Source organism: Streptomyces sp. NK08204, from assembly GCF_020400585.1.
Taxonomy (GTDB): domain Bacteria; phylum Actinomycetota; class Actinomycetes; order Streptomycetales; family Streptomycetaceae; genus Streptomyces.
Genome location: NZ_JAINVF010000009.1, coordinates 168,999 through 224,248, shown reverse-complemented (window position 1 = coordinate 224,248; position 55,250 = coordinate 168,999). Strand labels below are relative to the sequence as shown.

The following is a 55,250-nucleotide window of genomic DNA, read 5'->3' as shown; positions in this document are numbered from 1 at the left end:
ATGAGGGGCTCGGCGGCGAGCGGGTCGGGGGCGTGCACGGCCACGTCGTCCCGGGGACTGAGGATCACCAGGGAAAGACCGGGGTCCCGGGCGCCGGATCCGGGGGCGTGCGGGCGGCGGGGCGGGCGGTCCGGGGCGGCGTCGCGGGCGGAGGCCCGTGCCGCTTCGTCCCGGCGATCGCCGAGGGACTCGGCGGAGAGTCCGCCCGGCGCGACATCCCAGGGCTCCACGCGCCCCACGTCCCGCACGTCGACCTCACCGACCCCCGCGCCGGACAGCACCGACGCGAGCACGGCACCGACCCGGCCCGCGCCGCGCACCTGGACGCGCAGCGAGCGGCGGGCGGCGAGTCTGCCGATCGCGCCGCCCGGCTCGGGGCTCGTCAGGGACAGTGAGGCGAGGTCGGGGCGCAGCCGGCGCAGTACGTCCTCCTTCGCCCGCAGTGCCTCCGCGGCCGGTCCGCCGCCACGGGCGTCGTCGACGAGGCCGGCGTGGGCGAGCCGTCGTACCAGTGTGTCGACATGGCCGTCCGGCAGGTCCATGCGGCGGGCCTCCTCGCGCAGCAGCGGCAGCCCACGGGTGCCGTTGAGCAGTTCCAGGAAGCTGCCTGTCGCCGTGTCCATCGGCCCCAGCGTCAGTGCGTGCGCCGGAGTCATCCCGAACTGCACGGTGTTGAGATCACGCCAGCCGCGCCGCAGCGCGGGCTTCACCATCGGATGCATGACAGGCCCCCGTAGCCGTCGAAAGTCGGGAGGATCAGAGATTCAGGTGCGTGCAGAGGTGCTCTGAAGGCTTCCCCTCCGTCGGCGGGGCGGGTGGGCTCCGCCGATGTCTGTCAGCATGCCCGGGGCGGCGGACGGGGGTGGGGAGTTGTCCACAGGTCGTGGGCATTGGTCGTATGAATCGGACGGAGATGAGTCGTATAAATCAAACGCATGGTGGGGGATCGGTGGGGAACCGTCCCGGAGCCGGGACGTCGGCCCTGCCCAGCGGGTAACGTCGGGGCGTGCCCGCCGACCCACTGCACCGCGCCGGAAAACCACCGCGCAGCACGACGAGCCAGCCGCCGAGCGGCTCCAGGGCGAGCGCGATCGAGGTCCGCAGGAGTACTCGGCGCCGCCGCACGGTCTCGGCGTACCGTGAGGGCGATCGCACCATCGTGCTGATCCCCGCCCGGATGTCCAAGGCGGAGGAGCAGCGCTGGGTGACCGTCATGCTCGACAAACTGGCCGCGCAGGAGAGCAGGCGGGTGCTCGGTGACACCCAGCTGGCCGAGCGTGCCGAACGGCTCTCCGCGCAGTACTTCGACGGCAGGGCCCGCCCCGCTTCCGTTCGCTGGGTCACCAACCAGAACACCCGCTGGGGTTCGTGCACCCCGGCCGAGGGCAGCATCCGGCTCTCGCACCGGCTTCAGGGGATGCCGGACTACGTCGTCGACTATGTGCTCTGCCACGAGCTGGCTCATCTGCTGGTCCCCGGTCACGGGCCCGACTTCTGGCGCCTGCTGGAGGCCTATCCGCGCACCGAGCGGGCCCGCGGCTACCTCGAAGGCGTGGTCGCCGCCGAACGGCTGCCGCACGTGCCCGGCGCGCGGGGAGAGGGGACCGGCCCGCGGGAGAGGCGTCTGTGAGCGGCGTGTGGTGGTCGCTGTGCGAGAGGGCGTGCGAGCGGCCTGGGTGGCAGACCTGTGTGAGCGGCCGGGTGCGGTTGTGTACCGGGTCTGTACCGGCTGCGGTCGTCGTCGGCGTTTGCCGTTAGCCTTGCGCGACGCACTCACACTCGGGATGGGGGACGGTCGTAACGCATGGCCAGGGAATTCCAACGCGGCCACAAGGCCAGGATCAGTGACCTCACCGCGGGCACCGATCTGTACGTAGGCGTGCAGATCTCCGCCCCCGGACTGACCTTCGACATCAGTTGCTTCGGCCTGGACGCCGACGAACGCCTCTCGGACGACCGGTACTTCGTCTTCTTCAACCAGCCGAAGTCCCCCGAGGAGTCCATCCAACTGCTGGGCGCGCAGGCGGGCGACACGGAGTCGTTCCGGGTCACGCTGGACCGGATCCCGTCGCACATCCGCAAGCTGTCCTTCACGGCGACCATCGACGGCACCGGGCAAATGTCGCAGATCGATCCCGGATACGTGCGCATCGTGGCCGGCGGCGAGGAGGTCGCCCGGTACTCCTTCAACCGCTCGGAGTTCTCCACCGAGCGGGCCGTGATGCTCGGTGACCTCTACTTCAAGGACGGCTGGCGGTTCGCCGCGGTCGGGCAGGGCTTCGACGGGGGCCTGGAGGCGCTGCTGAAGAACTTCGGCGGCGAGGTGCTGGAGGAGGAGGCGCCCGCCGCTCCCCAGCAGCCACAGCAGCCGCACGCCGGCGCCGCGCCCGGTTTCGCCCCGCCCGCCCAGGCCGCCGCGCCCACGGCGCCCCCCGCCTTCGGCGTCCCGGCCGCGCCCGCACCAGCGCCTGCGCCCGCACCAGCGCCTGCGCCCGCACCAGCGCCTGCGCCCGCACCAGCGCCTGCGCCCGCCCCGGCCCCGGCACCCGCCCCGCAGGGCTTCGCGCCGCCGCCCGGACACACTCCGCCGCCCGGACAGACCCCGCCCCCGGCCCCGAACGTGCACGCGGCCCCCACCGTCATCGCCCCGATGGCCCCGCCCGCCGGCAGCAAGGCCCCGCCCCCGGCCCCGGCGCCCGCTCCTTACGGTCAGCCGCCGCAGCAGCCGTCGTACGGCGGGCAGCCCACCGCGCCCACCGCCCCCATGCCGCCGGGCTACGGCCAGCCGCAGCCGCCGTACGGTGGCCAGCAGCCCTCCTACGGTGGGCAGCCGGGCGCGCCCATGCCTCCCGGCTACGGCCAGCCGCCGGCGTACGGGCAGGCTTTCGGACAGCAGGTCCCGGGACAGCAGTTTCCCGGTCAGCAGGCCGCCGGCTACGGAGTGCCGCAGGGCGCCCCCCAGGGCGGTGCGGGAGTGGGCGCCGCGCTGCAGGCGTTCAAGGAGACGCCCACCGGGCAGCGCTGGACCCAGCAGAACAAGAAGCTCATCCGGGTCGACCTCGGCATCGGCGGGCAGCCCGTGCTGGCCCGGCAGGGCAGCATGGTGCTCTACCAGGGCAAGGTCGACTTCAGCTACAAGGGCGCCGGTTTCGCCGGACGCATCGTCGGCAACGCCACCGGCCAGGAGATGCAGCTGATGCGCTGCACCGGCCAGGGCCAGGTGTTCCTCGCCGAGAACTCCACCCAACTGCACCCCGTCGAGCTGCAGGGCGACGCGATCTGCGTGTCCGCCGAGAACGTCCTCGCCTTCGACGAGAGCCTCCAGTACGAGGTCCGCCGCATCGAGGGGCACGGCATCCCCGGCGGGGCGCTGTTCACCATGCAGTTCCAGGGAACCGGCACCATCGTCGTCAAGACGCACGGCACACCGGTGGTCCTGCCGGTCACACCGACCACCTTCGCCGACTGCAACGCCGTCGTCGCCTGGTCGGCCGCCGCCCAGGTGGTCGTCTCCAGCCAGGTCCGGATGCGCCGCAACGCCTACCCGGGCGACACCGGTGAGAGCGTCAACCTCCAGTTCCGGGGTGCGCCCGGCAACTTCATCGTCGTCCAGCCGTACGAGGTCTGAGGGAGCCCGTCATGAACCAGCCGCTCGCGGGCTTCGCCCCCGCACCCGTCACCGCCCGCATGGAGAACCACGGCAACCACATGCTGAAGGTCGCCATGCAGACCGGGAACGACCTCCTCGCGCGCGTGGGGTCGATGGTCGCCTACGAAGGATTCGTCACCTACGAGCCCAATCCGCCCGCCGTGCGGCAGATCGCGCGCGACTGGATCACAGGCGAGGGCGCGCCGCTGATGAAGTGCTCCGGCGACGGCCTGCTCTACCTCGCCGACTACGGCGCCAACGTCGTCGTGATCAACCTCAACGGCGACGGCATCTCCGTCAACGCCACCAACCTGCTCGCCTTCGACGCCCACCTCAGCTGGGGTGTCGAGCGGGTCAAGGGCCTCGCCAAGTTCGCGGGGCAGGGGCTGTGGAACACCAAGATCTCCGGGCAGGGCTGGGTCGCGCTGACCTCCCGGGGCAAGCCGATCGTCGTCGACTGCGGCGGCGGCGAGGACGAGACGTACGTCGACCCCGACGCGCTGGTCGCCTGGTCGCCGAACCTGAAGGTGAAGGGCAAGCGCAGCTTCAAGGCGCAGTCGCTGATCGGCCGGGGCAGCGGCGAGGCCTACCAGATGGCCTTCTCCGGCCAGGGCATCGTCGTCGTCCAGCCCAGCGAGGACAGCACCGACCGCCTCCGGATCCGGGGCTGAGGGGGAACCAGAGTCACCATGCAGAGCCCGCTTTTCGCCTACAACGACCAGCAGACCCAGGACCGTTGGAGCCTGCAGAACAAGCAGATGCTCCGCGTCACCCTGGAGGGCCACGACGACATCCTCGCCCGCAAGGGCACCATGGTCGCCTACCAGGGACTCGTCGAGTTCGACGCCGAGCACCGCAGCAACGGCCAGGCACGCGCGCGTGCGTACACCGGTGAGGGCCTGGACCTGATGCGCTGCCACGGGCAGGGCACGGTCTACCTGGCCAACCTCGCCCAGCACGTGCACGTCATGGACGTCGAGCAGGACGGGCTGACCGTCGACAGCAGCTACGTCCTCGCCATGGACTCCTCGCTGCACCACGAGGTCATCGCCGTCGACAGCCTGTACGGCATCTCCGGCTCCGGGAAGTACCAGCTCAACATCACCGGGCGCGGCAAGGTCGCCCTGATGACATCGGGCGCGCCGCTGCTGATGCAGGTCACGCCCGACAAGTACGTCAACTGCGACGCCGACGCGATCGTCGCCTGGTCCACCGGGCTGCGGGTGCAGATGCAGGCCCAGACCCACTCCTCCGGAGTGTGGCGGCGGCGCGGCAACACCGGTGAGGGCTGGGAGCTGAGCTTCATGGGCTCCGGGTTCGCCCTCGTGCAGCCCAGCGAGCTGCTGCCGCCGCAGAACGCGGTGATCGGACAGGGCCTCGCCGCCCAGTTCGGCATGGGGCAGCACGGGGCGCACGCCCAGAACCAGGGCAACGTCTGGAGCTGAGCGTCCGGTGAGCCGATACGTAAGGGGTGCCCGCCAGAACGGGCGCCCCTTACGCCGGCCACCGGCGGGTCGGCCTCATGCACGCCTTCGTTGGACCCGCGCACGCCGTCACAGGCGTGCGCGGGTCGCCTCCAGCAGCCGTACGACCGACTCGTCCGCCACCTCGGCGACCTCGTCGTAGCCGAACCAGCGCAGGTCGAGCGACTCGTCGCTGATCGCCTGCACCGCGCCGGGCGGGGCAAGGACGGCGTACTGCACGTCGTAGTGCCAGTGGCACGGCGCCGGGATCGGATGCCGGTCCAGGCGGACGGGGCCGCCGGGCAGCAGCGTCAGCCCGGTGATGCCCGACTCCTCGGTCGCCTCGCGCAGCGCCGCCGCCGCCAGGCCGGCGTCGCCCGGCTCGCAGTGGCCGCCCATCTGCAGCCACATCCGCAGCTTCTTGTGCAGGGTCAGCAGGACCCGGCCGTGCTCGGGGTCGATCACCAGGGCGCTCGCCGTGATGTGGCCCGCGTGACACGACTTCCAGGTGCCGTCCGGGTGGGCTTCCAGGTGCTCCAGATAGGCCTGGCGCAGCTCTTCCTGGCCCTCGTAGCCCTTGAGCACGAGGACCGCTTCGTCATGGAGGCTCACTCGGTGCCGTCACCCTCGCCGTCGTCGTCCTTCTTGTGCAGGTCGGGCCTGTGCGGGCCGGGCTTGTCCGAGGAGCCGCCCGCCGCTTCGCCGAGCATCTTGTCCAGCTCCGAGAAGTCCAGATGCTCGCGGTGGACGAAGCCGTCCGGGTCGTCCAGGTCGGTGGCCGTCGGCAGCATGTCCGGGTGGGCCCACAGGCCGTCCCGGCCGTCCACGCCGCGCGCGTCCGTGAGCGAGGCCCACAGCCGGGAGGCGTCCCGCAGCCGGCGCGGACGCAGCTCCAGGCCGATCAGCGTGGCGAACGTCTGCTCCGCCGGGCCGCCGGTGGCACGGCGGCGGCGCAGGGTCTCGCGCAGGGCGTCCGCGGACGACAGACGAGGCTTCGCCGCCGCGTGCACGACCGCGTCCACCCAGCCCTCCACCAGCGCCAGCGCGGTCTCCAGACGGGCCAGGGCAGCCTTCTGCTGCGGAGTGTCCTCCGGCTGGAACATGCCCTGCTGCAGCGCGTCCTGCAACTGCTCGGGGTTCTGCGGGTCGAACTGGCCGACCACGTCCTCCAGCTTGGCCGTGTCGACCTTGATGCCGCGCGCATAGCCGTCGACCGCGCCGAACAGGTGCGAGCGCAGCCACGGTACGTGCGAGAACAGGCGCTGGTGGGCGGCCTCGCGCAGCGCCAGGTAGAGCCGCACCTCCTCCAGCGGCACGCCGAGGTCCTTGCCGAACGCCGCCACGTTGGCCGGCAGCAGTGCTGCCCGGCCCGCCGGGCCCAGCGGCAGGCCGATGTCGGTCGAGCCGACGACCTCGCCCGCGAGCACGCCGACGGCCTGCCCGATCTGGGTGCCGAACATGGCGCCGCCCATCGAGCGCATCATGCCGATCAGCGGGCCCGCCATGGCCTGCATCTCCTCCGGCAGGACATCACCCATGGCCGCGCCGACCCGCTCGGCGACCGGGTCGACCAGCTCCTGCCAGGCCGGCAGCGTCGCCTCGACCCACTCCGCGCGGGACCACGCCACCGCCGAGGCGGAACCCGACGGCAGGGACGTCGCATCGTCCAGCCACAGGTCGGCCAGGCGGACGGCATCCTCGACCGCCTTGCGCTCGGCCGGGCCCACACTGGCGTCCTTCGTGCCGTCCGGGGTGCCCTGCGAGACCGTCTGGCGGGCGATCTGCTTGGCCATGTCCCAGTTCACCGGGCCGCCCTCGTAGGAGAGCATCTGGCCGAGCTGCTGGAACGCGGCGCCCAGGTCGGCGGGGTTCAGGGAACCGAACATGGCTGCGAGCGGATTGTCGGCGCCAGGGCCGCCAAAGCCTCCGGCTCCGGGCAGCCCGAAACCGAACGGGTTGGCCGGTCCCTGCCCACCACCGCTCTGCTGGTCCTTCTCCTTGCCCTCGTCGCCGTCTTCCGGCTCCTCCGGCGGAAGGCCGAATCCGAATGGGGTGTCACTCACGGGATTCCTCGGCTGGTAAGGCCACCGGTTCTTCCGGCGGCGCGGCTGCCCGACAACACCACCCAGCGTAGACACCCGGAGCCGATCGGGCCTCGGTGCTTCGCCCACGGAGGGCCTGCGGCAGGATGGATGCACCTGGTGCGCACGCGTCACTCGCGTACGTACTGAAGACAACCGCTGGAGACGCCTGGTGAGTTCCCCAGATCCGCAGGTTCGCGCAGCGCGAAACCATGAAAGCACTCCCGCCGTGCGCGGGCCCGTCGTCGCGGTCACCGGAGCCGCCACCGGAGTCGGTGCGCTGCTCACCGAGCGGCTGGCCGAGTCCGCGGAGATCAAGCAGGTCATCGCCATCGACGAGCGCCGCGGGGAATGCGCGCAGGCCCAGTGGCACATCCTCGACGTGCGGGACCCGGCGATCGCGGAGAAGCTGCGCGGCGCGGACGTGGTCGTGCATCTGGCGCTCGACCTGGACCTGGGCAGCGAGGCCACCGCCCGGACGGCGTACAACGTGCGCGGGACGCAGACCGTGCTGACCGCCGCCGCGGCGGCCGGCGTGCACCGCGTGGTGCTGTGCACCTCCGCGATGGTCTACGGGGCACTGCCGGACAACGAGCTGCCCCTGTCGGAGGACGCCGAACTGCGTGCCACGGCCGAGGCCACCGGTGTCGGCGACCTGCTGGAGATCGAGCGGCTCGCCCGACGCGCCCCCCGCGCGCACCCGGGGCTGAACGTCACCGTCGTACGCCCCGCCGTCCTGGTCGGGGGTACGGACACCGCGCTGACCCGGTACTTCGAGTCGCCGCGCCTCCTCGTCGTGGCCGGGTCGCGGCCCGCGTGGCAGTTCTGTCACGTCGAGGACCTGTGCGGGGCTCTGGAGTACGCCGTGCTGGAGAAGGTCGACGGGGAACTGGCCGTCGGCTGCGACGGGTGGCTGGAGCAGGAGGAGGTCGAGGAACTGAGCGGGATCCGGCGGATGGAACTGCCGTCGGCGGTCGCGCTCGGCGCGGCGGCCCGGCTGCACCGGATCGGGCTCACCCCGTCCCCGGCGGGGGACCTCGCGTACACGATGTACCCCTGGGTGGTCAGCGGGAGCCGGCTGCACGACGCCGGGTGGCGCCCGCGGTGGACCAACGAAGAGGTGCTCGCGGAGCTGCTGGAGGAGGTCGCCGGGCGGCACACGGTCGCCGGGCGGCGGCTGGGGCGCAAGGACGCGACGGCGGCGGGGGCCGCGGGGGCGACGGTGGCGCTGCTGGGCGCGGCCGCTGTCGTACGGCGGGCCCGGAAGGCTCGTCGGCGCATCTGAGGGGGGCCTTACGGCCCTCGGACCCCCGCCGGAGGCTCCAGGCCAGGCTGTAGAAGGCTCCAAGGCTGCCCGCGCGGGTGCCTGGTGAACGTCGCATTCCATGGCGTCGGCGGCGTGCGGCACCATGGAACCCATGGCAGCTACGAACGATCACCCCGGTGAGCAGGCGGCGCAGGATCCCATCAAACTGATCGGCATCCGGGAGACACCGCTCTCCGTGGACGAGGTGTTCGGCGCGGTCGGGGAGGACTCCGCCGGGGGCATCGCCCTGTTTGTGGGCACCGTGCGCAATCACGACGGGGGTGCCGACGTGGATGCGCTCGGGTACTCCTGCCACCCCAGCGCGGAGACCGAGATGCGGCGGATCGCCGAGAAGGTCGTCGCCGACTTCCCGGTGCGGGCGCTGGCCGCCGTCCACCGGGTGGGTGAGCTGCGGGTCGGGGATCTCGCCGTGGTCGTCGCCGTGGCCTGCCCGCACCGCGCGGAGGCCTTCGACGCCTGCCGGAAGCTCATCGACGACCTCAAGCACGAAGTGCCCATCTGGAAGCACCAGAAGTTCTCCGACGGGACGGAGGAGTGGGTCGGGGCCTGCTGAGGGTCTTGCCGTCGCGCCCACGCTCCCCCGGCTCCCCGGCTCCCCGGCATCCCCGGCACCCCGGCACCCCGGCACCCCCGTTCTCACCCGTCCTCACCCGTCCTCACCCGTTCGGTCGTGCACCCGGCCCCCTGACGTGAGTGTTGCCGGTGCGGATGGTTAATCTGTTGATCAGTCAGTCGCAGACGCTCAAGAGCTCAAGGGGTTGGGAGGCCGGCATGGCGGCGCTCGCCTGGTTGCTGATTCCGCTTGTGGCTGCGATCGCGGCGGGACTGTGGGGTACGTGGGCCAACCGGACCCGGAAGGTGCGCGGCGACGGGCCGGAGCTGGACGGGTATGCACGTTTTCGCGCGGCCATGGAGAAGTCCCACGAGGGTGCCCGCGGTGCCTGACCGGGTGCCCTGACGGTGCGCCGACAGAGGCGTCCCGTACTGTCGTGGCATGCCACGCCGCACTGCGACGATGCTCGCCTCGACCCTGATGCTGATCGCGCTCCTGTGCGCGGGAGTCCTCATCCCCGTGCCGTACGCGGAGATGTCCCCGGGCCCGACCGTGAACACGCTCGGGGAGCACGACGGCGAGCCGGTGCTGCAGATCGCCGGGCACAGGACCTACCCGACGGACGGTCACCTGAACATGACCACCGTCCGTGTCACCAGCGCCGACTTCCGGATGAACCTGGTGGAGGCCGTCTACGGCTGGCTGGCGCACGACAGCAAGATCGTGCCGCACGACACGCTCTACCCGGACGGCAAGACCGAGCAGCAGTCCACCCAGGAGAACGCCGAGGAGTTCAGCCAGTCCCAGGAGAGCGCCAAGGTCGCCGCCCTCAAGGAGCTGAGCATCCCGGTGAAGTCCTGGGTGATCGTCTCCACCGTCGTCAAGGGATCACCGGCCGAGGGCAGGCTCCACGCCGGTGACGTGATCAAGGCCGTGGACGGCACGGCGGTCCGGCAGCCCGCCGACGTCGCCGAGCTCGTGACGAAGCACAAGGCCGGACAGGACGTGGTGTTCACCGTCGTGCCCGCCAAGGAGCAGACCGCAGCGGAGAAGGAACAGCGGACGGCGACGAAGACGCGGGACGTGACCATCACGACCGTGGCCTCCCACGACAGCGGGGCCAAGCGCGCCATCGTCGGCATCTCCGCCGGGACCGACCACACCTTCCCGTTCACCATCGACATCAAGCTGGCCGACGTCGGCGGGCCCAGCGCCGGTCTGATGTTCGCGCTCGGCATCTACGACAAGCTCACTCCAGGCAGCCTCACCGGCGGCAGGTTCGTCGCCGGCACCGGGACCATCGACGACAACGGCACGGTCGGACCGATCGGCGGCATCGAGATGAAGACCGTCGGCGCGCGCAGCAGGGGCGCCCAGTACTTCCTGACGCCCGCCGAGAACTGCGCGTCCGCCGTCAAGGACACCCCGGCCGGGCTGACCCTGGTCAAGGTCAGAACCATCGATGACGCGCTCGACGCGCTGAAGGACATCCGCAGCGGCGACACCGCCGCCCTGCCGAAGTGCACCACCAAGGGCTGACACCGCGGCCCGGCACACACGGCTGGGGGCGCCCGTTCTCGCTCGGGGCGCCCCCATCGCCGTACCGGAAAAGGTCAGTCCGCGAACGTCGCCGCCAAGGCCTCCGCGAGGCCGGGCACCAGGTCGGGGCCGGTCAGCACCTCCGTCGGGGAGTCCTTCTCGCGCAGCCGCAGCGCCGACTCACGGCTGCCGTCGCGCAGCACCGCGACCGTCATCCGGACCTCCTGGCGCTCCGGGTGGGCCGCCACCCACTTGGCCAGCTTGGCCTCGCTCAGGCCGGAGGGGACCTGCGCCTCGGCGGACGGGGGCAGCATCAGGCGCTCCACCGTGAGAGCGCAACCGGCCACCGCGTCGGGCCAGGCGATGGTGCCGAGGAACTCGTCGAGCGGCGTGTCCGCGGCGATCTCGTCCTGCTCGATCGGGGTGAGACCGGCGGTCTCGGACTCGTCCTCCAGACCGAGCTGGGCCGCGAGCGCGGGTTCCTGGACGCGCAGCCGCGCGGTGTCTACGAGGGCGAAAAGGCGGGCGGGCTGGTCCCAGCCGAGGCCGGAGGCGTACTCGTCGATCTCGAGCACGGCCCGGGTGAGCGGGCTCGCCGCCATGGGAGTGTTGGACATGGTCACAATCCTGCCTCGTTCCCGGCCGGAAGCGGGAACCGCGTAGGCCGCGAGTAAGTTGCATAGATGTGGACCCGCGATCACGGGGGGGCCACGGCAGGCTCGCGAACACGAGGGCCTGACGGATCGACAGTGACTTCGAGGTGCGCACCTTGGCTTTCCAGATGCCGGACCGCGGCGGAGGCCCGACGGGGCCGCGGATCAGAGCGGGCAGCCCGTCCCGGCGTGTCCGGACGCTCCTGACGACCCTGGGCGTTCTCGCCGTCCTCGGTATGGCCTTCACCATGTTCGCGGGCTTCTGGACGGACTGGCTGTGGTACCGGTCGGTGCACTACTCGTCCGTGTTCACCATCACCCTGCGGACCAAGATCGGCCTCTTCTTCGTCTTCGGCCTGCTGATGGCCTTCGTGGTCGGGCTGAACATCTGGCTCGCGCACCGGCTGAGGCCCCCGCTGAGCGCCATGTCCATGGAGCAGCAGAGCCTGGACCGCTACCGGATGGGCATCGCGCCGTACAAGAAGTGGCTGCTGCTGTCCGTCTCCGCGCTCGTCGGCCTGATCGCCGGTGCCTCCGCCGCCGGTCAGTGGCGGACGTGGCTGATGTGGGTCAACGGCGTGCCCTTCCACGAGAAGGACCCCCAGTTCCACCTGGACGTGTCCTTCTACGCCTTCGACCTGCCCTGGTACCGCTTCCTGCTGGGCTTCGGCTTCGCCGCCGCGATCCTGTGCCTGATCGCCGCCGCGCTCACCCACTACCTGTACGGCGGGCTGCGCGTGACCAGCCCGGGTGCGCGCGCCTCCGCCGCCGCCACCGGGCACCTGTCGGTGCTCCTCGGCGTCTTCGTCGCGCTGAAGGCGGTCGCCTACTGGCTCGACCGGTACGGCCTCGCGGTCAAGTCCAGCGACTTCAAGGCGACCGGCAACTGGACCGGCCTGCGCTACGTCGACGCCAACGCCTATCTGCCGGCCAAGACGATCCTGTTCTGCATCGCCGTCATCTGCGCGCTGCTGTTCTTCGCCACCCTGTGGCGGCGCACGTGGCAGCTGCCGGTCATCGGCTTCGGGCTGATGGTGCTCTCGGCGATCCTGATCGGCGGCCTGTACCCGGCCATCGTGCAGAAGTTCCAGGTCCAGCCCAACGAACAGGCCAAGGAAGCCCCGTACGTCCAGAAGAACCTCAAGGCGACGCGCGAGGCGTACGGCATCGACGACGCCAAGGTCACCGAGTATGCGGGCAAGTCCATGACCTCGGACAAGGAGAAGCTGCGCGCCGACGTGGGCGACGCGGCCGGCATCCGGATCATGGACCCGAACATCGTGTCGCCGACGTTCCAGCAGCTCCAGCAGATGCGGAACTACTACGGGTTCCCGACCAACCTCGACGTCGACCGGTACTCCACCGGGAACGGCAAGGACCAGGACACCGTCATCGGTCTGCGTGAGCTGAACCTGTCGGGGGTCCCGAAGAACAACTGGATCAACGACCACTTCCGCTACACGCACGGCTACGGCGTGGTCGCCGCCAAGGGCACCGCGGCCGACGCCAACGGCGAGCCCGTCTTCACCGAGTCCGACCTGCCGTCCAAGGGCGACCTGGGGACGTACCAGCAGCGGATCTACTACGGCGAGAAGACCAACACGTACTCCATCGTCGGCGGCCCGCAGAAGGAGATCGACTACTCCGACGACAAGGGCGAGAAGACCACCAGCTACCAGGCCAAGAGCGGGGTGAGCCTCGACAACCCGCTCAACCGGGCCGCGTACGCGGTGGCCTTCAACGAGCCGCAGATCCTGTACTCCGGTGCGATCGGCAAGGGCTCGCGGATCCTGTACAACCGCACGCCCAAGGAGCGCGTCGAGGCGGTCGCGCCCTGGCTGACCATCGACGGCGACGCCTACCCGGCGGTCGTGAACCACCGCATCCAGTGGATCGTCGACGCCTACACGACCTCCAACGGCTACCCGTACTCCTCCCGCACGACCCTCGGTGACACGACGGCCGACTCGCTGACCGCGACCAACAACAACCGCGCGGTGGTGGCCCAGCAGAACCAGGTCAACTACATCCGCAACTCGGTGAAGGCGACCGTCGACGCGTACACCGGTGACGTCAAGCTCTACCAGTGGGACACCGAGGACCCCGTGCTGAAGACCTGGATGAAGGCCTTCCCCGGCACGGTCAAGCCGCGCAGCGCCATCTCCCCGGACCTGCTGGCCCATCTGCGCTACCCGCAGGACCTGTTCAAGGTGCAGCGCGAACTGCTCACCCGCTACCACGTGGCGGACGCGCAGACGTTTCTCACCGGCAGCGAGGTCTGGCAGGTGCCGGACGACCCGACCAACCGCTCGGGCAACGCCGTGCCGCCGTACTACCTGAGCCTGAAGATGCCGGACCAGACCAAGCAGGCGTTCTCGCTGTCGACGACGTTCACGCCCAACGGGCGGTACAACCTGAGCGCGTTCATGACCGTCGACGCCGAAGCCGGCAGCAGCGACTACGGCAAGATCAGAATCCTGAAGCTGCCGACGAGCACGACGGTCGACGGACCCAAACAGGTCCAGAGCAAGTTCAACTCCGAGCAGGACATCGCCGCCGCCATCAAACTGCTCAAGGGCGGCGACTCGGAGGTGGAGTACGGCAACCTGCTGACCGTGCCGCTGGACGGCGGACTGCTCTATGTGGAGCCGGTCTACGTACGCGGCGGCGGACTGAAGTACCCGTTGCTGCGCAAGGTGCTGGTCACCTACGGCGGGAAGACCGCGTTCGAGAACACGCTCGGCGAGGCCCTCGACAAGGTCTTCGGAGCGAAGGGTTCCACCACCCCACCACCGGACACCGGCACCACCAGACCTCCCGCGTCCGGCAACCCCACGGTCCAGCAGGCCCTGAACGACGCCCAGAAGGCCTTCGACGCCGGGCAGGAGGCCCTGCAGAAGCCAGGGGGACCGGACTGGAGCGCGTACGCCAAGGCGCAGAAGGACCTGAAGGACGCGCTCAAGCGGGCCCAGGACGCCGAGTCCAAGCCCAAGAAGAGCAGTTGATCAAGCTCCCTCCGCGCCGTGGTACGGTTGTCACGCAACGGCGCGGGGTGGAGCAGCTCGGTAGCTCGCTGGGCTCATAACCCAGAGGTCGCAGGTTCAAATCCTGTCCCCGCTACTGAAGTCGAAGGCCCGGATCCTTACAGGGATCCGGGCCTTCGTGGTGTGCGAACTCATGTCCGGAGGGGAGGGACGGCCGCGCCGCCGTGGGGAGTTGGTGCAAATGTGTTTGACTTGTCTCTCTGTGGGCATGTCGACAAAACGCTGAAGTGACCTCACGGGCTGCGGTATACCGGGTGTACCCAGGTTGCAGGTGGTGCGACGATGGACGTTATGGGGGACAAGGCAACTCTGTTCAGGACAGGGCGATTTGTGCAGACTTCCGGTGGGGAAGCATTGCACGGGGACGGGGACGACCGGGACGACCGGGACCGCGGGGGCGACCGGGACGACATGGGGGAGGACGCCGAGGAGGTGCGTCTTCGGCTCGCCGCCGAGACCGGCGACGCCGAGGCCATGAGCATCCTCGGAGCCATGCTGCTGCGCCGCGGCGACCTCGACGCAGCCGAACCTCAGCTGCGCGCCGCCACCGCGGCCGGTGACCGGGCCGCCGCCAACAACCTGGGAGTCCTGCTGCACCAGCGCGGATACGCCGACGAGGCGGCCGGCTGGTGGCGCATCGCCGCCGTCGCCGGTTCCGCCGCCGCCGCGCACGCGCTCGGCCGCCACCACCGCGAGCGCGGGGACGAGCCCGCCGCCGAGTACTGGCTGCGCCAGTCCGCCGAACAGGGCCACGCCCTCGGCGCGTACGCGCTCGCCGACCTGCTGGAACACCGCGGCGACGCCCGTGCCGAGCAGTGGATGCGGGCCGCCGCCGAGCGCGGGCACCGCGAGGCCGCCTACCGGCTGGCCCGCGCGCTCGACCACCGGGCCGCCGCACGCGAGGAGGCGAGCGGGACCGGCAGCGCCGGCGACGAGGCCGAGCAGTGGTACCGGCAGGCCGCCGCGCGCGGTCACCGGCGGGCCGCGCTGCACCTGGGCGCGATCCTCGAGAAGCGCGGCGACCTGAAGGAGGCCGGGCGCTGGTACCTGACCTCCGCGAAGGACGGCGAGGCGCGGGCCGCCTGCGCGCTCGGCTTCCTGCTGCGCGACGCCGGGGACACCGAGAGCGCCGCCGTGTGGTGGCTGCGGGCCGCCCAGGACGGCGACGGCAACGCCGCCAACGCGCTCGGCGCGCTGCACGCCGAACGCGGCGAGACACAGACGGCCGAGCGCTGGTACCGGGCGGCGATGGACGCCGGGGACGACAACGGGGCGTACAACCTGGGGCTGCTCTGCGCCGAGCAGGGCCGTATCGCGCAGGCCGAGCAGTGGTACCGGCGGGCTGCCTACGCCGGGCACCGGGAGGCCGCGAACGCGCTCGCCATCCTGCTGCTGCAGGGCAGCGACACCACCGGGGCGGAGCCGTGGTTCTCCAAGGCGGCCGAGGCCGGCAGCGTCGACGCCGCGTTCAACCTCGGCATCCTCTACGCCGGGCGGGGCGAGGACGTCATGGCGCTGCGCTGGTACGAGCGGGCCGCCGCCGCCGGGCACACCGAGGCCGCGCTCCAGGTCGGCATCGCCCGGCTGCGCGAGGGGGACGAGCCGGAGGCCGAGCGGCATCTGCGGTGCGCGGCAGGTGGCGGCAGCGCCGAGGCCGCGTACCGGCTGGCGACCCTGCTCGACGCGCGCCGGCCGCCGGAGCCCGCGCACGAGCTGGGCGAGACGGTGCATGAGAAGACCGAGTGCGAGGAGTGGTACGAGCGCGCGGCCTCCCAGGGGCACCGGCGGGCGCAGGTACGGGTGGGCATGCTCGCGGCGGCCCGCGGTGACGTGGTGGAGGCCGCACGGTGGTACCGGACGGCTGCCGAGGCCGGGTCCCGCAACGGCGCCTTCAACCTGGGGCTGCTGCTGGCCCGCGAGGGCAGCGAGCCGGAGGCCGCGGTGTGGTGGACACGGGCCGCCGACGCCGGCCACGGCCGTGCGGCGCTTCGGCTGGCCCTGGTCTACGCCCGCCGTGGTGAGCTGGCGGAGGGGCAGAGGTGGGCCGACCGGGCGGTGGAGCTGGGGCCCGCCGAGGTCGCCGAGCGGGCGGGGCGGCTGCGGGACGCGCTGCGCCAGGAGCTTTCGGCGTGACGCGTGGCCGGCCGGGGACGTGACCCCGGCCACTCGGCCCCTGTTGAATTTGCTTCGACGGGCTTGTCTCCCGTAGTGTCGTATTCACCGACGCGGGGTGGAGCAGCTCGGTAGCTCGCTGGGCTCATAACCCAGAGGTCGCAGGTTCAAATCCTGTCCCCGCTACTGAAGGCTCAGGGCCGGAATCCATGACATGGGTTCCGGCCCTGAGCGTATTCGGGAGTGTATTCGGGGGCGACGCCTGGGCGTTCAGCAGCGAAAGGGCTCGGGGCATGAAAAAAGGGGGCTTGCGCCCCCTTCGCTCATGCGCCGGTCACGATCCCGTGCAGCTCGGGCACAGCCCCCGGTACGTCACTTCCACGTCCGACACCGTGAAGCCGTAGCGCTCGGTGTCGGGGAGGTCGGCGAGCGGATTGCCCGTCGGGTGGACGTCCCGGATCGCGCCGCAGCTCGCGCAGACCAGGTGCTGGTGCGGCCGGTGCGCGTTCGGGTCGTACCGCTTGGCGCGCCTGTCCGTGGTGACCTCGAGGACCTCGCCGAGGGAGACCAGCTCCCCCAGCGTGTTGTAGACGGTCGCCCGGGAGATCTCGGGCAGCTTCGCCACGGCCCTCGCATGGACCTCGTCGGCCGTCAGGTGAACGTGCTCGCCGTCGAGAACCTCGGCCACGACGCGCCGCTGTGCGGTCATCCGCCATCCGCGTCCGCGCAGCCGTTCCAGAAGGTCACTCATGGCCATCAGCCTAACAGCAAGGGAGCCAGGTCCTGAACGAGGTGTGACTTTGGATCCATAGCGGATTTAGACAGCATCCAGCTATGCGACGAGGCTGGGGACCCAGCAGCGGATGATGTCGCGGACCGAGACGATGCCCGCAGGTTCGCCCGCGTCGAGGACGACCAAGTGCCGGAAGCCGCCTCGGGTCATGGTGCGGGCGGCCTCCTCCAGCGTCCAGGCCGGGGTGGCGAAGACGACGTCGGTGGTGGTGTGGGCGTGGGTGCGTTCGGTGTCCGGGTCCTGGCCCAGGCCGACGGAATTGAGGATGTCGCGTTCGGTCAGGATGCCGATGCCGCCGGCGTCGGGGTCGAGGACCACGGCGGCGCCGACGCGGCGGGCCGACATCAGGGCTGCTGCCTGGCGGAGGGTGTGGGCGGGGCCGATGGTGAGGATCACGGTGCTCATGGCGTCACGGACGAGCATGGGGTGGGCCACCTCCTAGGGAATCCCTGCAATCGTTCAGAGATTCACAAGTTCACAAGTGGGGGTGGGTCTCAGGGTGCCAGGTAAAGCAGAGGTCAACAAGAGGGCGGACGAAGCTTGTTGAGGGGCGCTCAGCGGCGCTGGTTGAGATACCCCAGCAACTCGTCGTGCAGCAGGCCGTTGGAGGCCACCGCGTTGCCGCTGTGCGGGCCGGGGCGGCCGTCGAGGCCGGTGAAGGTGCCGCCCGCCTCCGTCACGATGATCGCGTTGGCGGCCATGTCCCACAGGGACAGCTCCGGCTCGCCGCAGATGTCCACGGAACCCTCGGCGACCATCATGTAGGGCCAGAAGTCGCCGTAGGCACGCGTGCGCCACACCGCGCGGGTCAGGTCGAGGAAGCCGTTCAGGCGGCCCTGCTCCTCCCAGCCGGTGAGGGAGGAGTACGCGAAGGAGGCGTCCGCGAGCTTGCCGACGCGGGAGACGCGGATGCGGGTCGCGGAGGACAGGCTGCGGCCGGTGAACGCGCCGTGGCCCTTCGCGGCCCACCAGCGGCGGCCGAGCGCCGGTGCGGAGACGACACCCACCACCGGCTGGTACCCGCCCTCGCCCGCCTCCATGAGGGAGATCAGGGTGGCCCAGACGGGCACCCCGCGGACGTAGTTCTTGGTGCCGTCGATCGGGTCCACCACCCAGCGCCGGGGGCCGGTGCCCTCGATGCCGTACTCCTCGCCCAGGATCGCGTCCCGGGGGCGGGCGCGCTGCAGCTGGGCGCGGATCAGTTCTTCCGCCGCCTTGTCCGCTTCGCTCACCGGGGTCATGTCCGGCTTGGTCTCCACCTTCAGGTCGAGTGCCTTGAAGCGGTCCATGGTGGCGGCGTCGGCGGCGTCCGCGAGGACGTGGGCCAGGCGCAGGTCGTCGAGGTAGTCCGGCATGTGACGAACGGTATATGCCGGGCCCGGCACGGGCCACAGCGGCCCCGGGCGCCCGGGGGAGGGGCGGGGGCGGGCCGGGGCACACCGCGCGCCCCCGCATACCACCGCGAACCCTTGACAGTGCATGCATGCGCGTCAAATCTGGGCGCAATACCGCTTGCCCCAGGGAGGCGATGATGCCTGCTGCCCGGCAATCCCTGCTGGACGCCGCGTACACGGCGCTCGCGCGCCGGCCGTGGTCCGCTGTGCGGATGGTGGACGTGGCCGCGGCGGCCGGGGTGTCCCGGCAGACCCTGTACAACGAGTTCGGCGGCAAGGACGGGCTGGCCCGCGCCCTGGTGCGACGCGAGGCCGACGGCTATCTCGCCGGCGTCGAACGGGCGCTCGCCGGATCCGCCGATCCCCTTGAGCGGCTCACCGCCACCGTCGAGTGGACGGCCGCCGCCGCCCGGGACAGCGCGCTGGTACGGGCCATGCTCACCGGCTGCTGGAACGAGCGCCTGCCCAGGCCGGGGCTCTGCACCGGACCGTCCTGCGTCGCAGTGCCGGCGCAGCGCCGGGCGGAGGGGTCGCTGCCGTCGCCCGAGGACTTCGTGCGGATCGTGCGGGACCGCGCGGTGGCCGTGCTCGCCGGGCCCGGAGCCACGCAGTGCGACGGCGCCGAGCTGGCGCGCTCCTGCGAGCTGGTCGCCCGCCTCGCACTGTCCTGCGTGGCCGCGCCGCCGGACGAGGGCGGCGCCGAGGACCTGGTGCGCGGCGTCCTTTCACGCCGCTCGGCTTGATCGGCTCACGCCGCTCGGGCTGGTCGGCTGACGCCGCTTGGCCTGGTCGGCTCACGCCGCTCGGGCTGGTCGGCTCACGCCGCTCGGGCTGGTCGGCTCACGCCGCTCGGGCTGGTCGGCTCACGCCGCTCGGGCTGGTCGGCCGGCCCGGCCTGATCGACCGGACGGCCACCGGGGCCACCTCCTCGCCGCGGCTCCGGCACCGACCCGTGTACGCCGCCACAAGCCGCCCGCACCCGCCGTGCGCCCCGCCGCCAGGAGCCCCACTAGTGCGTGGAGCCCGACAGCTGAAGCCCGATCACCCCCACGATGACGAGGCTGATCGAGACGATCTTCAGCGTGGACGCCAGGTCGCCGAGGAAGACCATGCCGTAGATGGCGGTGCCCGCCGCGCCGATCCCCGTCCACACCGCGTAGGCAGGTCCGACGTCGAGTTTTCTCAGCGAGAGGGTGAGCAGGCCGAAGCTGCCCAGGGCGAAGCAGGAGAAGGCGATCGTCGGCCACAGCCGGGTGAACCCGTGGGAGAGCTTCAGGCACACGGCGAAACCGGTCTCCAGCAGCCCGGCCACGACGACCAGTAGCCACGCCATGCGCTGTCCTCCCGTTGATCCGGATCTCCGGCTCGGTGCGATTATGCACGTGAGGACCCGCACCCGGGCGAACAACGCGGTGACTCAGTCGCCCTCCCGGCGCTCCCGAGTCGCCAGCAGCCTGCGCAGCGAGTACAGCCGGGCCGGGTCGGCGTGGCCCTCCTCGACCCACGCGTCCAGTGCGCAGTCCGGCTCGTCGTGACTGCACGCGCGCGGGCAGCCCTCCGTGCCCGGCTCCAGGTCCGGGAAGGCGTGGATGACCCGCGACGGGTCGATGTGCGCGAGACCGAAGGAGCGCACGCCAGGGGTGTCGACGACCCAGCCCTCCCCGTCGGCCAGAGGCAGGGCGAGCGCCGAGGTGGTGGTGTGCCGGCCGCGGCCGGTCACCGCGTTCACGAGGCCCGTCGTACGCCGCCGCTCCTTCGGTACGAGCGCGTTGACCAGGGTCGTCTTGCCCACGCCCGAGTGGCCCACGAAGGCGGTGACCCTGCCGTCCAGGTGCTCGCGCACCCGGTCCGCCGCGTCGCCGTTCTCCAGTTCGTCACGGCTGGTGACCACGTAGGGGATGTCGAGCGCGCCGTACAGCTCCAGCATCTTCTCCGGCGGGGCCAGGTCCGACTTGGTCATCACCAGCAGCGGCTCCAGACCGCCGTCGAAGGCTGCGACCAGACAGCGGTCGATCAGCCGGGGACGCGGCTCGGGGTCGGCGAGCGCGGTGACGATCGCCAGCTGGTCGGCGTTGGCGACGACCACCCGCTCGTAGGGATCGTCGTCGTCGGCCGTGCGGCGCAGCACCGAGCCGCGCTCCTCGATGCGGACGATCCGCGCCAGCGTGTCCTTCTGGCCGGACAGGTCACCGACCAGGGCCACCCGGTCGCCCACCACGGCCGCCTTGCGGCCCAGCTCGCGGGCCTTCATCGCCATGACCGTGCGGTCCTCGACCAGGCAGGTCAGCCGGCCCCGGTCGACGGTGAGGACCATTCCCTCGGCCGCGTCCTCGTGCTTGGGCCGGATGTTCGTCCGCGGCCGGTTGCCCTTGCGGTTGGGACGAGTGCGGATGTCGTCCTCGTCTGTGTGCTTGCCGTAGCGGCGCATGGTTCCGGTCCCGCCCGTCAGTTCCCGAGCATCCCGGCCCACAGCTCGGGGAAGTCCGGCAGTGTCTTCGCGGTCGTCGCCACGTTCTCGATCTGCACCCCCTCGACCGCCAGGCCGATGATCGCACCGGCGGTCGCCATGCGGTGGTCCTCATAGGTGTGGAAGATCCCGCCGTGCAGCTTGCGCGGGCGGATGTGCAGGCCGTCGGCGGTCTCGGTGACGTCACCGCCCAGTTCGTTGATCTCCTTGGTGAGCGCGGCCAGCCGGTCCGTCTCGTGCAGCCGCAGATGCGCCACGCCCCGCAGGGTGGACGGGGAGTCCGCGAGCGCGGCGACCGCCGCGATGCCCGGGGTCAGCTCGCCGACGTCACCCAGCTCGACGTCGATGCCGTGGATGGCACCCGAACCGGTGAACTCCAGCCCGTACTCGGTGAGTTCGCAGGAACCGCCCATCTCGGTGAAGATCTCCCGCAGCCGGTCACCCGGCTGGGTGGTACGGGCCGGCCAGTCCGGGATCAGCACCTTGCCACCGGTGACCAGGGCCGCCGCCAGGAACGGCTGGGCGTTGGACAGATCCGGCTCGATCGTCAGGTCCCGGCCGAGCAGCGCGCCCGGCGTCACCCGCCACACGTTCGGCTCGCCGCCCGACTCCGGGGTGTCCACCTGGGCGCCGACCGCGCGCAGCATGTCGACGGTCATCCGGATGTGCGGCATGGACGGCAGCGTCGACCCGGTGTGCCGGACCTCGACACCCTGGTTGAAGCGCGGGCCGGACAGCAGCAGCGCGCTCACGAACTGGGACGACGAGGACGCGTCGATCGACACCGGTCCGCCCTCCAGCGCCCCGCTGCCGTGCACGGTCAGCGGCAGCGCGCCCCGGCCGTCGTCGTCGATCCGGGCGCCGAGCGCGCGCAGCGCGTCGATCACGCCGTGCAGCGGACGCTCGTACGAGCGAGGGTCGCCGTCGAAGCGGATGGGGCCGTCGGCGAGCGCGGCCACCGGCGGCAGGAAGCGCATCACGGTGCCGGCGTTGCCGACGTCGACCGTGGCCGGACCCCGCAGCCCCGTGGGCAGCACCCGCCAGGCCTCCCCGGCACCGTCCGGGCCGCCCGCGACGGAGGAGCTGGACGACACCGTCTCCTCGATCTCCACGCCCATGGCGCGCAGCGCACCGACCATCAGCAGGGTGTCACGGGAGCGCAGCGGGCGGCGCAGCCAGCCCGGCTCGGAGGCGAGGGCGGCGAGCACGAGGGCGCGGTTGGTGACCGACTTGGACCCGGGCACGTGGACCGTCGCGTCGACGGCTCCGCTCGCGTGCGGGGCGGGCCAGAGGGCGGGGTGGGCGGTGTTCGGGGCCATAGGGCCACTTTATAAGCAGGGGCCGGTGTCAACCTTCCAGCAGCCAGCGGCCCCCACCGATCAACGAACACAGGGACACCGCGTGGAACAGGAACAGCCACAGCCCCGCCGGTACGTGCGTCAGCCGTGAGAGCTGGTCCGCGTCCGAGTCGCCCGCGCCCTGCCGCGCCCGCTCGGCCTGCAGCTCGAAGGCCGGCCGCACTCCGCCCAGCAGCAGGAACCACACCACCGCGTAGGCGAAGACCGCCTGCACCTGCGGCCCCGTCAGCCACGACACCAGCAGGAACGCGCCCCCGGTCAGCACCACCGTCAGCATCCCGTAGGCGTTCCTGATCATCACCAGCATCACCACCAGCAGCGCGGTCGCCACCCACAGGAGCAGGGTGATGTGCCCGGCGGCCAGCAGCGCGGCCCCGCCCAGGCCCAGCAGCGGGGGAGTGGTGTAGCCCGCGGCGGCCGTCAGGATCATGCCGAGGCCGTAGGGCTTGCCCCGGCTCACGGTCAGGCCGCTGGTGTCGGAGTGCAGGCGTATGCCGGTCAGCGTGCGGCCGGTCAGCAGGGCCACCAGGCCGTGGCCGCCCTCGTGCGCGATGGTGATGGCGTTGCGCGACAGGCGCCACAGACCGTGCGGGACGATCATGGCGAGGGCCGCGCCCAGGGTGGCGAGCACCACCCACCGGTCAGGGTTCGGCTGGGTGCCGGTGAGCCGGTCCCACAGGTCGGGCAGCGCGATGGCGGCGAGGCTGTGCATATGTCCGAGTGGCTCCCTCTGGTCGTCCGCGGTCTGGCAGTGTGGCACGTATGTGCGGACGGTATGCATCCAGTCGTAGGCCCGACGATCTCGCCGGAATCTTCGAGGTCGAGAAGTGGGAGCCCCAGGAGACCCTGGAGCCGGACTACAACGTGGCGCCGACCAAGGAGGTCTACGCCGTCCTGGACCGTCCGTTGAAAGACGCGGAGGATCCGCGTCCGGTTCGCCAGTTGCGCAAGCTGAGGTGGGGCCTGGTCCCGTCCTGGGCCAAGTCGCCCGAGAGCGGCGCGCGGATGATCAACGCGCGCGTCGAGACCGTGCACGAGAAGCCCGCCTACCGCCGCGCCTTCGCCGCCCGCCGCTGCATCCTGCCCGCCGACGGCTACTACGAGTGGGTCACCGGCAAGCAGGAGCGGGAGCTGGAGGCCGAGGGCAAGAAGAAGCGGCCCCGCAAGCAGCCGTACTTCGTGCTGCCCGCGGACGGCTCGGTGTTCGCGATGGCCGGCCTGTACGAGTTCTGGCGCGACCGGACCCTGCCCGACGACCACCCGCAGGCCTGGTGGGTGACCTGCTCGGTGCTCACCACCGAGGCGGAGACGACCCCGCTGGCCGTCGCCCCCGCCGGGGGACCGTACAGCCTCGCCGAGATCCACCCCCGGATGCCGCTCATGCTCACCCCGGACCGCTGGGACGCCTGGCTGGACCCCGCCCGCACCGACCCCGACGACCTGCGCGCACTGCTCGCCCCGCCGCCGCCCGGCCTGATGCGCGCCTACCCGGTCCCCACCGCCGTCAGCAACGTCCGCAACAACGGCCCGGAGCTGCTCAAGGAGCTGGCGGCACCGGAAGAGGGCACACTCTTCTGACGTGACTACGCAGACGGTCGGTACGGAGGCCGGGGACGCCCGCATCACCTGGCACAGAGCGAGGAAGGCCCGGCTGGTGCTCGCCCTCGGCCATGGCGCCGGCGGCGGCATCGAGGCGCGGGACCTGCGGGCACTCGCGGACACGCTCCCCGCCCACGGCGTCACCGTCGCCCTCGTCGAGCAGCCCTGGCGCGTCGCGGGCAAGAAGGTCGCGCCCGCGCCGAGGACGCTGGACACAGGCTGGCGCGGGATCTGGCCCGAGCTGGCCGAGCCGGGGCTGCCGGTGATCTCCGGCGGCCGCAGCGCGGGCGCCCGGGTCGCCTGCCGGACCGCCACCGAGCTGGGCGCGCACGCCGTGCTCGCGCTCAGCTTCCCGCTGCACCCGCCGGGCAAGCCGGAGAAGTCGCGCGCGGACGAACTGCTCGGCGCCGGGGTGCCCACGCTCGTCGTCCAGGGCGGCAACGACCCCTTCGGGAAACCGGCGGAGTTCCCCGAGGGCGACTTCGAGCTGGTCGATGTGCCCTGCGGCGATCACGGTTTCGCCGTGCCCAGGCGCGCGGGGATCACCCAGGAGGAGGCACTGGAGACGATCACCGAGGGCGTCGTCACGTGGGTCACGTCACTGGGCTGAACGCCTGGGAATGCCCTGCGCGGGAGCGCTGTTGTGGCGGACAAGAAGTGCTGAGGCCTCAGCACCGATGCCGTGGGTGTCGTAGGTGCCCTGGGCGTCACAGGCGTCGTGGGTGTCTTAGGAGAGGAAGTCCGCCGCATGGGTTCGACCATCTGCCCGAGCCGCAGCAGCCGTACTGACCTGGACTGGACGGTGCTGCACGCGGCCAAGACCGCTCCTATTCGAGCGGCGGCAGGCACGGGTCGTGTTCTATCCTCCGAAACGAATGGGACCGGTTTCGGTCCCGCCCGGGATCTTGAGGAGGTGGGTCAGGTCACTGGGACCGACGCAGGGACCGACAACGGCCAGGCGGAGCTGCCCGAGGGTCAGGGCACGAGCGCCGAGACGGACGCGGGGACGAACTCCGAGTCGGCCGGTGAGCGCAGTGCGCGCTTCGAACGGGACGCGCTCGAATTCCTCGACCAGATGTACTCGGCCGCGCTGCGCATGACGCGCAACCCGGCCGACGCCGAGGACCTGGTGCAGGAGACCTACGCCAAGGCGTACGCGTCCTTCCACCAGTTCCGCGAGGGCACCAACCTCAAGGCGTGGCTGTACCGGATCCTCACCAACACCTTCATCAACTCGTACCGCAAGAAGCAGCGTGAGCCCCAGCGCAGCGCCGCCGAGGAGATCGAGGACTGGCAGCTGGCCCGCGCCGAGTCGCACATGTCGACCGGTCTGCGCTCCGCCGAGTCGCAGGCGCTGGACCATCTGCCCGACTCGGACGTGAAGGAAGCGCTGCAGGCGATTCCCGAGGAGTTCCGCATCGCCGTGTATCTCGCGGACGTGGAGGGCTTTGCGTACAAGGAGATCGCGGACATCATGGGGACACCCATCGGTACGGTGATGTCCCGGCTGCACCGGGGCCGACGTCAGCTGCGCGGAATGCTGGAGGACTACGCCCGTGAGCGTGGGCTGGTCCCGGCGGGCGCCGGAGAGTCGAACGAAGCGAAAGGCTCGGGCTCATGAGCTGCGGAGAGCCGCACGAGACTGACTGCAGTGAGGTCCTCGACCATCTCTACGAGTTCCTTGACCACGAGATGCCGGACTCCGACTGCACCAAGTTCGAGCACCACTTCGAGGAATGCTCGCCGTGCCTGGAGAAGTACGGCCTGGAGCAGGCCGTGAAGAAGCTGGTCAAGCGGTGCTGCGGGCATGACGACGTGCCCTCCGACCTGCGTGCCAAGGTCATGGGGCGGATCGACCTGATCCGCTCCGGGCAGGCCGTCCCCGATCACGACGTGACCGCGACGCCGCAGGAGAACTGAGCCGCCACGGCTCGTGGGTCGTTGCGTCACCCGAACGCGCTGAACCTCGGCTCATAGGCCCCTGTGTGGCCTGCGTCGCCCTGCCGGCCGTGCTCTGCGCACTGCCCGTGCCTGCCCCTGCCGGAAACCCGAGCACGTCGAACGGCGCCGCTTCGGCGGCATTTCTCCCCCGTACCGCTCGCCGGCGCGTCGCTGGCGGTCCCGTCCGCCGCCGCGGTTGAGAAACGGCCCGGGACCGCGGACCCGACGGAGTGTTGCGCGCGCTGGAGGAACTGCGGCCCGGGACGGCGGAGGAGTACGCGCCGGAGGCCGTGGAGGCGCTCGCCCAGGTTCTCGCCCGGGACCGTCTGACCCTGGCCGCGGCTGGGTAACCCATGGGTAATGAGCGACTCTCCCGCCGTACATGGTTGGATGCGAGGGAGAGGGTGTCCGGGGGCACAAGCCAGCCCACTGTGCGGATCTGGAACTGGCAGGCGGGAATCGTGAGGATCTTCGGCAAGGGACGGCACCGGCCCTCCGCCTCCTGGCGGCAGGCCACGGACCGCGCGTTCACGCTCATCGGCGACGGCCGGTACGAGGACGCGGGCGAACTGCTGACACGCGCTGCCGACCTGGAACCCTGGCTGGCGGAGTCCTGGTTCAACCTGGCCCTGCTGCACAAGTTCCGGCACGACTGGGAGCAGGCCCGCGCCGCCGGACTGCGCGCGGTGGCCCTGCTGGAGCGTGAGTCCGGAGCGCCCGACTGGTGGAACGTCGGCATCGCGGCCACCGCCCTGCAGGACTGGCCGCTGGCCCGCCGCGCCTGGCAGGCGTACGGGCTGAAGGTGCCGGGCGGGGCCACCGCGGCCGGGGAGCCGCTCGGCATGGAGCTGGGCAGCGCTGCCGTACGGCTGTCCCCCGAGGGCGAGGCCGAAGTCGTGTGGGGCCGCAGACTGGATCCGGCACGGATCGAGGTGCTCTCGATTCCACTGCCCTCCTCCGGTCGGCGCTGGGGCGAGGTCGTGCTGCACGACGGCGTCCCGCACGGCGAGCGCACCACGTCCGCCGGGCACGCCTACCCCGTCTTCGACGAGATCGAGCTGTGGGCGCCCTCGCCGGTGCCGACCTGGGTGGTCCTGCTGGAGGCGGCCACCGAGGCCGACCGGGACGCCCTGGAGCAGCTGGCGGCCGACGCCGGGTTCGCGGCGGAGGACTGGTCCTCCTCGGTGCGGCTGCTGTGCCGGATGTGCTCGGAGTCGCGGATGCCGGCCGACGAGGGCGACGGCGTGCATCTCGATCCCCACGACCACAGCGAGCCGGGCCACCCGGGACCGCTCGGCCACCGCACCGACGGACAGCTGTGGCTGCCGGAGCGCGAGTGCGGGGTGGCCGCGCCGGCCTCGCTGGTGCGTGGACTGCTGGACGGCTGGGTCGCGGACAGTCCCGACTCCCGGGACTGGAGGGACTTGGAAGAGGTCTGCTGAGGGATCGCCGTACCCTGTATCAGCAACTTCTACCCACTGTTTCGACTTCACCCCTGTTTTCACCCCTGTTTTCCGAGGAAGGCGTACGTCGGTCATGGCGCAGCAGGACACCGATCAGCAGCACGCGGGCGTGCTCCCCGTGGACGACGAGGGCTACGTCGTCGACACGGAGGACTGCGAGGAGCGCGAGCAGGCCTGGCGCGAACGCGGCACCTCGCGGCCGATCACGGTCGTCGGCAACCCGGTCCTGCACAAGGAGTGCAAGGACGTCACCGAGTTCGGCGCCGAGCTGGAGCAGCTGGTCGCCGACATGTTCGCCAGCCAGCGCACCGCCGAGGGCGTGGGCCTGGCCGCCAACCAGATCGGTGTCGACCTGAAGGTCTTCGTCTACGACTGCCAGGACGACGAGGGCAGGCGGCACGTCGGCGTGGTCTGCAACCCCAAGCTGGTCGACCTGCCCGCCGACAAGCGCCGCCTGGACGACAGCAACGAGGGCTGCCTGTCCGTACCCACGGCCTACGCGCCGCTCGCGCGCCCCGACTACGCCGAGGTCACCGGCCAGGACGAGAAGGGCAACCCGATCAAGGTCCGTGGTACCGGCTACTTCGCACGGTGTCTGCAGCACGAGACCGACCATCTGTACGGCTACCTGTACATCGACCGCCTGTCCAAGCGGGACCGCAAGGACGCGCTGCGGCAGATGGCCGAGAACGAGCCGCGCTACCCCGTGGTCGCCAACGACTAGACGGAACAGGGATGTTGGGGCGCCCGGCCGGGATCTCTCCCCGGCCGGGCGCCTTCGTGCAGTGATCCTCCATCAGTCACGCAAGGGCGCATTCCCGGCACCTTGAGCAGTGAGTGAAGCAAATCCGTTCCCCCGGACGTCGATTGTGGTGCTGAATGGGAAGTGCGGGGATGCGCAACGGCGCACGCCCGGCACAGCGCGAGGAGCGTACGTCTCCTGACGGCTGAGAGGGGTTGGTCGTGCAAGCTTTCCCACACAGCACCACAGCGGGGCCGAAGGCGGTCGTAGTCCCGCCCTCACTGGCACTCCCGGTGATCGAGTCGTCCTTTCTGCGGCAACTGCATCCGTATTGGCCGCAACTGCAGGACAAGACCCGGCTGTGGCTGCTGGAAAAGCGGTTCATGCCCGCGGACAAGGTGCACGAACACGCCGATCGTCTGTGCTACACCGACCTCATGGCGGGCTGCTACACCGGCGCCCCCGACGAGGTCCTGCAGGCCATAGCCGACTACAGCGCATGGTTCTTCGTCTGGGACGACCGCCACGACCGTGACATCGTGCACGGCCGGGCCGGTGACTGGCGGCGGCTGCGGCATCGCCTGCACGCCGCCCTCGACGCGCCCCGGCACCACCTGCACCACCCGGACCCGCTGGTGGCGGGCTTCGCCGACAGTGTGCTGCGGCTGTTCTCGTTCCTTTCGCCCGCCTGGAACCAGCGGTTCGCACGGCACTTCCACGCGGTCATCGAGGCCTACGACCGTGAGTTCCACAACCGCACCGCGGGACGCATACCCGGGGTCGAGGAGTACCTCGCGCTCAGGCGCCTCACCTTCGCACACCGGATATGGACGGACCTGCTCGAACCGAGCGCCGGAACCGAACTGCCCGACGCCGTGAGGAAAAACCCCGCGTATCGGCGGGCAGCGCTGCTCAGCCAGGAATTCGCCGCCTGGTACAACGATCTGTGCTCGCTGCCGAAGGAAATCGCGGGCGACGAGGTCCATAATCTCGGAATCAGTCTCATCACCCATGAGAAATTGACCCTCGTAGAAGCTGTCGACGAAATGCGGCGACGCATCGAGCAATGTATCGAAGAATTCCTCGGAGCTGAGCAGGAAGCCCTTCGATTCGCCGACACACTTGCCGACGGGACCCCGAACGGCAAAGAGCTGAGCGCCGCCGTACGCGCCTGTGTCGGCAATATGCGGAACTGGTTCAGCTCCGTCTACTGGTTCCACCACGAGTCCGGCCGGTACATGGTCGACAGCTGGGACGACCGGTCCACGCCTCCGTACGTCACCGACGGAACGGCACGTGAGTCATGACCGCCGAGTCCGTGGGACCCCTGGCCCACGAGTCCTGCAAGCTGCGGGAGCCGCCGCTCGCCGGGGGTGCCGTGCCGGTCCTCGGCCATGGCCTGAAACTCGTGCGCGGCCCGCTCGCCTTCATGTCCCGACTACGCGACCACGGCGACGTCGTCCGCCTGAAGCTGGGCCCCAGGACGGTGTACGCGGTCAACACGCCGGCGCTCACCGGAGCCCTGGCCCTCAGCCCCGACTTCAAGATCGACGGCCCGCTGTGGGAGTCCCTCGAAGGGCTGCTCGGCAAGGAGGGAGTCGCCACCGCCAACGGCCGCCGGCACCGCCGCCTGCGACGCACCATCCAGCCCGCGTTCCGCCTGGACGCGATCCCCGGGTACGCGCCGATCATGGAGGAGGAGGCGCACGCGCTGACCGAGCGCTGGCAGCCCGGCCGGACCGTCGACTGCACCTCGGAGTCCTTCCGGGTCGCCGTCCGCATCGCCGCCCGCTGTCTGCTGCGCGGCGAGTACATGGACGAGCGCGCGGAACGGCTGAGCATCGACCTCGCGACCGTCTTCCGTGGCATGTACCGCCGCATGGTGATCCCGCTCGGACCGCTGTACCGGCTACCGTTTCCGGCCAACCGTGAATTCAACCGGGCGCTGGCCGATATGCATCTCCTGGTGGATGAGATCGTCGCCGAGCGGAGGGCATCTGGTCAAAGGCCGGACGATTTGCTTTCCGCCTTGCTGGAGGCGAGGGACGACAAGGGCGACCCCATCGGAGAACAGGAGATCCACGACCAGGTCGTCGCGATACTCACCCCCGGCAGTGAAACAGTCGCCTCCACGATCATGTGGTTGCTCCAGGTCCTCGCGGAACATCCGGAACACGCCGAGAAGGTACGCACGGAGGTGGAATCCGTAACGGGAGGCCGACCGGTCGGATTCGAGCATGTCCGTCGGCTCGCGTACACCAACAATGTCGTCACGGAGTCCATGCGGCTGCGGCCCGCCGTATGGATTCTGACACGGCGCGCGATGACCGACACCGTGCTCGGCGGCTATCGCATTCCGGCCGGGGCGGACATCGTCTACAGCCCGTACGCCATCCAGCGCGACGGCCGCTCCTACGCCCGCAACCTCGACTTCGACCCCGACCGATGGCTGCCGGAGCGGTCCAGGGAGGTGCCCAAGTACGCCATGAGCCCCTTCGGCGTGGGCAACCGCAAGTGCCCCAGCGACCACTTCTCCACCAGCCAGCTCACCCTGATCACGGCGGCGGTCTCGTCGAAGTACCGCTTCGAGCAGGTCAGCGGGTCGGACGACACGACCCGGGTGGGCATCACCCTGCGCCCGCACAGGCTGCTGCTGACGCCCGTGCCCTGGTAGCGGGCACCGGCACCTGGTACCGGCGTGCGCTCGGCGGCCCAGGGCCCCGAACGCGCGCCGGTAGGTGAGGTGCCGGACCGGGCGACGGCTCAGAAGTCCTCGTCCAGGTCCACGGTTCCCTCCACCGCCACCTGGTACGCCGACGGGCGGCGCTCGAAGAAGTTGGTCAGCTCCTGGACGCCCTGCAGCTCCATGAAGGAGAAGGGGTTCTCCGAGCCGTACACCGGGGCGAAGCCGAGGCGGGTGAGGCGCTGGTCGGCGACGCACTCCAGGTACTGGCGCATCGACTCGGTGTTCATGCCGGGCAGGCCGTCACCGCACAGGTCGCGCGCGAACTGCAGCTCGGCCTCGACGGCTTCCCGCAGCATGTCGGTGACCTGCTCCTGGAGCCGGTCGTCGAAGAGGTCCGGCTCCTCCTTGCGGACGGTGTCGACCACTTCGAAGGCGAACGACATGTGCATCGTCTCGTCCCGGAACACCCAGTTGGTGCCCGTGGCCAGGCCGTGCAGCAGCCCCCGGCTGCGGAACCAGTAGACGTACGCGAAGGCGCCGTAGAAGAACAGGCCCTCGATGCACGCGGCGAAGCAGATGAGGTTCAGCAGGAAACGGCGGCGGTCGGCCTTCGTCTCCAGGCGCTCCAGCTTCTCGACCGAGTCCATCCACTTGAAGCAGAACTGCGCCTTCTCACGGATCGAGGGGATGCTCTCGATCGCCGCGAAGGCCGCCGCCCGCTCGTCCGGGTCGGGAAGGTAGGTGTCCAGCAGCGTCAGGTAGAACTGGACGTGCACGGCCTCCTCGAACAGCTGGCGGCTCAGGTAGAGCCTCGCCTCGGGGGAGTTGATGTGCTTGTACAGCGTCAGCACCAGGTTGTTCGCCACGATCGAGTCGCCCGTGGCGAAGAAGGCGACCAGACGGCCTATCAGGTGCTGCTCGCCCGGCGTCAGCTTGGCCAGGTCGGCGACGTCCGAGTGGAGGTCGACCTCCTCGACGGTCCAGGTGTTCTTGATGGCGTCCCGGTAGCGCTCGTAGAAGTCGGGGTAGCGCATGGGGCGCAGGGTCAGCTCGAAACCCGGGTCGAGGAGATTGGTGTTACGGGGGGAACTGGCGGTCATTACTGGCAGGCCTCGCAGGACTCGGGGTTCTCAAGGGAGCAGGCGACGGCGTCGGGGTCGGCGACCTGCTGCACGGGGACGGTGGTCTTGGTCTGCGCCTGGGCCGCGCGGGCGATCCGGGTCGCCGGGCGCGAGCGCAGGTAGTACGTCGTCTTCAGGCCCGACTTCCAGGCGTACGCGTACATCGAGGAGAGCTTGCCGATCGTCGGCGTCTCCATGAACAGGTTCAGCGACTGCGCCTGGTCCAGGAACGGGGTGCGGGCCGCCGCCATGTCGATCAGACCGCGCTGCGGGATCTCCCACGCCGTGCGGTACAGCCGGCGCACCTCCTCCGGGATCCACGCGAAGTCCTGCACCGAGCCGTTCGCGTCGCGCAGCGCCTCACGGGTGCGCGCGTCCCACACGCCCAGCTCCTTCAGGTCCCGCACCAGGTAGGAGTTGACCTGGAGGAACTCACCGGACAGTGTCTCGCGCTTGAACAGGTTGGACACCTGCGGCTCGATGCACTCGTACACGCCCGCGATGGAGGCGATGGTGGCCGTCGGGGCGATCGCGAGGAGCAGCGAGTTGCGCATGCCGACCGAGGCGATCCGCTGCCGCAGCGCCGCCCATCGCTCCGGCCAGGTCAGCTCGACGTCGTAGTGGTCGGGGTGCAGGACACCCTGGGCGGTACGGGTCTTCTCCCAGGCCGGCAGCGGGCCGTGGCGCTCGGCGAGGTCGGCGGAGGCCTCGTACGCGGCGAGCATGATGCGCTCGGCGACACGGGTGGACAGCGCCTTGGCCTCCGGCGAGTCGAAGGGCAGCCGCAGCTTGAAGAAGACGTCCTGCAGACCCATCGCGCCGAGGCCGACGGGACGCCACTTCGCGTTCGAGCGGCCCGCCTGCTCGGTCGGGTAGAAGTTGATGTCCACGACCCGGTCGAGGAAGGTGACGGCGGTGCGGACGGTCTCGTCCAGCCGCTCCCAGTCGATGTCGCCGTCACGGACGAAGGCACCGAGGTTGACCGACCCCAGGTTGCAGACCGCCGTCTCCCCGTCGTCCGTGACCTCCAGGATCTCGGTGCAGAGGTTGGAGGAGTGCACGACATGGCCCGGCAGGGCCGTCTGGTTGGCGGTGCGGTTGGCGGCGTCCTTGAAGGTCATCCAGCCGTTGCCGGTCTGCGCGAGGGTGCGCATCATGCGGCCGTACAGGTCGCGGGCCGAGATGGTCTTCCTCGCCAGGCCCGCCTCCTCCGCCTTGCGGTAGGCGGCGTCGAACTCCTCGCCCCACAGGTCGACCAGCTCGGGCACGTCGGCCGGGGAGAACAGCGACCACTGTTCGTCGGCGTTCACGCGGCGCATGAACTCGTCCGGGATCCAGTGCGCGAGGTTCAGGTTGTGGGTCCGCCGGGCGTCCTCACCGGTGTTGTCCCGCAGCTCCAGGAACTCCTCGATGTCGGAGTGCCAGGTCTCCAGGTAGACGGCCGCGGCCCCCTTGCGCCGGCCGCCCTGGTTGACCGCGGCCACCGAGGCGTCCAGGGTCTTCAGGAACGGGACGATGCCGTTGGAGTGCCCGTTGGTGCCGCGGATCAGCGAACCGCGGCTGCGGATCCGGGAGTACGACAGCCCGATGCCGCCCGCGTGCTTCGAGAGCCGGGCCACCTGGTGGTAGCGGTCGTAGATGGAGTCCAGCTCGTCCAGCGGGGAGTCGAGCAGGTAGCAGGACGACATCTGCGGGTGCCGTGTGCCGGAGTTGAAGAGCGTGGGGGAGGAGGGCAGGTAGTCGAGGCGGCTCATGAGCCCGTAGAGCGCGGCGACTTCGTCCACGGAGCGGACGGTGTCGTCCTCGGCCAGGCCGCTCGCCACCCGCAGCATGAAGTGCTGGGGCGTCTCGATGACCTTGCGGGTGATCGGGTGGCGCAGCAGGTAGCGGCTGTGCAGCGTGCGCAGGCCGAAGTAGCCGAAGCGGTCGTCGGCGTGCACGTCGATCAGCGCGTCGAGCCGCGCGGCGTGCAGCCGCACGAACTCGGCAGTGCGGTCGGCGACGAGGCCCTCCCGGTGCCCGACGGCGACGGACTCGGTGAACGTCGTCACGCCCTGCGAGGCGGCCTCGGCGCGGATGGAGATCGTCAGCAGCCGGGCGGCCAGCCGGGAGTAGGCGGGGTCCTCGGAGATGAGCCCGGCGGCGGCGTCCGTGGCCAGCTCGCGCAGTTCCGCTTCGTCAGCCATCGCGGACCGGCCGCGCAGCGCGGCGGCGGCGACCCGGCCGGGGTCGGCGTCGGGCAGGTCGGCGGTCAGCTCGGTCAGGGTCCGCAGCAGCGCGGTACCGGGACCGTCGGTCTCCAGGTCGCTGACTGAAGCCGGATCGGCTGGCGCGATGGTCACGTGGGGCTCTCCCTCGCTCGGCACAGGGCCTGGCGGAGGGCAGGGGGTGGCACGAGCGCGCACGGCGTCGCGTCCACACAGCCCACTCCGCGAGGCCCGGACGTCTGAAGACACCCGGACCGGACGGCCGGGCGCACGCTGCCGGCAGGTCCTCGGACTGACGCGAGTGCGCCTCGCCTGGGGCGGACACGCACAGGTACACCGTTGCGGGACAGTTCCGGATTCGCACCGGATTCCCCTGCGGCGACAGCGAGGACGAGCATACATCTAGTGCCGGGCTGTCGTGTCACCCCCACATGTTGTGTCTCATGCGTGGTGTGATGGCTTCAGAGTGTCAACTCGTAGGTGAGCAGGGTGACGTCGGTCTGTTCCGGTATGGGGTTCCAGTCCCGTTCGGGTACGCGGACGAAGCCCAGGCGTTCGTAGATGCGGTGCGCGGCGTGCATGGTGCGCTGGGTCGACAGCACGACGGCCGTGCAGCCCTCGGTGGCCCGAGCGCGCTCCACGCAGGCGCGGACCAGAGCCTCGCCGGCACCCCGGCCGCGGGCCGCGTGCCCGACGGCGAGCATCCGGATCTCGGCCTCGCCGGGGCGGGCGATGTCGGCCATCGGCCCGCCGGACGGGACGAACGTGACGCCGCCGAGGAGGGCGCCGTTCTGGACGGCGACGAGCACCTCCGCCGCGGCTGCCCGCTTCGCCACGTCTCTCAGCTCGCCGAGGTACCAGTCGCTCTCCCCGAAGTCCAGCAGCCCGTCCTGGAGGTAGGCCTGGGCGGTGATCTCTCCGAGGGCGGCGTGGTCCATGGGTTCTGCGGGCCTGATCAGGATGTCCATGGAACGGAGTGTGCAGGACGGGTACGACGGCGGGCCGCCGCATCACCTGCCGGCGGCCCGCTGCGGGAGGAGGCCTAGGACGCCGCGGTCGGGGACAGTTCCACCTGGACCCCCGCGTCGCCCGCGTCCACGGTGTAGTCCTCGGGCCTCGTCTCGTCCAGGCCCTCGGGGGCCTTGAACGCCTTCAGGACGAGGGTGAGGACCACCGTGACCGCGACGTTGAGCGCGAACGCCGTCAGACCGATGTAGCCGGTCTCCCCGATGCCCGGGATCTCCTTGGTGGTGCCGCCGAAGTGCTGCTGGGTCGGCGAGGACACCCCGTACATCACCGCCGTGCCGTACACCATGCCGACCGCCCAGCCGGCGAGCAGCGCCCAGCGGTGGAACCAGCGGGTGAACAGGCCGCCGACCAGCGACGGGAAGGTCTGCAGGATCCAGATGCCGCCCAGCAGCTGGAAGTTGATGGCCACCGTCTTGTCCATGGTGAGGACGAAGACGAGTGCGCCCACTTTCACCAGCAGCGAGACGATCTTGGAGACCCGGGTCTCCTGCCGGGGCGTGGCGTCGGGGTTGATGAAGTCCTTGTAGATGTTGCGGGTGAAGAGGTTCGCCGCCGCGATCGACATGATCGCCGCCGGCACCAGCGCGCCGATGGCGATCGCCGCGAAGGCCACGCCCGTGAACCAGTCCGGGAACATGTCCTCGAAGAGCTGCGGGATCGCCAACTGGCCGTTGCTGACCTTCACTCCTGCCGCGATCGCCATGAAGCCCAGCAGGGCCAGCAGGCCGAGCATGAGGGAGTACAGCGGCAGGATCGTGGTGTTGCGGCGGATCACCTCACGGCTCTTGGACGACAGGGTCGCGGTGATCGAGTGCGGGTACATGAACAGGGCCAGCGCGGAGCCGAGCGCCAGCGTGGCGTACGTCCACTGGCCCGCCTCCGGCGGGACGAGCGCGCCGCGCGGCTTCCTGGTCGCCGGGTTGACCTGGCTGAAGGCGTGGCCCGCCTTGGCGAAGACGTCGTCGAAGCCGCCGAGCTTGATCGGGATGTAGATGATCGCCACCGCGATGACGATGTAGATCAGCGCGTCCTTCACGAACGCGATCAGGGCGGGGGCGCGCAGGCCGGAGGAGTAGGTGTAGGCCGCGAGGACACCGAAGGCGATCATCAGCGGCAGGTCCTTGACGAACCAGTTGGTGTTGTCGCCGCCGCCGACCCCCATGACGTCCAGCACCGCCTGGATGCCGACGAGTTGGAGCGCGATGTACGGCATCGTCGCGAGGATGCCGGTCAGGGCCACCGCCAGCGACAGGCCCTTCGAGCCGAAGCGGCCACGCACGAAGTCCGAGGTCGTGACATAGCCGTGGCGGTGCGAGACCGACCACAGGCGGGGCAGGAAGGTGAAGATCAGCGGGTACACCAGGATCGTGTACGGCACCGCGAAGAAGCCGGCCGCGCCCGCCGCGTAGACCGCCGCCGGTACGGCGACGAAGGTGTACGCCGTGTACAGGTCGCCGCCGAGCAGGAACCAGGTGATCCAGGTGCCGAACGATCGTCCGCCCAGGCCCCATTCATCCAGCGAGTGTTCGTCGTCGGCCTTGCGCCAGCGTGCGGCGAGGAAGCCCATGACCGTGACGGCCAGGAAGAAGAAGACGCAGACGCCGAGCGCGACGCCGTTGACACCGTCCTTCACTTCGCGACACCACCCTTCTGGTCGGCTCGGGAGCGCTGGTCGTGCTGCCAGAGCCGGTACGCGATCATCGTGAGCGCGGTGGAGACCAGCACCCAGAGCATCTGGTACCAGTAGAAGAACGGGATCCCGATGAACGCGGGGTCCGTCTTGGCGTACGAGCCGACCCACAGCATCGCCACGAAGGGCGCGACGAGACACAGACCGATGACCATGCGGATCGGTGTGACGACCGGTGGTCTTGGTTCGGGTGTTTCGGACATGCCACGTCTCCCGTCCTCGTTGATCACCTGCGCAACGCGCACGCAATGTAGGCGACGGGATCAGGCAAACGGAAGACCCTGTTCAGAGTGTCTTGTTCACGACGTACTCACACAGGGCCTCGAACACGTCCCGGGCCGGGCAGCCGGGCAGGGCACGGATCTCCCGTCGTGCGAGGTTCGCCCACTTCTGCACTTCCGCGCGGGCCATGTCGATCGCCGGGTGTTCCTGGAGGAGCCGCAGGGCCTCGCCGTGCAGGTCGGGGTCGGTCAGCCGGCCGGAGGTGAGCAGGTCCACGAGGCGCTGGTCGGCGGGCAGGGCGGACCGCAACGCGAAGATCATCGGCAGGGTGGGGACGCCCTCGCGCAGGTCGGCGCCCGCGGGCTTGCCGCTCTCGTCGGTCTGGCTCGTCACGTCGAGCACGTCGTCCAGGAGCTGGTAGGCGATGCCCCAGGCCTCGCAGGCCCGGCTGATGCCCGCGGTGACCTCGCCCGGCGCCCCCGCGAGGGCGCCGCCGAGTTCCCCGGAGGCGGAGAAGAGGGAGGCGGTCTTGTCGCTCAGGACGCCGATGTGGTGGTGGAGCCGGTCGTCCTCCGACTGCGGTCCGGCCGTCTCGGCCGACTGTCCCGCGCAGAGCCGACTGAAGGTCCTGGCGTGCAGCTGGATCGCCGCCTCGCCCAGCTCGGCCACGAGCCGTGACGCGCGGGCGAAGAGGAAGTCACCGGTCAGCACGGCGGTCCGGCCGCCCCACAGCGCGTGCGCGCTCGGCACGCCGCGCCGGATGGCGGCCTCGTCCATGATGTCGTCGTGGTACAGCGTGCCGATGTGGGTGAGTTCCATCGCGACGGCGGCGGACAGTATGCGCTCGTCACGCCGACTGCCGAACTGGGAGCCCAGGAGCACCAGAAAGGGCCGCAGCCGCTTTCCGCCGGCACTGATGAGATGGCGTGCGGACTCGGTGAGCAGTCCGTGCTCCGCCTCCACCGACGCGAAGAGGCGTTGCTCGGCCAGTGCCATGTTCCGGGTGAGATCTTCGGCCAACCCGGCATCGGCTACTGCCACGGGCAAAGCAGGACTCACGCGGCTCCCCCAAATGTCCTCAAGCGGTGCTGTATTGACGGAGCGTAACCTACCCCGCTACGGCCGCTTCAGTCGGGCGACGAACTTGTAGCGGTCGCCGCGGTACACCGAGCGCACCCACTCCACCGGCTTGCCCTCGCGGTCCAGGGAGTGCCGGGAGAGCATCAGCATCGGCAGGCCGACGTCGGTGCCCAGCAGGCCCGCCTCGCGGGGAGTCGCGAGGGAGGTCTCGATGGTCTCCTCGGCCTCGGCGAGGTGGACGTCGTACACCTCGGCGAGCGCGGTGTAGAGGGATGTGTACTTCACGAGGGAGCGCCGCAGGGCGGGGAAGCGCTTGGCGGACAGGTGGGTGGTCTCGATGGCCATCGGCTCGCCGTTGGCCATGCGCAGCCGCTCGATGCGCAGCACGCGTCCGCCGGCCGTGATGTCGAGCAGCTCGGCGAGCCGGTCGTCGGCGGTGATGTAGCCGATGTCCAGCAGCTGCGAGGTCGGCTCCAGGCCCTGGGCGCGCATGTCCTCGGTGTAGGAGGTCAGCTGCAGGGCCTGGGAGACCTTCGGCTTGGCGACGAAGGTGCCCTTGCCCTGGATGCGCTCCAGGCGGCCCTCGACGACCAGCTCCTGCAGGGCCTGGCGGACGGTGGTGCGGGAGGTGTCGAACTCGGCCGCCAGCGTCCGCTCGGGCGGGACGGGCGTGCCCGGGGCCTGCGTCTCCGTCATGTCGAGCAGGTGCTTCTTCAAGCGGTAGTACTTGGGCACACGCGCGGCACGGACGTGCGTCCCGGCCTCGTTCTCCGCGCTGCTGACCTCGGTGCTCATGCTCTGCCTTCCCGGCTCCGGCTGCCGAAGCGACCGACGTCCCGTCGGTCCCGGCTCACATCGTGGCACGGCTTCGTGTGTGAGGCTCCACCCGCACGCTCCGTGATCCCCTCTGTATACCGCCGCACTCAGTGTTGGTCTAGTCCATCCAGGGCTGGTGAGGTGCCTAGATCCCCTGCCACCCGGGCTTGTCGGCGTAGGTGTGGCGGAAGTAGTCGGCCAGCTTCAGCTTGGACGCGGCCGCCTCGTCGACCACCACCGTGGCGTGCGGGTGCAGCTGGAGCGCGGAGGCCGGGCACACGGCCGCGACGGGGCCCTCGACCGTCGCCGCCACCGCGTCCGCCTTGCCCTCGCCGGTCGCGAGCAGCACCAGGTGCCGGGCCTCCAGGATGGTGCCGATGCCCTGGGTGATGACGTGGTGCGGGACCTGGTCGATGTCGCCGCCGAAGAAGCGCGCGTTGTCGACGCGGGTCTGCTCGGTCAGGGTCTTGATCCGGGTGCGGGAGGCGAGCGAGGAGCAGGGCTCGTTGAACCCGATGTGCCCGTCCGTGCCGATGCCGAGCAGCTGGAGGTCCACGCCGCCCGCCTCGGCGAGCGCCTGGTCGTACGCCTCGCACGCCGCCTGGACGTCCGCCGCCGTGCCGTCCGGCCCCAGGAACGCGTCCATGTCTATCCCGAGCGGCTCCAGGACCTCGCGGCGCAGCACCGACCGGTAGGACTCGGGGTGCTCGGCGGGCAACCCCACGTATTCGTCGAGCTGCGCGATCCGTGCGCGGGAGGTGTCCACGGCGCCGGAGCGCACCCGGGCGGCCAGTGCCCGGTAGACGGGCAGGGGGGTGGAACCGGTGGCCACGCCGAGCACGGCACCGGGCTTGCGTCGCAGCAGCTCGGCCATGGCCTCGGCGATCAGCTCGCCGCCCGCCGCGGCGTCCGGAACGATGACAACTTCCACGCTGGGGGCCTGCCGTTCTGAAGAGGGCTGGAGGTGTCTGGAGGGTCTCGGAGGGTCTGCGAGAGGTCTGCGAGAGGCCTCTATGTGGTTTAGACCAATCTAACAGAGCGGGGCCCCGAAAGGGCCCCGGGCGGCGATCCTGGTGCGCGGAGGCGGAGATGCCCGCCGAAATTGCCACGGCCATTCGGTCCCGTAGCCGACCCGGGCGGGCTAGGCTGCGTGGCATCGGGTGCCAGCAGTCGCCAGCGCATGCCCCCGCACCCATGGACATGCATTGTGGTCTAGTCCACAATCGACCAGGGAACACAGCTGCACAGCCTCCGTCTTCCCCGCACAGGAAGGCGGACGAGGATCCGGAGCTCTCTGCCCTGACTGCCCCGGCTCCTCGCCCTTCGGCCGACCGGGACCGCACACCCCACGGCCGATGATGCTCCGGGCTGCGGTGCCGGGAGGGTTGAGGGTCCCTCCCAGGCGCCGCGGCCCGCGGGTGTTTTTCGGCCGACTCCGGCCACCCGGGTACGCTCGCAGACGTGCCCTCCATGAACGAACTCGTACGCCAGCACACCGCCCTCGACGACTCCGATCTCGAGTGGCTCCACCTGCTGGTCTCGGAGTGGCAGCTGCTCTCCGACCTCTCCTTCGCCGACCTGGTCCTGTGGGTCCCCACCCGCGACGGCACCCGGTACGTCTCGGTCGCCCAGATGCGCCCCAACACGGGCCCGACCTCCTACCAGGACGACATGGTCGGCCACCTGGTCCCGCGCGGCCGGCGGCCCATGCTGGACGCGGCGCTGGACGAGGGCCGGATCGTGCGCGAGGGCGACCCGGAGTGGCGCGAGGAGGTCCCCGTCCGGGTCGAGTCGATCCCCGTACGGCGCGAGGGCCGCGTCCTCGGTGTGATCGCCCGCAACACCAACCTGCTGACCGTCCGCACCCCCAGCCGCCTGGAGCTGACCTACCTCCAGAGCGCCTCCGACCTCGCGCAGATGATCGCGGCCGGCGCCTTCCCCTTCCCGAACCAGCAGGTCGACATGGACGCCTCGCCGCGTGTCGGCGACGGCCTGATCCGGCTCGACGCGGACGGCGTCGTCCAGTACGCCTCCCCGAACGCCCTGTCCGCCTACCACCGCCTCGGCCTCGCCGCCGACCTGGTCGGCCACCACCTCGGGCAGACCACCGCCGAACTCGCCCCGACCCGCGGGCCGGTGGACGAGGCGCTGGCCAAGGTGGCGAGCGGCTGGGCGCCGCGCGAGTTCGAGATCGAGGCGAACGACGGGGTGATCCAGTTCCGGGCCATCCCGCTCAAGCCCAAGGGCACCCGCATCGGCTCGCTGGTGCTGCTCCGGGACGTCACCGAACTGCGTCGCCGCGAGCGTGAGTTGATCACCAAGGACGCAACCATCCGGGAGATCCACCACCGGGTGAAGAACAACCTCCAGACGGTCGCCGCGCTGCTGCGCCTGCAGGCCCGGCGCATCGAGTCCGAGCGCGGCCGGGAGGCCCTGGAGGAGGCCGTGCGGCGGGTGGGCTCGATCGCGATCGTGCACGAGACGCTCTCCCAGAACCTGGACGAGCGCGTGGAGTTCGACGACATCGCCGACCGTGTGCTGGCGATGGTCGCCGAGATCTCACCGGGCAAGGTGACCGGCCGGCGCAGCGGACGGTTCGGGATACTCGACGCGGAGGTGGCCACCCCGCTGTCGATGGTCCTCACCGAGATTCTGCAGAACGCCCTCGAACACGGGTTCCAGCAGGGCGACACCGGCACGGTGGAGGTCTCGGCGGTCCGCGGCGGCACCGCCAGGGACGCCCGTCTGCTGGTCACCGTCCAGGACGACGGCATCGGTCTGCCCGAGGGCTTCGACCCGCACCGTTCGGGAAACCTCGGCCTGCAGATCGTACGGACACTGGTGGAGGGCGAGCTGGGCGGTTCGTTCGACATGGTCCCGGCGCCGGAACGGGGGACCCGGGTGATCCTCGACATTCCGGTGCGGGCGCAGAAGTAGCCCGCACAGCAAAAAGCCTCGGACCGTCTCAGGTCCGAGGCTCGTGCTCGTTGCTGCTGTGGGGCGAGCATCGGGGGATACTGCGCGCTGCGGCTCGGGGGCGGGAGATGCGTGCGTGGTGCACGCGCCGCCAAGCTCAGGCTGTCAGCAGGGGTGGGTGTGTCAGGCGGAGGCCTGACGAGCCCGGTTGCGAGCGGCGCGGCGCTTCATGGCGCGGCGCTCGTCCTCGCTGAGACCACCCCAGACGCCGGAGTCCTGGCCGGACTCGAGCGCCCACTGCAGGCACTGCTCGATAACCGGGCAGCGACGGCAGACGGCCTTGGCTTCCTCGATCTGCAGCAGCGCAGGACCGGTGTTGCCGATGGGGAAGAAGAGCTCGGGGTCTTCCTCGCGGCAAACGGCGTTGTGACGCCAGTCCATGGCTGCTACCTCTCCTTGGTATTACATGCACGTTGCTTGTGAATGTGAACGCTTTCACGAATCCCTCAACAAGTGAAGGGCCGACCGCCGAGTCTTCCCCGGCGTGGTCCTGTGTCTGGAGAGGGGTTCTGGTGATCAGTGGAGGCCGGTCTTGCGGGCCGTCCCGATCGCCACGTAGAGACTCGCAAACCTCAGCGACGGATACAACCCCTTCCGGAAAGTTTTTTTTGATTCCTCGGTGTCGACTAGGTCACAGCCGTACTTCCATGGGGTGGATGCTGGTCTAAACGTTCGAGTGAAAGGACTTTTGCGCGTTCCGCTCACACAATCACACGCAGTGCACGGCGTACACCTGTGAACGTCACGCTCGTTCGTAGTCCCAGGTGGTCGCCGTCCATCTGAAGGGGGAGGGGGACCTTCGAATGCAAGGTGAACTGGTCCAGATCGTGCAGTGAGAGCACGTGCTTTCCATGGGGTCCGCGCTCGGGGGACGAAGTGAGCAACTGGGTGCCATACCGGGCAACCGCGGCCGTCGACAGACGGCTGAGACCGAACACGTCGACGCCCGTGTCGAACGAGGCCTTAGGTGATGTGTACATCGGGCGATTGCCGAGATACGTCCAAGGCGACGTGTTCGAGACTATGGCGATCACAAGGTCCTCGACCGGGTCGGCGCCGGGCCGCTCCAGGGTGATCGCCCCGTGCCGGCGGTTCGGCTCGCCGAGGAACTGCCGGACGACCTGGCGGACGTAGAGCGCGTGTGTCGACTTCTTGCCGCGCTCGCGCTGCTGCTCCACCCGGCCCACCACGCCCGCGTCGAAACCGAGGCCCGCGTTGAAGGTGAACCAGCGGGCCGGGACCGCCTCGTCCTCGGTGCCGGGCGGGCCCGAGGTCAGGCCGAGACCGACGACCCGCTCCCGGTTCTCGCGCAGCGCATCCAGCAGGGCGCCGGTGGCCTCGACGGGGTCGTTGGGCAGACCGAGGGCGCGGGCGAAGACGTTCGTGGAGCCGCCGGGGACGACGGCGAGGCCGGGCAGGGCGTCCGGGTCGGGGCCGGCGTGCAGAAGGCCGTTGACGACCTCGTTGACGGTGCCGTCGCCGCCGAGGGCCACGACGAGGTCGATGTCGTCGCTCTCCGCCGCCTGCCGGCCGAGGTCGCGCGCGTGGCCGCGGTACTCGGTGGTGACCGCCTCGAGCTTCATCTCGCTCGCCAGCGCGTGGATCAGGACGTCACGCCTGCGTGCGCTTGTAGTGGTCGCCGCCGGATTCACCACGAGAAGTGCACGCATGAAGTGCAGCGTACCTACTGGGGGGTACACGGCCCAGACCGAGGTAGGGATCGGGTAAGAGAGGACGACGTGAGTCTGAACACTCCGGGGCCGCGGGGAGGCCGCACCGCCGGGGCCCTTCTTGGCCGGGGCGTGCGGGGCGCGGGCTACCCTTCTGGGGTGAGCAGCGACCAGAAACCCGCCCCGGAGAGCGCCGAGACCGCCGGACCGCGTCCGCGCCGGCTGACGTACGCGGCCCTGCTGGCCGCGCTGGAAGGCGTCGCGCTGCTGGCCGGCGGCCTGTGGGCACTCGTCCTCGGGATCACCGGCCATCCGGACGACCGGCAGCAGGCCGTGACCCTGGGGATCACCCTGGCCGTCTTCGCTCTGCTGCCGCTGCTAGCCGCGCGCGGCCTGCTGCTGCGCCGTGGCTGGAGCCGGGGCCCTGCGGTGATCACCCAGCTCATGGCCCTGCCGGTGGCCTACAACATGCTGAAGGCCGACAGCGTGGCCATCCCGGCGGGCATCGTCCTCGGTGCCGTCGCCGCGACGGCGCTCGTGCTGCTGGTCAACCCGGCGACGACCCAGGCCCTCGGGATCAGGGGACCGGGCAGGGCCGAGTAAGGCGCACTCGGGGGGCAGGGATCACCGCTCGGGGGCAGGGACCACCCCTCATTCCTCGACGAGGAGCTTCTCCCGCAGCTGGGCCAGGGTCCGGGCGAGCAGCCGGGAGACGTGCATCTGGGAGATGCCGACCTCCTGCGCGATCTGGGACTGGGTCATGTTCCCGAAGAAGCGCAGCAGCAGGATCCGCTTCTCGCGCGGCGGCAGATCCTCCAGCAGCGGCTTGAGGGACTCCCGGTACTCCACGCCCTCCAGCGCCTCGTCCTCGGCGCCGAGGGTGTCGGCGACCGCCGGGGACTCGTCGTCGGTGTCGGGGACGTCCAGCGACAGCGTGGAGTACGCGTTGGCGGACTCCAGGCCCTCCAGGACCTCCTCCTCGGAGATGGCCAGCTTCTCGGCCAGCTCGTGGACCGTGGGGGAGCGGCCGTGCTGCTGGGACAGCTCGGCCGTCGCCGTGGTCAGCGCGAGCCGCAGCTCCTGGAGCCGGCGCGGCACGCGGACCGCCCAGCCCTTGTCGCGGAAGTGCCGCTTGATCTCGCCGACGACGGTCGGGGTGGCGTAGGTGGAGAACTCCACACCACGCTCCGGGTCGAAGCGGTCGACGGACTTGATCAGGCCGATCGTCGCGACCTGGGTGAGATCGTCCAGCGGCTCGCCGCGGTTGCGGAACCGGCGCGCCAGGTGTTCCACGAGCGGCAGGTGCATACGGACCAGCTGGTTGCGCAGCTCGGCGTACTCCGGGCTGCCGTCCCTCAGCTTGCGCAGCTCGACGAACATCGCCCGAGCGCCGCTGCGGTCCCGGTGGTCGTACTGCACGGCAGGCACGCGCCCCGGGCTCAGCGTGTCGTCCTCGGCGTGTCGGTCGTGCTCGCTCATCGTCCCGCCCGTAGCCCTTCCCCGAGCCCTCGCCTCCGCGTGGACGGCGGAACCGGCTCCGCCGTGTCCCTCCGGAGGTGCGCTCAGGACGGCACCGTCGCCGCCGACCCGCGCGGAGTCGTCCTCCGGGTGCGGTCTGGCCTGCTCGGGGATGCCGTCGATGCCGTCAGCCATGCGTCGGGAGCCGTTCGCGGGGCCGTCCCCGGTCGGCAGCTCCCGTGTGCCGCGCTCTTCGTCCCGCACCGGCCCGTCCCCGTTCCTCACGCCGGCCCGGGACCCGCGCCGCGCTGTTTGTACAGGCTGATCGATACGGTCTTGTCCTCGTCGACGGCGGACGAGACCTTGCCCGCGAGGGCCGAGAGCACGGTCCAGGCGAACGTGTCCCGCGAGGGGGCATGGCCGTCCGTGGTCGGCGCCGACACCGTGACCTCCAGCGAGTCGTCGACGAGCCGGAAGACACAGCTGAGCACGGAGCCGGGCACGGCCTGCTGGAGGAGGATCGCGCACGCCTCGTCCACGGCGATGCGCAGGTCCTCGATCTCGTCCAGGGTGAAGTCCAAGCGGGCCGCCAGACCGGCCGTGGCCGTCCGCAGCACCGACAGGTAGGCACCCGCAGCCGGCAGCCGGACTTCCACGAAGTCCTGGTTCGCCGCGGGCTCGCCTGCGATCTGGGACACCCTCACCTCCATGGTGGTACAAGCTTTACGGGGCCGAGGGATCGTCCCCCGGAGTAACGCCTACGTGGTTCAGCGGTGACGCTATCGCGCTCCGAACGCTCCCGTCCCCGGACCCCAACCCCCTCGGCGTCACTCACAGTAAAGCTGTGGATACGCTCCGTGTCTAGAGGGTTTGCAGGCCCAAAAGGGAAGAGGGCGCGCCGGGTTGACGTACCCAGACGTCAGACGCCCGAACCGTCGGGCGACCCGGCCGATTGTCGGTCGCTTGCAGTGTCACACGAGAACGGGGTCATACGGGAACGGGGTCCTACGAGAACGCCGGTCCTACGAGGACGCCGGTCCTACGAGGACGCCGGTCCTACGAGAACGTGGTCGACGAAGCCCCAGCGCCAGTCCTCGCCGGGCTCCAAGGTTCGCACCACCGGGTGACCGGTCGGCCCGTGGGTGTGTCCCGTGCGCGAGACACTCCGGGCAGGTCTCGTTCAGCGGCTCGGGTTCCGGGTGCGGCAGCGCGTCGGCGTGCGTGCACTGTTTCATGATTGCCAGATTACGACGGGCGTGCGGGTGACCGCGCCGAAAAGGCGACGGCGGACGAGGACCAGCTCCTACCAGACCTGCGGGCGCAGATACGGCCCGCGGGCCTGCTGTCGGTCGGGTACGTGCTCTTCGCGAACGACAGGACCCGGAGGAGGCCGCCGTCCACCGGGAGGCCGCGCAGGTCTTTGCGGACGCCTACGGAACCGCCTACGGAACCGCCTGGCGGAACCGCCTACGGAGAGCCGCCTACGGAAACGGCCGCCCGGTGACGACCGCCGCGATCGTCGTCCCGCGCGTGAAGGCGCCCTCGCCGGCGAGGGAGACGAGTCCATAGAGGAGCTTGGCGACATAGAGACGTTCCACGGGCAGGCCGTGGCGGTCCTCGAAGTCCGTCGCGAACGCCTCCAGTTCCGGGGTCGTACGGGCGTAGCCGCCGAAGTGGAAGCGGTCGTCCAGGGACCAGGACCCGGTGCGGGCGCCGAAGGCACGTTCCTGCAGGGCCTGTACCTCGGCCTCCAGGAAGCCCCCCTTGAGGACCGGGACACCGAGTGCACGCTGCGGCGCAGCCAGCCCGGCGGCGAGTCCCGCCAGCGTGCCGCCGGTGCCACAGGCCACCGCGACGACCTCGGCCCGGCCGCGCAGCTCGGCGCCGAGGGCCCGGCAGCCGCGTACGGCCTCGGCGTTGCTGCCGCCCTCGGGGACGACGTACGCCTCCTCGGCGCCGGCCTGGCGCAGGATCGCGGCGAGCGTCTCCGGCTCGGCCTTCCGGCGATACGTCGACCTGTCGACGAAATGCAGCCGCATGCCGTCGGCCGCGCAGCGGGACAGGGAGGGGTTGAGCGGGCGGCCGGCCAGTTCCTGACCGCGGACCACGCCGATGACCGGCAGGCCGAGCAGCCGGCCCGCCGCCGCTGTGGCCCGCAGGTGGTTGGAGTACGCCCCGCCGAAGGTGACCAGGGCCCGGCCGCGGGCCGCCTCGATGTTCGGGACCAGCTTGCGCCACTTGTTGCCGATCAGCTCCGGGTGGATCAGATCGTCCCGCTTCAGCAGGAGCCGGAGGCCGTAGCGGGCGAAACGCTCGTCCCGCACCTCCTGGAGAGGCGAGGGCAGGCGGGGGGCGAGCGGGTCCGGTCCGGTTACGGGGCTGGTCACGGCACCATTCTCGCCCGCAGCGCTTCGCCACCGGACTCAAGGCTGCCGCTACCCCTTCAGACGCTCAGCGATCCGCTCGCGCAGCCAGGTCATCGAGAACCCGCGCGGGTCCACCTTGCCCGGCTGCCACTCCAGGTGGCCGATGACCGACCGCTGCGTCCAGCCGTGACGGCGGCACACGGCCGCCGCGGTCCGCTCGATCGCCTCCAGCTGCGCCTCGGGCCAGGGGTCCTCGCCGTCGCCGAGGTTCTCGCACTCGAAGCCGTAGAAGTGCCGGTTGCCGTCGGTGTTCGCCTGGTTGTCCGGCGGCAGCCCCTTTTCGGCGATCACCGCGCGCAGCACGTTGTCGTCGCCCAGGCCGGCGTGGTTGACGCGGCCGTAGCCGACCAGGTGGACCGTGCCGTCCTTGGTGATCACGCCGTGGCACAGCGGGCCCGGCAGCGCCGGGTGACCGTCCCGGCAGACGGCCACCGTGCGGTCGCCGCCGCGGGTCGCCGTGTGGTGGATCACCACGCCGTGGACCGGCCCCCACGGGCCCTTGTGATTGCGGTTGTGATGCCGCCAGTCGCCGACCTCGACGACCGCGACGCCCTCCGCCCGGAGCGCGTCCAGGAATCCGCTCGCGGACATGGGTGGGGCCATGCCACCTCCTTCGTGCTGTGCCCGTGGCCGCCCGGTATGGCCCTCTCGTACCGCAGTGCTTCTACCGAAACCGGACGTCCCGGACCGCATCGTTCGCACGCTGAGCGAGCCGATCCGGACAAGACGCGCTGGTGGGCGTACCGGACAGGAGCCCTCTTTCTGCCCGGTCACCGTTGATCCATTCCCGCTCTTTAGGGTAATGGCGCCATCGCGTTGCGTAGTGGAGGGTCGATACCGAGACCGGTGCCCGGTGTCCCTTCGACGCCGGGCATGGATTGGGAGGGCGTTTCCTTATGTCGGTAGGCGAAGAGGTCCGCACCGGGCAGGACAAGCCGCAGCAGTCCCTCGGGACGGCGGCAGCGCGGAACCTGGCCACCACCACCAAGTCCGTACCGCAGATGCAGGAGATCAGCTCCCGCTGGCTGCTGCGCACCTTGCCCTGGGTGGACGTGCAGGGCGGCACGTACCGGGTGAACCGGCGGCTGACGTACGCGGTCGGCGACGGCCGCATCACGTTCGTGAAGACCGGCGACCAGGTCGAGGTCATCCCGGCCGAACTCGGCGAACTGCCGGCGCTGAGGTCGTACGAGGACGACGAGGTGCTGACCGAGCTGGCCCGCCGCTGCCGTCAGCGGGACTTCGCCCCCGGCGAGGTGATCGCCGACTTCGGCAACCAGACCAACGAGGTCTATCTGCTCGCCCACGGCAGGGTCGGGAAGATCGGCACGGGCCCGTACGGCGACGACTCGGTCCTCGGCGTGCTCGCCGACGGCGCCTACTTCGGCGAGCAGGCGCTGCTCGACCCGGACGCCATCTGGGAGTACACCGCCCGCGCGGACACCGCGTGCACGGTGCTGATCCTCAGCCGCCAGGACTTCGAGCAGGTCGCCGAGCGCGCCGACTCGCTGCGCGAGCACCTCCGGCAACTGCGCGCGGTCCCCGAGCAGCGGACCAACAAGTACGGCGAGAAGGAGGTCGAGCTGGCGGCAGGCCACACCGGCGAGCCCGACATCCCGCACACCTTCGTCGACTACGAAGCCCGCCCCCGCGAGTACGAACTGAGCATCGCCCAGACCGTCCTGCGCATCCACACGCGCGTGGCCGACCTCTACAACCAGCCGATGAACCAGACCGAGCAGCAGCTGCGGCTGACGGTCGAGGCGCTGAAGGAGCGCCAGGAGCACGAACTCATCAACAACCGGGAGTTCGGTCTGCTCAACAACTGCGAGTACGACCAGCGGATCCAGCCGCACGACGGCGTACCCAGCCCCGACGACATGGACGAGCTGCTCAGCCGCCGCCGCAGCACCAAACTGTTCCTCGCCCATCCGCGCGCGATCGCCGCGTTCGGACGCGAGCTGAACAAGCGCGGACTGGTCCCGGAAACCCTCGAGATCGCCGGCAACCGCATCCCCACCTGGCGCGGTGTGCCCATCTACCCGTGCAACAAGATCCCGATCAGCGAGGCCCGTACGACCTCCATCATCGCGATGCGTACCGGCGAGGCCGAGCAGGGAGTCATCGGTCTGCGTCAGTCCGGCATCCCGGACGAGATCGAGCCGAGCCTGTCCGTCCGCTTCATGGGCATCAACGAACAGGCCGTCGTCAAGTACTTGGTTACGGCCTACTACTCGGCGGCCGTCCTCGTGCCCGACGCGCTCGGCGTGCTGGAGAACGTCGAGGTCGGCCGGTGGAGGTGACGTCTCCGTACGTCACCAGCACCAGCACCAGGACCGGCACCGGCGCGGCGGTCCGCGGGCCGCTCGAGGGGGCGCCATGGCCGACTTCATGACGGAGACCAGGCAAGGTTCCCCCGGCGCACCGCGCCCCGGAACGACGGGGGAACGACCGGGGAACGCGACGACTGCCGGGACCGGTCCGTTCCACGGGCCCGCCCCGGCCGGCGGGCAGGAGGAGGCGGCGGCGCTGCTGGAGCGGGCCCGGGTCCTCGTGGACCCGGAGCTGCGGGCGGCCGTCGCGTCGCTGCCCGCCCCGATGCGCCGGATCGCGCTCTACCACTTCGGTTGGGAGGACGCGGACGGCTCACCGGTGGCGGGCGGCACCGGCAAGGCGATGCGGCCCGCGCTCGTCCTGGCCGCGGCCGGCGCGCTCGGTGGCCCGGCGGCGCGGGCGGCGGCCGTCCCGGCGGCCGTCGCCGTGGAACTGGTCCACAACTTCACGCTGCTGCACGACGACGTGATGGACCGGGACACCTCCCGCCGGCACCGCCCCACGGCCTGGACGGTGTTCGGGGACGCCGACGCCCTCCTCGCCGGGAACGCCCTCCAGGCGCTGGCCCTCCGGCTCCTCGCCGAGGACCCGCACCCCGCCTCCGGCCCGGCCGCGGCACGGCTCGCGGCCTGTGTCGTGGAGCTGTGCGCCGGGGAGAGCACCGACACCGCCCTGGAGCGGCGCGCCCCGGACGAGGTCTCCCTGGAGGAGGCGCTCGCCATGGCCGAGGCGAAGACCGGCGCGCTACTGGGCTGCGCCTGCGCGCTCGGCGCGCTGTACGCGGGCACGGGGGAGGACGGGACGACGGCGCTGGACGGGTTCGGCCGGCAGGTCGGGCTCGCCTTCCAGCTGATCGACGACGTCATCGGCATATGGGGGGATCCGCGGCACACCGGAAAACCGGTCGGCACGGATCTCGCGGCCCGCAAGAAGTCCCTGCCGGTGGTGGCGGCGCTCACCTCCGGCACCCCGGCGGCGGCCGAACTCGCCGCGCTGTACGGGAAGCCGTACGTCAAGGAGGCCGACACCTCCGAGGAGATCGCACGCACCGCGCTGGCCGTGGAGCGGGCCGGCGGCCGGGACTGGGCGCAGGCAGAGGCGGCCGACCGCATGGCCCGGGCCGTACAGCAACTGGCGCTCGCGGTCCCCGCCCCCAAGGCGGCGGGCGGACTGCTTGCCTTGGCGGAGTTCGCGACGAGGCGTAGTGGCTGACGGGGCGGACGGGGCGGTGAAGTGGTCGACGCGGTCGGGTGCCCCACCGGGTGATCGGTGCTCGTGCGGCCGTGGTGCGGGAAGCGCTGAGCCCCCGGCCGACCTACCCTTGGGGCATGGCCAGCGAGGAACCGGTCTGTCCGGTCTGCGGGCAGCCCGTCGAAACGGTCGTCGGGCGGCACAAGACGCTCGGCGCCTGGGTGCCGGTCTGGGGCCCCGGCCCGTGCCACAACCCCGACTGCCCGGCCCGCGCCGAGCCGCCAGGCGGCGCCGTGGCGGCCGAGGGCCGGCGCCGCCCACCGGGCACTGCGGAGCAGGCCGAAGGAGGCGGACCGTGAGGTACCTGGTGATGGTGCAGGCCACGCAGGCGGACTACGACGCGATGGCCGGCCGGCCCACCCCGCACTCCCCGTCCTGGACCGAGGTGCAGCTGAAGGCGATGTACGCGTACATGAGCGTGATCAACGACGAACTCACCGAGACCGGTGAGCTGATCGACGCCGAGGGCCTGGCCGAGCCCGCCCGCACCCGGCTGGTCGCGCGCGGCAAGGACGGCGGCACACTGATCACCGACAGTCCGTACTGCGAGACCAAGGAAGTGATGGCCGGCTACTGGGTGCTGGACTGCGCGAGCCTGGAGCGGGTCACCGAGATCGCCGAACGCGTCACCCGTTGCCCCGGTCCCGAGGGCCTGGCGGACTACCCCGTGGTGATCCGCCCGATCATGGACGGCCCGGACGGCATCGGTGCGTGACGACATCGGCGCGTGACGACATCGGCGCGGCGCAGCGGGGCGCCGCGTAGCGTGGGCGCATGCCGAAACTTCCGCCCATCTACCACGTCACCGAGCGCTCCCTGTGGGACGCGGCCCGCGAGCGCGGCGCCTACGAGATGTCCACCCGGGGCCGCACCCTCCAGGAGGAGGGGTTCATCCACTTCTCCACCCGCGAACAGCTCCCGCGTATCGCCGGGTTGCTCTACGGCGCGTACGACGGCCCGGACGACCTGGTGGTCCTGGTCGTGGACCCGGCCCGGCTCGACGTGCCGGTGAGGTACGAGTCCGTGAAGCCGGGCGGCGAGGAGTTCCCGCACGTGTACGGGCCGGTGCCGGTCGACGCCGTGGTGGACGTGGAGCCCTGGGGCTAGGCGGCGGGAACACCGCCGCCGGGCAGTCCGCCCGTCTCCGGGTCCCGGTCGGTCAGGCAGTAGGTGCCGCCGGCCGGATCGCGCATCACGGTCCAGTGCGGACCCTGACCGGCCATGTCCGCACCCAGCCGCTCGTGCCGGGCGCGGACGAAGGCGCGGTCGGCGCAGGCGAGGTCCAGGTGGGCGGAGGCGGGGCGTTCGGTGTCCAGCCGCTGCAACAGGATCCGCAGGGGCATGCCGGGCGGCGGCTTCAGTACCTGGAACTCCGGGCGGGATCCGGTCAGTTGCTGCCAGCCGGTCAGCTCCGCCCAGAAGGCGCGCTCGGTGTCGTACGCGGACGGCGGGATGTCGAGGCACACCTGGTCCAGGCGGCTGCCTTCCATCACCGGCGGCCGTACGGTCTCCCCCTGCCAGGGCACCGCGCACCACGGCAGGCCGGCGGGTGAGCGCAGCACGGCCCAGTCGCCGTGGTCCGCGAGGAGGTCCGCGCCGAGTCCACGGGCCGTCCCGACCAGTTCCCGTACGTCCTCGACGCAGAGGTCGACATGCGCTCCGCCGTCGCCCTCCAGGACGCCTTGGAGCTTTACGCAGGGGTCCGCACCGTCGGCCGAGAGCGTCACGAACTCGCCGCGCTCGCCGCGGGGTTCGGACAGCCGTGTCCCGGTCACCTCCGTCCAGAAGGCGCGGGCCTCGGCGAGGTGTGCCGTGGGGCGGTCGGCGAAGACGTACGTCCAGCGGATGATCACGGTCCGAGTGTAGGCATGAACCCCGCGCGCCCGGGTGGCGCCGGCGGCTTTCAGCGCGTGGGGCGCTCGAGGAAGCGCAGTTGGTTGCCGGCCGGGTCACGGAAGGCGCAGTCGCGGACCCCGTACGGCTGGTCCATCGGCTCCTGGAGCACCTCGGCCCCGGACTCCCGGACCCGTTCGAACAGCGCGTCGCAGTCGGGGGTGGTGAAGATGACGCCCCGCAGCATGCCTTTGGCGAGCAGTTCGGCCATCGCCTGCCGGTCGGCGGCAGAGGCGTCCGGGTCCGCCCCGGGCGGCTCCAGCACGATCTCCACGTCCGGCTGGAGCGGCGAGCCCAGGGTCACCCACCGCATCCCCTCGAAGCCGACGTCGTTACGGACCTCGAGGCCGAGTACGTCACGGTAGAAGGCGAGGGCCTTGTCGTGGTCGTCGACGGCGATGAAGCACTGTGCGAGTTTCACGTCCATGACCACACGCTAAGGCCGGCGGATGTGCCGTGCCTCAGTACGGGCGGCGGCGGGGACGGGTGAACTTGCGGGCCACACAGGGCGGGATCGCCGCGCTCGTCTCGTGCGACCGGGCCCGGTACGCGCTCGGCGTCTGTCCGACCAGCTCGGTGAACCGGGAGCTGAAGGAGCCGAGCGAGGTGAAGCCGACGGCCAGGCACACCTCGGTCACACTGAGGTCGCCCCGGCGCAGCAGCGCCTTGGCCCGCTCGACCCGCCGGGTCATGAGATAGCTGTACGGGGTCTCCCCGAACGCCTTGCGGAAGCTGCGCTGGAAGTGCCCCGGGGACATCAGGGCGCCACGGGCCAGCTCGGTCATGTCGAGCGGCTCGGCGTACTCGCGGTCCATGCGGTCACGTGCGCGCCGCAGCCGCACCAGATCCTCCAGGGTCACCCCCTCAGCTTCGCACGGCGGCCGGCGGTCCGGTGGGCGGTCACCGGCAGGGGGGCGCGTACGGCCGGTCCGGCAGGTAGTGCTTCCACTGCCGCCGCGTGATCGGATCGCCCACCGAGTTGCACAGGTCCGAGATGACCGGCCTCGGGCTGATGTCCCACAGGTCCACTCCGGCGTTCATCCGGGTGACCGCGAGCCGGCGGCCGTCCGGGCTGAAGGCGAGCGAGTAGAGCGTGGCGACGTCCGAGGTGGGCAGGTACGACTCCCGGGTCGGATCGCGCGGGTCGCTCACGTTCCAGATCTCCACGCGCTGCCCGTCCGCGAAGCCACCCGTCCCGGCGGAGGCCGACGAGATGTTCGTCGCCAGCAGGGCGAGACGGTTCCCGTCCGGACTGAAGGCGACGGAACCGCCGTACTCGCTGATGCGCACCTCGGCCGGAGGGCCGGCCGGCCGGTTCCCGCGCAGGCGCCACAGCCGCAGTGTTCCGTTGCCCTGGTAGGCCGCGAGCACCTTGCCGTCCGGCCGGAAGGCCAGGTAAACGGAACTGACGTCCACCGAAAGACGCCGGGACCACAGCTCGGCGGGGTGCGCGGGGCGGGTGACGTCCCAGCTCTTCAGCCGCATCGCCGTGGACGGGCGCGAGCCCTTCGGCTTCTTGAGGGGCGAGTCGTCGGTGAGAAGCGTCCTTCCGTCCGGGGAGAAGGCGAGGGACATGGCGGTGACCGGGATCCGGCTGACCTGGCGCGGGCGCCGCGGGTTGCTGATGTCGAAGAGCCGGACCACGGGCTTGGTGTGGTTGCTCGCGATCCAGCCGTTCATGTCGGACACGGCGAGCAGCGGCTCGGTCGGGCTGAAGGCCAGCGCCGACACCCCGTTGTTCAGTTCGTCGCCGATCGTGGCCAGGGGTGCGCCGGTGGGGTGGGCCGTGTCGCGCAGCATCACTCCGACGTATTGCGGCTTGCCGTTCTTGCGCCCGAAGACCTCGACGTCGGCCAGGAGGCGGCCGTCCCGGCTGAGTTCGATGTCCTCGCCGGTGAGCATGTTCGGGGAGTGCGTGATGGCCAGGAGTTTCTTCTTCCCCGGGCCGGACAGGGCAGCCAGGTAGTTCCGGCCGGCACCCTGCCACGCGATGAGCTCCTTCCGGCCCGATGCCGCGAAGGCCAGCTGGCCGCCCGTGCCGGGCTCCAGCGCCAGGAAGTCGTCGGCTCCCGGCTGAGCGGCGTTGGACAGGTACCAGACGAAGACTCCGCGGTCGGTGGCCTGCAGCAGCCTGCGGCTCCTGCCCGGGTCGAACAGGACCATGGAGGACGTCACCGCCGCGCTGCCGAGCCCGATGGACGTCCCCGGAACGA

General features: G+C 70.8%; 55 protein-coding genes, 2 tRNA genes, 1 pseudogene and 1 riboswitch (2 of these 59 cut by a window edge). Of the genes and pseudogenes, 28 read left to right on the top strand and 30 right to left on the bottom strand.

Features of this window, described 5'->3' with window-relative positions:
* Positions 1-722: the 5' portion of a TOMM precursor leader peptide-binding protein gene (locus K7G59_RS17075; RefSeq protein ID WP_225835033.1), read on the bottom strand. The gene continues 493 nt to the left of window position 1, outside the view; 722 of the gene's 1,215 nt are visible here — the first part of the coding sequence; its start codon is at positions 720-722; its stop codon lies beyond the left edge, outside the window.
* Between the two features lie 284 nt (positions 723-1,006).
* On the opposite strand from K7G59_RS17075, the gene K7G59_RS17070 reads away from it, so the two are divergent.
* From K7G59_RS17070 to K7G59_RS17055, 4 genes are all read left to right on the top strand, one after another.
* A complete protein-coding gene (locus K7G59_RS17070; RefSeq protein WP_225835031.1) occupies positions 1,007-1,630 on the top strand; it encodes a M48 family metallopeptidase in 624 nt (207 codons plus the stop codon).
* A gap of 174 nt (positions 1,631-1,804) precedes the next feature.
* Entirely contained in the window at positions 1,805-3,628 is a 1,824-nt protein-coding gene (locus tag K7G59_RS17065; RefSeq protein ID WP_225835029.1) for a TerD family protein, read from the top strand.
* 11 nt (positions 3,629-3,639) lie between these two features.
* On the top strand, positions 3,640-4,320 hold the full coding sequence (locus K7G59_RS17060; RefSeq protein WP_225835027.1) for an AIM24 family protein: 681 nt from the start codon (positions 3,640-3,642) through the stop codon (positions 4,318-4,320).
* A gap of 18 nt (positions 4,321-4,338) precedes the next feature.
* Positions 4,339-5,094 (top strand): AIM24 family protein, encoded by a 756-nt coding sequence (locus tag K7G59_RS17055; protein ID WP_225835025.1) that lies wholly within the window; start codon positions 4,339-4,341, stop codon positions 5,092-5,094.
* Between the two features lie 108 nt (positions 5,095-5,202).
* On the opposite strand, the gene K7G59_RS17050 is transcribed toward K7G59_RS17055, so the two are convergent.
* Positions 5,203-5,724, bottom strand: coding sequence for an NUDIX hydrolase (locus K7G59_RS17050; protein WP_225835023.1), 522 nt, complete (start codon positions 5,722-5,724; stop codon positions 5,203-5,205).
* Positions 5,721-7,175: a zinc-dependent metalloprotease gene (locus K7G59_RS17045; RefSeq protein WP_225835021.1), complete on the bottom strand. Its 1,455-nt coding sequence runs from the start codon at positions 7,173-7,175 to the stop codon at positions 5,721-5,723. Before K7G59_RS17045 ends, K7G59_RS17050 begins: the two co-directional genes overlap by 4 nt.
* Before the next feature lie 190 nt (positions 7,176-7,365).
* Here K7G59_RS17045 and K7G59_RS17040 point away from each other — a divergent pair, with 190 nt between their 5' ends.
* The 4 genes from K7G59_RS17040 (at position 7,366) to K7G59_RS17025 (ending at position 10,612) form a co-directional block, all read left to right on the top strand.
* Positions 7,366-8,478 (top strand): SDR family oxidoreductase, encoded by a 1,113-nt coding sequence (locus K7G59_RS17040; protein WP_225835019.1) that lies wholly within the window; start codon positions 7,366-7,368, stop codon positions 8,476-8,478.
* 133 nt (positions 8,479-8,611) lie between these two features.
* A complete protein-coding gene (locus K7G59_RS17035; RefSeq protein WP_225835017.1) occupies positions 8,612-9,073 on the top strand; it encodes a molybdenum cofactor biosynthesis protein MoaE in 462 nt (153 codons plus the stop codon).
* Between the two features lie 218 nt (positions 9,074-9,291).
* Entirely contained in the window at positions 9,292-9,465 is a 174-nt protein-coding gene (locus tag K7G59_RS17030; RefSeq protein WP_225835015.1) for a hypothetical protein, read from the top strand.
* 49 nt (positions 9,466-9,514) lie between these two features.
* Positions 9,515-10,612 carry a PDZ domain-containing protein gene (locus K7G59_RS17025; protein ID WP_225835013.1) on the top strand — a complete coding sequence of 366 codons (1,098 nt, stop codon included), beginning with the start codon at positions 9,515-9,517 and terminating at the stop codon, positions 10,610-10,612.
* A gap of 74 nt (positions 10,613-10,686) precedes the next feature.
* Here K7G59_RS17025 and K7G59_RS17020 read toward each other — a convergent pair whose 3' ends face one another.
* A complete protein-coding gene (locus tag K7G59_RS17020; RefSeq protein WP_225835011.1) occupies positions 10,687-11,229 on the bottom strand; it encodes a PPA1309 family protein in 543 nt (180 codons plus the stop codon).
* A 143-nt stretch (positions 11,230-11,372) separates the two neighbouring features.
* On the opposite strand from K7G59_RS17020, the gene K7G59_RS17015 reads away from it, so the two are divergent.
* From K7G59_RS17015 to K7G59_RS17000, 4 genes are all read left to right on the top strand, one after another.
* Positions 11,373-14,270 (top strand): UPF0182 family protein, encoded by a 2,898-nt coding sequence (locus K7G59_RS17015; protein WP_225835004.1) that lies wholly within the window; start codon positions 11,373-11,375, stop codon positions 14,268-14,270.
* A gap of 41 nt (positions 14,271-14,311) precedes the next feature.
* Positions 14,312-14,385, top strand: a tRNA-Met gene (locus K7G59_RS17010).
* 206 nt (positions 14,386-14,591) lie between these two features.
* Positions 14,592-16,442 (top strand): tetratricopeptide repeat protein, encoded by a 1,851-nt coding sequence (locus K7G59_RS17005; protein ID WP_225835002.1) that lies wholly within the window; start codon positions 14,592-14,594, stop codon positions 16,440-16,442.
* A 91-nt stretch (positions 16,443-16,533) separates the two neighbouring features.
* A tRNA-Met gene (locus K7G59_RS17000) sits at positions 16,534-16,607 on the top strand.
* Positions 16,608-16,755: 148 nt separating this feature from the next.
* Here the strand turns inward: K7G59_RS17000 and K7G59_RS16995 are convergent.
* The 3 genes from K7G59_RS16995 to hisN form a co-directional block, all read right to left on the bottom strand.
* The gene (locus K7G59_RS16995; RefSeq protein ID WP_225835000.1) at positions 16,756-17,172 is read right to left on the bottom strand and encodes a Fur family transcriptional regulator; all 417 of its coding nucleotides are present in this window, start codon (positions 17,170-17,172) and stop codon (positions 16,756-16,758) included.
* Positions 17,173-17,253: 81 nt separating this feature from the next.
* Positions 17,254-17,637 (bottom strand): cyclic nucleotide-binding/CBS domain-containing protein, encoded by a 384-nt coding sequence (locus K7G59_RS16990; RefSeq protein ID WP_225834998.1) that lies wholly within the window; start codon positions 17,635-17,637, stop codon positions 17,254-17,256.
* 131 nt (positions 17,638-17,768) lie between these two features.
* Positions 17,769-18,569 carry a histidinol-phosphatase gene (gene hisN, locus K7G59_RS16985; protein WP_225834996.1) on the bottom strand — a complete coding sequence of 267 codons (801 nt, stop codon included), beginning with the start codon at positions 18,567-18,569 and terminating at the stop codon, positions 17,769-17,771.
* 173 nt (positions 18,570-18,742) lie between these two features.
* Between hisN and K7G59_RS16980 the strand changes: the two genes are divergently transcribed.
* Positions 18,743-19,351, top strand: a complete 609-nt coding sequence (locus K7G59_RS16980) for a TetR/AcrR family transcriptional regulator (protein ID WP_225834985.1) — start codon at positions 18,743-18,745, stop codon at positions 19,349-19,351.
* 266 nt (positions 19,352-19,617) lie between these two features.
* On the opposite strand, the gene K7G59_RS16975 is transcribed toward K7G59_RS16980, so the two are convergent.
* From K7G59_RS16975 to K7G59_RS16960, 4 genes are all read right to left on the bottom strand, one after another.
* A complete protein-coding gene (locus K7G59_RS16975; protein ID WP_225834983.1) occupies positions 19,618-19,941 on the bottom strand; it encodes a multidrug efflux SMR transporter in 324 nt (107 codons plus the stop codon).
* Between the two features lie 84 nt (positions 19,942-20,025).
* Positions 20,026-21,036, bottom strand: coding sequence for a ribosome small subunit-dependent GTPase A (gene rsgA / locus K7G59_RS16970; RefSeq protein WP_225834981.1), 1,011 nt, complete (start codon positions 21,034-21,036; stop codon positions 20,026-20,028).
* Positions 21,037-21,053: 17 nt separating this feature from the next.
* Positions 21,054-22,394 (bottom strand): 3-phosphoshikimate 1-carboxyvinyltransferase, encoded by a 1,341-nt coding sequence (gene aroA / locus K7G59_RS16965; RefSeq protein ID WP_225834979.1) that lies wholly within the window; start codon positions 22,392-22,394, stop codon positions 21,054-21,056.
* A gap of 28 nt (positions 22,395-22,422) precedes the next feature.
* Positions 22,423-23,145: a M50 family metallopeptidase gene (locus tag K7G59_RS16960; RefSeq protein ID WP_225834976.1), complete on the bottom strand. Its 723-nt coding sequence runs from the start codon at positions 23,143-23,145 to the stop codon at positions 22,423-22,425.
* A gap of 50 nt (positions 23,146-23,195) precedes the next feature.
* On the opposite strand from K7G59_RS16960, the gene K7G59_RS16955 reads away from it, so the two are divergent.
* From K7G59_RS16955 to K7G59_RS16915, 8 genes are all read left to right on the top strand, one after another.
* Positions 23,196-24,011: an SOS response-associated peptidase gene (locus K7G59_RS16955; RefSeq protein WP_225834973.1), complete on the top strand. Its 816-nt coding sequence runs from the start codon at positions 23,196-23,198 to the stop codon at positions 24,009-24,011.
* Position 24,012: 1 nt separating this feature from the next.
* Positions 24,013-24,642 (top strand): alpha/beta family hydrolase, encoded by a 630-nt coding sequence (locus K7G59_RS16950; protein ID WP_225834971.1) that lies wholly within the window; start codon positions 24,013-24,015, stop codon positions 24,640-24,642.
* 303 nt (positions 24,643-24,945) lie between these two features.
* Positions 24,946-25,653, top strand: a complete 708-nt coding sequence (locus tag K7G59_RS16945; RefSeq protein ID WP_225834969.1) for a sigma-70 family RNA polymerase sigma factor — start codon at positions 24,946-24,948, stop codon at positions 25,651-25,653.
* The gene (gene rsrA, locus K7G59_RS16940; protein WP_225834967.1) at positions 25,650-25,952 is read left to right on the top strand and encodes a mycothiol system anti-sigma-R factor; all 303 of its coding nucleotides are present in this window, start codon (positions 25,650-25,652) and stop codon (positions 25,950-25,952) included. Before K7G59_RS16945 ends, rsrA begins: the two co-directional genes overlap by 4 nt.
* A gap of 482 nt (positions 25,953-26,434) precedes the next feature.
* The gene (locus K7G59_RS16930; RefSeq protein ID WP_225835124.1) at positions 26,435-27,415 is read left to right on the top strand and encodes a tetratricopeptide repeat protein; all 981 of its coding nucleotides are present in this window, start codon (positions 26,435-26,437) and stop codon (positions 27,413-27,415) included.
* Positions 27,416-27,509: 94 nt separating this feature from the next.
* A complete protein-coding gene (gene def / locus K7G59_RS16925; protein ID WP_225834965.1) occupies positions 27,510-28,160 on the top strand; it encodes a peptide deformylase in 651 nt (216 codons plus the stop codon).
* A 239-nt stretch (positions 28,161-28,399) separates the two neighbouring features.
* A complete protein-coding gene (gene cyc1 / locus K7G59_RS16920; protein WP_225834963.1) occupies positions 28,400-29,485 on the top strand; it encodes an epi-isozizaene synthase in 1,086 nt (361 codons plus the stop codon).
* Positions 29,482-30,852: a cytochrome P450 gene (locus tag K7G59_RS16915; RefSeq protein WP_225834961.1), complete on the top strand. Its 1,371-nt coding sequence runs from the start codon at positions 29,482-29,484 to the stop codon at positions 30,850-30,852. The genes cyc1 and K7G59_RS16915 overlap by 4 nt, the downstream gene beginning before the upstream one ends.
* 89 nt (positions 30,853-30,941) lie before the next feature.
* Here the strand turns inward: K7G59_RS16915 and K7G59_RS16910 are convergent, their stop codons facing one another.
* The 8 genes from K7G59_RS16910 to nagB all read right to left on the bottom strand — a co-directional run bounded on the left by K7G59_RS16910 (position 30,942) and on the right by nagB (position 39,960).
* Complete coding sequence (locus K7G59_RS16910) at positions 30,942-31,964, bottom strand: ribonucleotide-diphosphate reductase subunit beta (RefSeq protein WP_225834959.1); 1,023 nt, start codon at positions 31,962-31,964, stop codon at positions 30,942-30,944.
* On the bottom strand, positions 31,964-34,327 hold the full coding sequence (locus K7G59_RS16905; RefSeq protein WP_225834958.1) for a ribonucleoside-diphosphate reductase subunit alpha: 2,364 nt from the start codon (positions 34,325-34,327) through the stop codon (positions 31,964-31,966). Before K7G59_RS16905 ends, K7G59_RS16910 begins: the two co-directional genes overlap by 1 nt.
* Positions 34,328-34,452: 125 nt before the next feature.
* Positions 34,453-34,603: riboswitch (cobalamin riboswitch) on the bottom strand.
* Positions 34,604-34,653: 50 nt separating this feature from the next.
* The gene (locus K7G59_RS16900; protein ID WP_225834955.1) at positions 34,654-35,160 is read right to left on the bottom strand and encodes a GNAT family N-acetyltransferase; all 507 of its coding nucleotides are present in this window, start codon (positions 35,158-35,160) and stop codon (positions 34,654-34,656) included.
* Between the two features lie 74 nt (positions 35,161-35,234).
* Positions 35,235-36,854 carry a monocarboxylate uptake permease MctP gene (gene mctP / locus K7G59_RS16895; protein ID WP_225834953.1) on the bottom strand — a complete coding sequence of 540 codons (1,620 nt, stop codon included), beginning with the start codon at positions 36,852-36,854 and terminating at the stop codon, positions 35,235-35,237.
* Positions 36,851-37,114, bottom strand: a complete 264-nt coding sequence (locus K7G59_RS16890; protein ID WP_225834943.1) for a DUF3311 domain-containing protein — start codon at positions 37,112-37,114, stop codon at positions 36,851-36,853. Before K7G59_RS16890 ends, mctP begins: the two co-directional genes overlap by 4 nt.
* 82 nt (positions 37,115-37,196) lie before the next feature.
* On the bottom strand, positions 37,197-38,174 hold the full coding sequence (locus tag K7G59_RS16885) for a polyprenyl synthetase family protein (protein ID WP_225834941.1): 978 nt from the start codon (positions 38,172-38,174) through the stop codon (positions 37,197-37,199).
* Positions 38,175-38,249: 75 nt separating this feature from the next.
* Positions 38,250-39,008, bottom strand: coding sequence for a GntR family transcriptional regulator (locus K7G59_RS16880; RefSeq protein ID WP_225834939.1), 759 nt, complete (start codon positions 39,006-39,008; stop codon positions 38,250-38,252).
* Positions 39,009-39,174: 166 nt separating this feature from the next.
* A complete protein-coding gene (nagB, locus tag K7G59_RS16875) occupies positions 39,175-39,960 on the bottom strand; it encodes a glucosamine-6-phosphate deaminase (protein ID WP_225834937.1) in 786 nt (261 codons plus the stop codon).
* A gap of 539 nt (positions 39,961-40,499) precedes the next feature.
* On the opposite strand from nagB, the gene K7G59_RS16870 reads away from it, so the two are divergent.
* Positions 40,500-41,966, top strand: a complete 1,467-nt coding sequence (locus K7G59_RS16870; protein ID WP_225835122.1) for a PAS domain-containing sensor histidine kinase — start codon at positions 40,500-40,502, stop codon at positions 41,964-41,966.
* A gap of 162 nt (positions 41,967-42,128) precedes the next feature.
* On the opposite strand, the gene K7G59_RS16865 is transcribed toward K7G59_RS16870, so the two are convergent.
* Entirely contained in the window at positions 42,129-42,386 is a 258-nt protein-coding gene (locus K7G59_RS16865; protein WP_003992873.1) for a WhiB family transcriptional regulator, read from the bottom strand.
* A gap of 320 nt (positions 42,387-42,706) precedes the next feature.
* On the bottom strand, positions 42,707-43,675 hold the full coding sequence (locus tag K7G59_RS16860) for a diacylglycerol kinase family protein (protein ID WP_225834935.1): 969 nt from the start codon (positions 43,673-43,675) through the stop codon (positions 42,707-42,709).
* 159 nt (positions 43,676-43,834) lie between these two features.
* Between K7G59_RS16860 and K7G59_RS16855 the strand changes: the two genes are divergently transcribed.
* Positions 43,835-44,278, top strand: coding sequence for a hypothetical protein (locus tag K7G59_RS16855; protein WP_225834934.1), 444 nt, complete (start codon positions 43,835-43,837; stop codon positions 44,276-44,278).
* Positions 44,279-44,326: 48 nt separating this feature from the next.
* Here K7G59_RS16855 and K7G59_RS16850 read toward each other — a convergent pair whose 3' ends face one another.
* The 5 genes and pseudogenes from K7G59_RS16850 to K7G59_RS16830 all read right to left on the bottom strand — a co-directional run bounded on the left by K7G59_RS16850 (position 44,327) and on the right by K7G59_RS16830 (position 48,162).
* A complete protein-coding gene (locus K7G59_RS16850; RefSeq protein WP_225834933.1) occupies positions 44,327-45,397 on the bottom strand; it encodes an RNA polymerase sigma factor SigF in 1,071 nt (356 codons plus the stop codon).
* 17 nt (positions 45,398-45,414) lie between these two features.
* The gene (locus K7G59_RS16845; protein WP_009190566.1) at positions 45,415-45,831 is read right to left on the bottom strand and encodes an anti-sigma regulatory factor; all 417 of its coding nucleotides are present in this window, start codon (positions 45,829-45,831) and stop codon (positions 45,415-45,417) included.
* 341 nt (positions 45,832-46,172) lie between these two features.
* Positions 46,173-46,368 (bottom strand): annotated as a pseudogene (locus K7G59_RS16840) (hypothetical protein).
* Between the two features lie 246 nt (positions 46,369-46,614).
* Positions 46,615-47,520, bottom strand: a complete 906-nt coding sequence (locus K7G59_RS16835; RefSeq protein WP_225834932.1) for a 1-aminocyclopropane-1-carboxylate deaminase/D-cysteine desulfhydrase — start codon at positions 47,518-47,520, stop codon at positions 46,615-46,617.
* 48 nt (positions 47,521-47,568) lie between these two features.
* Positions 47,569-48,162, bottom strand: coding sequence for an N-acetylmuramoyl-L-alanine amidase (locus K7G59_RS16830; protein WP_225834931.1), 594 nt, complete (start codon positions 48,160-48,162; stop codon positions 47,569-47,571).
* 293 nt (positions 48,163-48,455) lie between these two features.
* Here K7G59_RS16830 and K7G59_RS16825 point away from each other — a divergent pair, with 293 nt between their 5' ends.
* The 5 genes from K7G59_RS16825 to K7G59_RS16805 all read left to right on the top strand — a co-directional run bounded on the left by K7G59_RS16825 (position 48,456) and on the right by K7G59_RS16805 (position 52,251).
* Positions 48,456-49,862 carry a family 2B encapsulin nanocompartment shell protein gene (locus K7G59_RS16825; RefSeq protein WP_225834930.1) on the top strand — a complete coding sequence of 469 codons (1,407 nt, stop codon included), beginning with the start codon at positions 48,456-48,458 and terminating at the stop codon, positions 49,860-49,862.
* 76 nt (positions 49,863-49,938) lie between these two features.
* A complete protein-coding gene (locus tag K7G59_RS16820; RefSeq protein ID WP_225834923.1) occupies positions 49,939-51,105 on the top strand; it encodes a family 2 encapsulin nanocompartment cargo protein polyprenyl transferase in 1,167 nt (388 codons plus the stop codon).
* Between the two features lie 116 nt (positions 51,106-51,221).
* Positions 51,222-51,443, top strand: a complete 222-nt coding sequence (locus K7G59_RS16815) for a hypothetical protein (RefSeq protein WP_225834921.1) — start codon at positions 51,222-51,224, stop codon at positions 51,441-51,443.
* A complete protein-coding gene (locus K7G59_RS16810; RefSeq protein WP_225834919.1) occupies positions 51,440-51,859 on the top strand; it encodes a YciI family protein in 420 nt (139 codons plus the stop codon). The genes K7G59_RS16815 and K7G59_RS16810 overlap by 4 nt, the downstream gene beginning before the upstream one ends.
* A gap of 59 nt (positions 51,860-51,918) precedes the next feature.
* A complete protein-coding gene (locus K7G59_RS16805) occupies positions 51,919-52,251 on the top strand; it encodes a DUF952 domain-containing protein (protein ID WP_225834917.1) in 333 nt (110 codons plus the stop codon).
* On the opposite strand, the gene K7G59_RS16800 is transcribed toward K7G59_RS16805, so the two are convergent.
* The 4 genes in view from K7G59_RS16800 to K7G59_RS16785 are tightly spaced (at most 50 nt apart) and all read right to left on the bottom strand, a layout consistent with a single transcriptional unit that may run on beyond the window.
* A complete protein-coding gene (locus K7G59_RS16800) occupies positions 52,248-52,997 on the bottom strand; it encodes a VOC family protein (RefSeq protein WP_225834915.1) in 750 nt (249 codons plus the stop codon). The genes K7G59_RS16805 and K7G59_RS16800 overlap by 4 nt on opposite strands.
* 50 nt (positions 52,998-53,047) lie before the next feature.
* Complete coding sequence (locus K7G59_RS16795) at positions 53,048-53,464, bottom strand: VOC family protein (protein ID WP_225834913.1); 417 nt, start codon at positions 53,462-53,464, stop codon at positions 53,048-53,050.
* 34 nt (positions 53,465-53,498) lie between these two features.
* Positions 53,499-53,897 carry a helix-turn-helix domain-containing protein gene (locus K7G59_RS16790; RefSeq protein WP_225834911.1) on the bottom strand — a complete coding sequence of 133 codons (399 nt, stop codon included), beginning with the start codon at positions 53,895-53,897 and terminating at the stop codon, positions 53,499-53,501.
* 40 nt (positions 53,898-53,937) lie between these two features.
* A protein-coding gene (locus K7G59_RS16785) for an AAA family ATPase (RefSeq protein WP_225834908.1) crosses the window boundary here: on the bottom strand, positions 53,938-55,250 show its 3' portion. The gene runs 3,448 nt beyond the window's last position; the window shows 1,313 of its 4,761 coding nt (coding positions 3,449-4,761); its start codon lies beyond the right edge, outside the window; it ends in the stop codon at positions 53,938-53,940.

What these genes read in the sequence shown, in the direction of transcription:
- K7G59_RS16910 (WP_225834959.1), bottom strand. Translation starts at nt 31,964, where the DNA reads ATGACCGCCAGTTCCCCCCGTAACACCAATCTCCTCGACCCGGGTTTC.
- K7G59_RS17005 (WP_225835002.1), top strand. Translation starts at nt 14,592, where the DNA reads ATGGACGTTATGGGGGACAAGGCAACTCTGTTCAGGACAGGGCGATTT.
- rsgA (WP_225834981.1), bottom strand. Translation starts at nt 21,036, where the DNA reads ATGCGCCGCTACGGCAAGCACACAGACGAGGACGACATCCGCACTCGT.
- K7G59_RS16865 (WP_003992873.1), bottom strand. Translation starts at nt 42,386, where the DNA reads ATGGACTGGCGTCACAACGCCGTTTGCCGCGAGGAAGACCCCGAGCTC.
- K7G59_RS16915 (WP_225834961.1), top strand. Translation starts at nt 29,482, where the DNA reads ATGACCGCCGAGTCCGTGGGACCCCTGGCCCACGAGTCCTGCAAGCTG.
- K7G59_RS16815 (WP_225834921.1), top strand. Translation starts at nt 51,222, where the DNA reads ATGGCCAGCGAGGAACCGGTCTGTCCGGTCTGCGGGCAGCCCGTCGAA.
- K7G59_RS16995 (WP_225835000.1), bottom strand. Translation starts at nt 17,172, where the DNA reads ATGAGTGACCTTCTGGAACGGCTGCGCGGACGCGGATGGCGGATGACC.
- K7G59_RS16980 (WP_225834985.1), top strand. Translation starts at nt 18,743, where the DNA reads ATGATGCCTGCTGCCCGGCAATCCCTGCTGGACGCCGCGTACACGGCG.
- K7G59_RS16820 (WP_225834923.1), top strand. Translation starts at nt 49,939, where the DNA reads ATGGCCGACTTCATGACGGAGACCAGGCAAGGTTCCCCCGGCGCACCG.
- K7G59_RS16805 (WP_225834917.1), top strand. Translation starts at nt 51,919, where the DNA reads ATGCCGAAACTTCCGCCCATCTACCACGTCACCGAGCGCTCCCTGTGG.
- K7G59_RS16860 (WP_225834935.1), bottom strand. Translation starts at nt 43,675, where the DNA reads ATGCGTGCACTTCTCGTGGTGAATCCGGCGGCGACCACTACAAGCGCA.
- K7G59_RS17025 (WP_225835013.1), top strand. Translation starts at nt 9,515, where the DNA reads ATGCCACGCCGCACTGCGACGATGCTCGCCTCGACCCTGATGCTGATC.
- rsrA (WP_225834967.1), top strand. Translation starts at nt 25,650, where the DNA reads ATGAGCTGCGGAGAGCCGCACGAGACTGACTGCAGTGAGGTCCTCGAC.
- K7G59_RS17065 (WP_225835029.1), top strand. Translation starts at nt 1,805, where the DNA reads ATGGCCAGGGAATTCCAACGCGGCCACAAGGCCAGGATCAGTGACCTC.
- def (WP_225834965.1), top strand. Translation starts at nt 27,510, where the DNA reads ATGGCGCAGCAGGACACCGATCAGCAGCACGCGGGCGTGCTCCCCGTG.
- K7G59_RS16890 (WP_225834943.1), bottom strand. Translation starts at nt 37,114, where the DNA reads ATGTCCGAAACACCCGAACCAAGACCACCGGTCGTCACACCGATCCGC.
- K7G59_RS16825 (WP_225834930.1), top strand. Translation starts at nt 48,456, where the DNA reads ATGTCGGTAGGCGAAGAGGTCCGCACCGGGCAGGACAAGCCGCAGCAG.
- K7G59_RS16975 (WP_225834983.1), bottom strand. Translation starts at nt 19,941, where the DNA reads ATGGCGTGGCTACTGGTCGTCGTGGCCGGGCTGCTGGAGACCGGTTTC.
- K7G59_RS16880 (WP_225834939.1), bottom strand. Translation starts at nt 39,008, where the DNA reads ATGAGCACCGAGGTCAGCAGCGCGGAGAACGAGGCCGGGACGCACGTC.
- K7G59_RS17055 (WP_225835025.1), top strand. Translation starts at nt 4,339, where the DNA reads ATGCAGAGCCCGCTTTTCGCCTACAACGACCAGCAGACCCAGGACCGT.
- K7G59_RS17030 (WP_225835015.1), top strand. Translation starts at nt 9,292, where the DNA reads ATGGCGGCGCTCGCCTGGTTGCTGATTCCGCTTGTGGCTGCGATCGCG.
- K7G59_RS16955 (WP_225834973.1), top strand. Translation starts at nt 23,196, where the DNA reads ATGTGCGGACGGTATGCATCCAGTCGTAGGCCCGACGATCTCGCCGGA.
- K7G59_RS17060 (WP_225835027.1), top strand. Translation starts at nt 3,640, where the DNA reads ATGAACCAGCCGCTCGCGGGCTTCGCCCCCGCACCCGTCACCGCCCGC.
- K7G59_RS17035 (WP_225835017.1), top strand. Translation starts at nt 8,612, where the DNA reads ATGGCAGCTACGAACGATCACCCCGGTGAGCAGGCGGCGCAGGATCCC.
- K7G59_RS16960 (WP_225834976.1), bottom strand. Translation starts at nt 23,145, where the DNA reads ATGCACAGCCTCGCCGCCATCGCGCTGCCCGACCTGTGGGACCGGCTC.
- aroA (WP_225834979.1), bottom strand. Translation starts at nt 22,394, where the DNA reads ATGGCCCCGAACACCGCCCACCCCGCCCTCTGGCCCGCCCCGCACGCG.
- hisN (WP_225834996.1), bottom strand. Translation starts at nt 18,569, where the DNA reads ATGCCGGACTACCTCGACGACCTGCGCCTGGCCCACGTCCTCGCGGAC.
- K7G59_RS16830 (WP_225834931.1), bottom strand. Translation starts at nt 48,162, where the DNA reads ATGGCCCCACCCATGTCCGCGAGCGGATTCCTGGACGCGCTCCGGGCG.
- K7G59_RS16870 (WP_225835122.1), top strand. Translation starts at nt 40,500, where the DNA reads ATGAACGAACTCGTACGCCAGCACACCGCCCTCGACGACTCCGATCTC.
- K7G59_RS16900 (WP_225834955.1), bottom strand. Translation starts at nt 35,160, where the DNA reads ATGGACATCCTGATCAGGCCCGCAGAACCCATGGACCACGCCGCCCTC.
- K7G59_RS16795 (WP_225834913.1), bottom strand. Translation starts at nt 53,464, where the DNA reads ATGGACGTGAAACTCGCACAGTGCTTCATCGCCGTCGACGACCACGAC.
- K7G59_RS17020 (WP_225835011.1), bottom strand. Translation starts at nt 11,229, where the DNA reads ATGTCCAACACTCCCATGGCGGCGAGCCCGCTCACCCGGGCCGTGCTC.
- K7G59_RS16990 (WP_225834998.1), bottom strand. Translation starts at nt 17,637, where the DNA reads ATGCTCGTCCGTGACGCCATGAGCACCGTGATCCTCACCATCGGCCCC.